Annotated in this window: 58 protein-coding genes and 3 pseudogenes (2 of these 61 only partly in view); 38 read left to right on the top strand and 23 right to left on the bottom strand. The window is 70.7% G+C overall.

What is annotated here, in order from left to right:
* From ACWDVB_RS21830 to ACWDVB_RS21850, 5 genes are all read left to right on the top strand, one after another.
* On the top strand, positions 1-85 hold the final stretch of the coding sequence (locus ACWDVB_RS21830; protein WP_451516436.1) for an LmeA family phospholipid-binding protein. The gene continues 668 nt to the left of window position 1, outside the view; the window shows 85 of its 753 coding nt (coding positions 669-753); the start codon falls outside the window, past its left edge; the stop codon is at positions 83-85.
* A gap of 195 nt (positions 86-280) precedes the next feature.
* Entirely contained in the window at positions 281-361 is an 81-nt protein-coding gene (locus ACWDVB_RS21835) for a putative leader peptide (RefSeq protein ID WP_356580218.1), read from the top strand.
* Positions 362-515: 154 nt separating this feature from the next.
* A complete protein-coding gene (locus ACWDVB_RS21840; protein WP_451516437.1) occupies positions 516-1,361 on the top strand; it encodes a sulfurtransferase in 846 nt (281 codons plus the stop codon).
* A gap of 53 nt (positions 1,362-1,414) precedes the next feature.
* Complete coding sequence (locus tag ACWDVB_RS21845) at positions 1,415-1,702, top strand: DUF1416 domain-containing protein (RefSeq protein WP_062773190.1); 288 nt, start codon at positions 1,415-1,417, stop codon at positions 1,700-1,702.
* Positions 1,703-1,815: 113 nt separating this feature from the next.
* Positions 1,816-2,076 (top strand): DUF3099 domain-containing protein, encoded by a 261-nt coding sequence (locus ACWDVB_RS21850; RefSeq protein ID WP_451516438.1) that lies wholly within the window; start codon positions 1,816-1,818, stop codon positions 2,074-2,076.
* 8 nt (positions 2,077-2,084) lie between these two features.
* Here ACWDVB_RS21850 and ACWDVB_RS21855 read toward each other — a convergent pair whose 3' ends face one another.
* On the bottom strand, positions 2,085-2,447 hold the full coding sequence (locus ACWDVB_RS21855; protein ID WP_451516439.1) for a DsrE family protein: 363 nt from the start codon (positions 2,445-2,447) through the stop codon (positions 2,085-2,087).
* 244 nt (positions 2,448-2,691) lie between these two features.
* On the opposite strand from ACWDVB_RS21855, the gene ACWDVB_RS21860 reads away from it, so the two are divergent.
* The 3 genes from ACWDVB_RS21860 to ygfZ are packed head-to-tail and all read left to right on the top strand — an operon-like array spanning position 2,692 to position 4,724.
* The gene (locus ACWDVB_RS21860; protein ID WP_451516440.1) at positions 2,692-3,264 is read left to right on the top strand and encodes an FABP family protein; all 573 of its coding nucleotides are present in this window, start codon (positions 2,692-2,694) and stop codon (positions 3,262-3,264) included.
* A 16-nt stretch (positions 3,265-3,280) separates the two neighbouring features.
* The gene (locus tag ACWDVB_RS21865) at positions 3,281-3,724 is read left to right on the top strand and encodes a Fur family transcriptional regulator (protein ID WP_451516441.1); all 444 of its coding nucleotides are present in this window, start codon (positions 3,281-3,283) and stop codon (positions 3,722-3,724) included.
* 34 nt (positions 3,725-3,758) lie between these two features.
* The gene (ygfZ, locus tag ACWDVB_RS21870; protein WP_451516442.1) at positions 3,759-4,724 is read left to right on the top strand and encodes a CAF17-like 4Fe-4S cluster assembly/insertion protein YgfZ; all 966 of its coding nucleotides are present in this window, start codon (positions 3,759-3,761) and stop codon (positions 4,722-4,724) included.
* A 15-nt stretch (positions 4,725-4,739) separates the two neighbouring features.
* Here ygfZ and dtd read toward each other — a convergent pair whose 3' ends face one another.
* Complete coding sequence (dtd, locus tag ACWDVB_RS21875) at positions 4,740-5,177, bottom strand: D-aminoacyl-tRNA deacylase (protein WP_451516443.1); 438 nt, start codon at positions 5,175-5,177, stop codon at positions 4,740-4,742.
* Positions 5,178-5,348: 171 nt separating this feature from the next.
* Here dtd and ACWDVB_RS21880 point away from each other — a divergent pair, with 171 nt between their 5' ends.
* On the top strand, positions 5,349-5,951 hold the full coding sequence (locus ACWDVB_RS21880; protein WP_451516444.1) for an RsiG family protein: 603 nt from the start codon (positions 5,349-5,351) through the stop codon (positions 5,949-5,951).
* Between the two features lie 83 nt (positions 5,952-6,034).
* Positions 6,035-7,306 carry a GNAT family N-acetyltransferase gene (locus tag ACWDVB_RS21885; protein ID WP_451516445.1) on the top strand — a complete coding sequence of 424 codons (1,272 nt, stop codon included), beginning with the start codon at positions 6,035-6,037 and terminating at the stop codon, positions 7,304-7,306.
* 142 nt (positions 7,307-7,448) lie between these two features.
* Here ACWDVB_RS21885 and ACWDVB_RS21890 read toward each other — a convergent pair whose 3' ends face one another.
* On the bottom strand, positions 7,449-7,634 hold the full coding sequence (locus tag ACWDVB_RS21890; RefSeq protein ID WP_451516446.1) for a hypothetical protein: 186 nt from the start codon (positions 7,632-7,634) through the stop codon (positions 7,449-7,451).
* Between the two features lie 228 nt (positions 7,635-7,862).
* Between ACWDVB_RS21890 and ACWDVB_RS21895 the strand changes: the two genes are divergently transcribed.
* Positions 7,863-8,771 carry a FadR/GntR family transcriptional regulator gene (locus ACWDVB_RS21895; RefSeq protein ID WP_451516447.1) on the top strand — a complete coding sequence of 303 codons (909 nt, stop codon included), beginning with the start codon at positions 7,863-7,865 and terminating at the stop codon, positions 8,769-8,771.
* 24 nt (positions 8,772-8,795) lie between these two features.
* On the opposite strand, the gene ACWDVB_RS21900 is transcribed toward ACWDVB_RS21895, so the two are convergent.
* Complete coding sequence (locus tag ACWDVB_RS21900) at positions 8,796-8,984, bottom strand: hypothetical protein (protein WP_451516448.1); 189 nt, start codon at positions 8,982-8,984, stop codon at positions 8,796-8,798.
* Between the two features lie 124 nt (positions 8,985-9,108).
* On the opposite strand from ACWDVB_RS21900, the gene ACWDVB_RS21905 reads away from it, so the two are divergent.
* The 3 genes from ACWDVB_RS21905 (at position 9,109) to ACWDVB_RS21915 (ending at position 12,011) form a co-directional block, all read left to right on the top strand.
* Complete coding sequence (locus ACWDVB_RS21905; protein ID WP_451516507.1) at positions 9,109-10,011, top strand: winged helix-turn-helix domain-containing protein; 903 nt, start codon at positions 9,109-9,111, stop codon at positions 10,009-10,011.
* Positions 10,012-10,053: 42 nt separating this feature from the next.
* Entirely contained in the window at positions 10,054-10,764 is a 711-nt protein-coding gene (locus ACWDVB_RS21910) for an HAD family hydrolase (RefSeq protein WP_451516508.1), read from the top strand.
* Positions 10,765-10,865: 101 nt separating this feature from the next.
* Positions 10,866-12,011 carry a phosphotransferase family protein gene (locus ACWDVB_RS21915; RefSeq protein WP_451516449.1) on the top strand — a complete coding sequence of 382 codons (1,146 nt, stop codon included), beginning with the start codon at positions 10,866-10,868 and terminating at the stop codon, positions 12,009-12,011.
* Here the strand turns inward: ACWDVB_RS21915 and ACWDVB_RS21920 are convergent.
* Positions 11,979-12,722, bottom strand: a complete 744-nt coding sequence (locus tag ACWDVB_RS21920; RefSeq protein ID WP_451516509.1) for an ABC transporter permease — start codon at positions 12,720-12,722, stop codon at positions 11,979-11,981. The two genes, ACWDVB_RS21915 and ACWDVB_RS21920, sit on opposite strands and share 33 nt — an antisense overlap.
* On the bottom strand, positions 12,715-13,665 hold the full coding sequence (locus ACWDVB_RS21925; RefSeq protein WP_451516450.1) for an ATP-binding cassette domain-containing protein: 951 nt from the start codon (positions 13,663-13,665) through the stop codon (positions 12,715-12,717). The genes ACWDVB_RS21920 and ACWDVB_RS21925 overlap by 8 nt, the downstream gene beginning before the upstream one ends.
* A 169-nt stretch (positions 13,666-13,834) precedes the next feature.
* On the opposite strand from ACWDVB_RS21925, the gene ACWDVB_RS21930 reads away from it, so the two are divergent.
* Positions 13,835-14,593, top strand: a complete 759-nt coding sequence (locus ACWDVB_RS21930) for a TetR/AcrR family transcriptional regulator (protein WP_451516451.1) — start codon at positions 13,835-13,837, stop codon at positions 14,591-14,593.
* A 53-nt stretch (positions 14,594-14,646) separates the two neighbouring features.
* Here the strand turns inward: ACWDVB_RS21930 and ACWDVB_RS21935 are convergent, their stop codons facing one another.
* Positions 14,647-15,291, bottom strand: a complete 645-nt coding sequence (locus tag ACWDVB_RS21935; protein WP_451516452.1) for a TetR/AcrR family transcriptional regulator — start codon at positions 15,289-15,291, stop codon at positions 14,647-14,649.
* A gap of 136 nt (positions 15,292-15,427) precedes the next feature.
* Here ACWDVB_RS21935 and ACWDVB_RS21940 point away from each other — a divergent pair, with 136 nt between their 5' ends.
* Entirely contained in the window at positions 15,428-17,530 is a 2,103-nt protein-coding gene (locus tag ACWDVB_RS21940) for a HelD family protein (protein ID WP_451516453.1), read from the top strand.
* A 43-nt stretch (positions 17,531-17,573) separates the two neighbouring features.
* On the opposite strand, the gene ACWDVB_RS21945 is transcribed toward ACWDVB_RS21940, so the two are convergent.
* Positions 17,574-19,055 (bottom strand): peptidoglycan D,D-transpeptidase FtsI family protein, encoded by a 1,482-nt coding sequence (locus tag ACWDVB_RS21945; RefSeq protein WP_451516454.1) that lies wholly within the window; start codon positions 19,053-19,055, stop codon positions 17,574-17,576.
* A 132-nt stretch (positions 19,056-19,187) separates the two neighbouring features.
* Positions 19,188-20,087, bottom strand: a complete 900-nt coding sequence (locus ACWDVB_RS21950) for an NAD(P)-dependent oxidoreductase (RefSeq protein WP_451516455.1) — start codon at positions 20,085-20,087, stop codon at positions 19,188-19,190.
* 130 nt (positions 20,088-20,217) lie between these two features.
* Here ACWDVB_RS21950 and ACWDVB_RS21955 point away from each other — a divergent pair, with 130 nt between their 5' ends.
* The gene (locus ACWDVB_RS21955) at positions 20,218-21,219 is read left to right on the top strand and encodes a helix-turn-helix domain-containing protein (RefSeq protein WP_451516510.1); all 1,002 of its coding nucleotides are present in this window, start codon (positions 20,218-20,220) and stop codon (positions 21,217-21,219) included.
* On the opposite strand, the gene ACWDVB_RS21960 is transcribed toward ACWDVB_RS21955, so the two are convergent.
* Positions 21,153-21,809, bottom strand: coding sequence for a peroxiredoxin-like family protein (locus tag ACWDVB_RS21960; protein WP_451516456.1), 657 nt, complete (start codon positions 21,807-21,809; stop codon positions 21,153-21,155). The two genes, ACWDVB_RS21955 and ACWDVB_RS21960, sit on opposite strands and share 67 nt — an antisense overlap.
* Positions 21,810-22,055: 246 nt before the next feature.
* Between ACWDVB_RS21960 and ACWDVB_RS21965 the strand changes: the two genes are divergently transcribed.
* Together ACWDVB_RS21965 and ACWDVB_RS21970 are read left to right on the top strand one after the other, a co-directional pair.
* Positions 22,056-22,640 carry a TetR/AcrR family transcriptional regulator gene (locus tag ACWDVB_RS21965; RefSeq protein WP_451516457.1) on the top strand — a complete coding sequence of 195 codons (585 nt, stop codon included), beginning with the start codon at positions 22,056-22,058 and terminating at the stop codon, positions 22,638-22,640.
* Positions 22,641-22,784: 144 nt separating this feature from the next.
* Positions 22,785-24,152: an alkene reductase gene (locus ACWDVB_RS21970; RefSeq protein WP_451516458.1), complete on the top strand. Its 1,368-nt coding sequence runs from the start codon at positions 22,785-22,787 to the stop codon at positions 24,150-24,152.
* A gap of 23 nt (positions 24,153-24,175) precedes the next feature.
* Here ACWDVB_RS21970 and ACWDVB_RS21975 read toward each other — a convergent pair.
* Positions 24,176-25,055: pseudogene (locus ACWDVB_RS21975) on the bottom strand (NAD(P)-dependent oxidoreductase).
* Between the two features lie 111 nt (positions 25,056-25,166).
* Here ACWDVB_RS21975 and ACWDVB_RS21980 point away from each other — a divergent pair.
* Positions 25,167-25,547, top strand: a complete 381-nt coding sequence (locus ACWDVB_RS21980) for a winged helix-turn-helix transcriptional regulator (RefSeq protein ID WP_451516459.1) — start codon at positions 25,167-25,169, stop codon at positions 25,545-25,547.
* Positions 25,548-25,784: 237 nt separating this feature from the next.
* Here ACWDVB_RS21980 and ACWDVB_RS21985 read toward each other — a convergent pair.
* The 4 genes and pseudogenes from ACWDVB_RS21985 to ACWDVB_RS22000 form a co-directional block, all read right to left on the bottom strand.
* Positions 25,785-26,048: pseudogene (locus tag ACWDVB_RS21985) on the bottom strand (PP2C family protein-serine/threonine phosphatase); the annotation flags it as partial.
* A gap of 47 nt (positions 26,049-26,095) precedes the next feature.
* A complete protein-coding gene (locus ACWDVB_RS21990; RefSeq protein WP_451516460.1) occupies positions 26,096-26,512 on the bottom strand; it encodes a VOC family protein in 417 nt (138 codons plus the stop codon).
* A gap of 10 nt (positions 26,513-26,522) precedes the next feature.
* Positions 26,523-26,942 carry a helix-turn-helix domain-containing protein gene (locus ACWDVB_RS21995; protein WP_451516511.1) on the bottom strand — a complete coding sequence of 140 codons (420 nt, stop codon included), beginning with the start codon at positions 26,940-26,942 and terminating at the stop codon, positions 26,523-26,525.
* Positions 26,943-27,055: 113 nt separating this feature from the next.
* Positions 27,056-27,451 (bottom strand): DUF6223 family protein, encoded by a 396-nt coding sequence (locus ACWDVB_RS22000; RefSeq protein ID WP_451516461.1) that lies wholly within the window; start codon positions 27,449-27,451, stop codon positions 27,056-27,058.
* A 305-nt stretch (positions 27,452-27,756) separates the two neighbouring features.
* Here ACWDVB_RS22000 and ACWDVB_RS22005 point away from each other — a divergent pair, with 305 nt between their 5' ends.
* From ACWDVB_RS22005 to ACWDVB_RS22030, 6 genes and pseudogenes are all read left to right on the top strand, one after another.
* Entirely contained in the window at positions 27,757-28,992 is a 1,236-nt protein-coding gene (locus tag ACWDVB_RS22005) for a sensor histidine kinase (protein WP_451516462.1), read from the top strand.
* Positions 28,989-29,678, top strand: a complete 690-nt coding sequence (locus ACWDVB_RS22010) for a response regulator (protein ID WP_451516463.1) — start codon at positions 28,989-28,991, stop codon at positions 29,676-29,678. The genes ACWDVB_RS22005 and ACWDVB_RS22010 overlap by 4 nt, the downstream gene beginning before the upstream one ends.
* A gap of 105 nt (positions 29,679-29,783) precedes the next feature.
* Positions 29,784-30,018, top strand: a pseudogene (locus ACWDVB_RS22015) (hypothetical protein); the annotation flags it as partial.
* Positions 30,019-30,105: 87 nt separating this feature from the next.
* The gene (locus ACWDVB_RS22020; RefSeq protein WP_451516512.1) at positions 30,106-30,546 is read left to right on the top strand and encodes a helix-turn-helix domain-containing protein; all 441 of its coding nucleotides are present in this window, start codon (positions 30,106-30,108) and stop codon (positions 30,544-30,546) included.
* A 33-nt stretch (positions 30,547-30,579) separates the two neighbouring features.
* Positions 30,580-31,173, top strand: a complete 594-nt coding sequence (locus ACWDVB_RS22025) for a hypothetical protein (RefSeq protein ID WP_451516464.1) — start codon at positions 30,580-30,582, stop codon at positions 31,171-31,173.
* Between the two features lie 112 nt (positions 31,174-31,285).
* Positions 31,286-31,618 carry a DUF2516 family protein gene (locus tag ACWDVB_RS22030; protein ID WP_451516513.1) on the top strand — a complete coding sequence of 111 codons (333 nt, stop codon included), beginning with the start codon at positions 31,286-31,288 and terminating at the stop codon, positions 31,616-31,618.
* Positions 31,619-31,704: 86 nt separating this feature from the next.
* Here ACWDVB_RS22030 and ACWDVB_RS22035 read toward each other — a convergent pair whose 3' ends face one another.
* From ACWDVB_RS22035 to ACWDVB_RS22045, 3 genes are all read right to left on the bottom strand, one after another.
* Positions 31,705-33,114 carry a PP2C family protein-serine/threonine phosphatase gene (locus tag ACWDVB_RS22035; protein WP_451516465.1) on the bottom strand — a complete coding sequence of 470 codons (1,410 nt, stop codon included), beginning with the start codon at positions 33,112-33,114 and terminating at the stop codon, positions 31,705-31,707.
* Positions 33,115-33,388: 274 nt separating this feature from the next.
* Positions 33,389-34,486, bottom strand: a complete 1,098-nt coding sequence (locus ACWDVB_RS22040; RefSeq protein WP_451516466.1) for a C40 family peptidase — start codon at positions 34,484-34,486, stop codon at positions 33,389-33,391.
* 261 nt (positions 34,487-34,747) lie between these two features.
* Positions 34,748-35,545, bottom strand: coding sequence for a class I SAM-dependent methyltransferase (locus tag ACWDVB_RS22045; protein WP_451516467.1), 798 nt, complete (start codon positions 35,543-35,545; stop codon positions 34,748-34,750).
* A gap of 204 nt (positions 35,546-35,749) precedes the next feature.
* On the opposite strand from ACWDVB_RS22045, the gene mshA reads away from it, so the two are divergent.
* Together mshA and ACWDVB_RS22055 are read left to right on the top strand one after the other, a co-directional pair.
* Positions 35,750-37,096, top strand: coding sequence for a D-inositol-3-phosphate glycosyltransferase (gene mshA / locus ACWDVB_RS22050; RefSeq protein ID WP_451516468.1), 1,347 nt, complete (start codon positions 35,750-35,752; stop codon positions 37,094-37,096).
* Positions 37,097-37,358: 262 nt separating this feature from the next.
* Positions 37,359-37,853, top strand: a complete 495-nt coding sequence (locus tag ACWDVB_RS22055) for a YbjN domain-containing protein (protein WP_451516514.1) — start codon at positions 37,359-37,361, stop codon at positions 37,851-37,853.
* Positions 37,854-37,879: 26 nt separating this feature from the next.
* Here the strand turns inward: ACWDVB_RS22055 and ACWDVB_RS22060 are convergent, their stop codons facing one another.
* Positions 37,880-39,184 carry an MDR family MFS transporter gene (locus tag ACWDVB_RS22060; protein WP_451516469.1) on the bottom strand — a complete coding sequence of 435 codons (1,305 nt, stop codon included), beginning with the start codon at positions 39,182-39,184 and terminating at the stop codon, positions 37,880-37,882.
* Positions 39,185-39,369: 185 nt separating this feature from the next.
* Here ACWDVB_RS22060 and ACWDVB_RS22065 point away from each other — a divergent pair, with 185 nt between their 5' ends.
* Positions 39,370-40,131, top strand: coding sequence for a phosphoglyceromutase (locus tag ACWDVB_RS22065; protein WP_451516470.1), 762 nt, complete (start codon positions 39,370-39,372; stop codon positions 40,129-40,131).
* Positions 40,132-40,263: 132 nt separating this feature from the next.
* Here ACWDVB_RS22065 and ACWDVB_RS22070 read toward each other — a convergent pair whose 3' ends face one another.
* The 3 genes from ACWDVB_RS22070 to phoU all read right to left on the bottom strand — a co-directional run bounded on the left by ACWDVB_RS22070 (position 40,264) and on the right by phoU (position 43,932).
* Complete coding sequence (locus ACWDVB_RS22070; protein WP_451516471.1) at positions 40,264-40,479, bottom strand: hypothetical protein; 216 nt, start codon at positions 40,477-40,479, stop codon at positions 40,264-40,266.
* A gap of 215 nt (positions 40,480-40,694) precedes the next feature.
* Positions 40,695-42,683 carry a YncE family protein gene (locus tag ACWDVB_RS22075; protein ID WP_451516472.1) on the bottom strand — a complete coding sequence of 663 codons (1,989 nt, stop codon included), beginning with the start codon at positions 42,681-42,683 and terminating at the stop codon, positions 40,695-40,697.
* 565 nt (positions 42,684-43,248) lie between these two features.
* On the bottom strand, positions 43,249-43,932 hold the full coding sequence (gene phoU, locus ACWDVB_RS22080) for a phosphate signaling complex protein PhoU (RefSeq protein ID WP_451516473.1): 684 nt from the start codon (positions 43,930-43,932) through the stop codon (positions 43,249-43,251).
* 284 nt (positions 43,933-44,216) lie between these two features.
* On the opposite strand from phoU, the gene ACWDVB_RS22085 reads away from it, so the two are divergent.
* Together ACWDVB_RS22085 and ACWDVB_RS22090 are read left to right on the top strand one after the other, a co-directional pair.
* On the top strand, positions 44,217-45,527 hold the full coding sequence (locus ACWDVB_RS22085) for a sensor histidine kinase (RefSeq protein WP_451516474.1): 1,311 nt from the start codon (positions 44,217-44,219) through the stop codon (positions 45,525-45,527).
* Positions 45,524-46,204: a response regulator transcription factor gene (locus ACWDVB_RS22090; protein ID WP_030362171.1), complete on the top strand. Its 681-nt coding sequence runs from the start codon at positions 45,524-45,526 to the stop codon at positions 46,202-46,204. Before ACWDVB_RS22085 ends, ACWDVB_RS22090 begins: the two co-directional genes overlap by 4 nt.
* A gap of 84 nt (positions 46,205-46,288) precedes the next feature.
* On the opposite strand, the gene ACWDVB_RS22095 is transcribed toward ACWDVB_RS22090, so the two are convergent.
* Positions 46,289-46,996: a DUF461 domain-containing protein gene (locus tag ACWDVB_RS22095; protein WP_451516475.1), complete on the bottom strand. Its 708-nt coding sequence runs from the start codon at positions 46,994-46,996 to the stop codon at positions 46,289-46,291.
* Between the two features lie 615 nt (positions 46,997-47,611).
* Between ACWDVB_RS22095 and ACWDVB_RS22100 the strand changes: the two genes are divergently transcribed.
* From ACWDVB_RS22100 to ACWDVB_RS22130, 7 genes are all read left to right on the top strand, one after another.
* Entirely contained in the window at positions 47,612-48,094 is a 483-nt protein-coding gene (locus ACWDVB_RS22100) for a CarD family transcriptional regulator (protein WP_003953493.1), read from the top strand.
* A 325-nt stretch (positions 48,095-48,419) separates the two neighbouring features.
* Positions 48,420-49,151 (top strand): 2-C-methyl-D-erythritol 4-phosphate cytidylyltransferase, encoded by a 732-nt coding sequence (ispD, locus tag ACWDVB_RS22105; protein WP_451516476.1) that lies wholly within the window; start codon positions 48,420-48,422, stop codon positions 49,149-49,151.
* The gene (ispF, locus tag ACWDVB_RS22110) at positions 49,141-49,656 is read left to right on the top strand and encodes a 2-C-methyl-D-erythritol 2,4-cyclodiphosphate synthase (protein ID WP_451516477.1); all 516 of its coding nucleotides are present in this window, start codon (positions 49,141-49,143) and stop codon (positions 49,654-49,656) included. The genes ispD and ispF overlap by 11 nt, the downstream gene beginning before the upstream one ends.
* Positions 49,657-49,729: 73 nt before the next feature.
* Positions 49,730-50,134, top strand: a complete 405-nt coding sequence (locus ACWDVB_RS22115) for a PPOX class F420-dependent oxidoreductase (protein ID WP_451516478.1) — start codon at positions 49,730-49,732, stop codon at positions 50,132-50,134.
* Positions 50,135-50,215: 81 nt separating this feature from the next.
* Complete coding sequence (gene cysS / locus ACWDVB_RS22120) at positions 50,216-51,616, top strand: cysteine--tRNA ligase (RefSeq protein ID WP_451516479.1); 1,401 nt, start codon at positions 50,216-50,218, stop codon at positions 51,614-51,616.
* A 105-nt stretch (positions 51,617-51,721) separates the two neighbouring features.
* Positions 51,722-52,672, top strand: coding sequence for a 23S rRNA (guanosine(2251)-2'-O)-methyltransferase RlmB (rlmB, locus tag ACWDVB_RS22125; RefSeq protein ID WP_451516480.1), 951 nt, complete (start codon positions 51,722-51,724; stop codon positions 52,670-52,672).
* A 111-nt stretch (positions 52,673-52,783) separates the two neighbouring features.
* A protein-coding gene (locus ACWDVB_RS22130; RefSeq protein WP_451516481.1) for a DoxX family protein crosses the window boundary here: on the top strand, positions 52,784-53,982 show its 5' portion. It continues 475 nt past the right edge of the window; 1,199 of the gene's 1,674 nt are visible here — the first part of the coding sequence; the start codon lies at positions 52,784-52,786; the stop codon falls past the right edge of the window.

The raw sequence follows: 53,982 nt of genomic DNA on the forward strand, positions 1-53,982 counted from the left end.
CGGGATCAAGCTGGAGAAGGTCGAGGTGGCCACGGACGGCGTGGACATGTCGGTGACGGGCTCGAACGTGAGCCTGACCGGCTGAGCCCCCTTGCGGAGCGGCCGCGTCCGAAGTGCGAGACGCAGCCGTCCGGCGGGCGGATGTGACGGGGACGACAGCGGGCCGGCGGCCCCACCGGGGCGGCCGCCGGCTTCAACCATTCTCACACTGTGGACGATCGAGTCTCACTATGCGGAGCACCGGTGACACAGCCGCCTCCGCATCCCTACGATCGACCCCATGAACCGACAGGCGGACCTCACGAAGCGGCGGGCAGTAGACCTGTGCCGCGTCGCCGCCATGCTCTGTCGCACCTTCTAGCGGGAGCTCGGACTCCCGTATTCCCCCGGCCCGTTGACGACTTCGGTCAGGGCCACCCCGTGCCACGTACGCCGCGCCTCCCCGCGTGCCACAGCCGTACCCGCACGTCCCCTCGCACCGCCGCACCGCCGTAACTGCCCCGGAGGAGAGAACTATGAGCCGCAGCGACGTCCTGGTAGACGCCGACTGGGTCGAGGCCCACATCGAGGACCCGAAGGTCGTCATCGTCGAGGTCGACGAGGACACCTCCGCGTACGACAAGAACCACATCAAGAACGCGATCCGCATCGACTGGACCAAGGACCTCCAGGACCCGGTCCGCCGTGACTTCATCGACCAGGAGGGCTTCGAGAAGCTCCTGTCGGCGAAGGGCATCGCGAACGACTCCACCGTCGTCCTCTACGGCGGCAACAACAACTGGTTCGCGTCCTACGCCTTCTGGTACTTCAAGCTCTACGGCCACCAGGACGTGAAGCTCCTCGACGGCGGCCGCAAGAAGTGGGAGCTGGACTCCCGCGACCTGGTCGACGGCGCCGAGGTGCCCAGCCGTCCCGCCACCGCGTACAAGGCCAAGCCCCAGGACACCTCGATCCGCGCCTTCCGCGACGACGTCGTGGCGGCCATCGGCGCGCAGAACCTGGTCGACGTGCGCTCGCCCGACGAGTTCAGCGGCAAGCTGCTCGCCCCGGCCCACCTCCCGCAGGAGCAGTCGCAGCGCCCCGGCCACGTGCCCAGCGCCCGCAACATCCCGTGGTCGAAGAACGCCAACGACGACGGCACCTTCAAGTCGGACGACGAGCTCAAGGCCCTCTACGAGGACGAGCAGGTCGACCTCTCCAAGGACACCATCGCGTACTGCCGCATCGGTGAGCGCTCCGCCCTGACCTGGTTCGTCCTGCACGAGCTGCTCGGCCAGACCAACGTCAAGAACTACGACGGCTCCTGGACCGAGTACGGCTCGCTCGTCGGCGTGCCGATCGAGCTCGGCGCCAACAAGTAAGACCCCCCGCTCAAGTTAGACACCCCGACCTCCCTTCCCCCTCAGGAGTACACATGTGTGGAGCAAAGGCCGGCGGCCCCGACGCTTCGACGATCAAGCCCGGTGAGACGACGATCCAGGGCCAGGTGACCCGCGACGGCGAGCCCGTCACCGGTTACGTGCGCCTGCTCGACTCGACCGGCGAGTTCACCGCCGAGGTCCCGACCTCGGCGACCGGTCAGTTCCGTTTCTACGCCGCCGAGGGCACGTGGACCGTCCGGGCGCTGATCCCCGGCGGCACGGCCGACCGCACGGTCGTCGCGCGGACGGGCGGCCTCGCGGAGGTCGCGATCGCGGTCTGACCGCGATCGGGTCCTTACCGCGCCGAGAACGGCTGAAGGGCCGCACCCCAGGGGGTTGGACGCCACTGGAACGGGGTGCGGCCCTTCGGCTCGTCCGGGCCTAGGCTGGACGTATGTACGCGCGACGGCGCCATGCCTACTTCGTCATGATGGGCACGTGCGTCGCCCTGTTCGTCCTGGCGTGGGGCGTCGTGCGGCTCTGGTCCGTCCCCGTCGCCGTCGGCATGTGCGTGGTGGCGATGGTGATCCCACCGGTCGCCGCCATGGTCGCCAACCGGCGCGGACCCGAGGACCGCTGGTGGGACGATCCCTCGGGCGACCCCAAGTCCGACGAGTGGTGGGACGAACTGGACGGCAAGCGGCACCGTCGGTAGACCGGCGGTCAGTACACGAGCGCCTGGACGCCGTCCGTCGTCACCTCCTGGACGAAGACCTGCGCCCCCGCGATCCGCACGCCCGCGATGACGTCCTGCTCCGAGATGTCGCGCCGCGCCGCGCACTGCGTGCAGAGCGTGATCCGGCCCGCCGACATGATCGAGTCGATCAGATCCGGCAGCGGCGCCGCGTGCGGCAGATCGAACTCGGCCGCGCGCCCCGGAAGCGCGAACCACGACGACTCACCGGTCAGCCAGAGCGACACCTCCACTCCGCTGGCCACGGCCACGGCCGCCACCGTGAAGGCCTGCGAGCAGCGCTCAGGGGCGTCGGCCCCGGCGGTCACCTTGATCACGAGCTTCTTCGCCATGGCCGCATCGTAAGGCCCCTCACAGAGAGGGACGGGCGCCGCCCGACTACAGTGGGACCGGCTCTGATACCTGCCCCACCAGCTCACCGAGGAGCACCCCGTGCTTGAGGCCTTCTTCTCCGCCCTGCTCGTTCTCGTCTGCGTCGGCGTCCTCGCCTTCACCGGGCTCGCCGTGAAGAAGCTGTACCAGGGCCAGCGCTGACCACCGCCACCTCCAGACCTCCACAGATCGCCTGAGCTTCCCATGATCGAGATTCCGTCCGACCTGAACCCCGACCTCCTCCCCCTCGCCTTCCTCCTCGGCAACTGGGCGGGCGCGGGCGTCACCGACTTCCCCGGCGCCGAGAAGGCGAACTTCGGCCAGGAGGTCTCCTTCACGCACGACGGGCGGGACTTCATCGAGTACCGCTCGTACACCTGGGCGCTCGACTCCGAGGGCAACAAGGTCAAGCCGCTGGAGTCCGAGTCCGGCTTCTGGCGCATCGACAAGGACCGCAAGGTCGAGGTCGTGATGGTCCGCGACGACGGCGTCGTCGAGGTCTGGTACGGCGAGCTGGCCGACAAGAAGCCCCAGATCGACCTGGTCACGGACGCCGTGGCGCGCACCGCGGCCTCCGGCCCCTACACCGGCGGCAAGCGGCTCTACGGCTATGTGAAGGGCGACCTGATGTGGGTCGGCGAGAAGCAGACCCCCGAGGTGCCGCTGCGCCCCTACATGTCGGCGCAGCTGAAGAAGGTCGTCACGCCCGAGGAGGTCGCCGACATGGCGCGCAATCTCGGTGATCTGCCCGACGACGGCATCGCTTTCTTCAAGTAGACCTAGACTTCACGGTGTGGCGAGTACCGACTCCGACTGGAAGAGCGACCTGCGGCAGCGCGGCTACCGGCTGACACCGCAACGCCAGCTTGTCCTCGAAGCCGTCGACACCCTTGAGCACGCGACCCCCGACGACATCCTCTGCGAAGTGCGCAGGACGGCGTCGGGGGTCAACATCTCCACGGTCTACCGCACGCTGGAGCTCTTGGAGGAGCTGGGCCTCGTCTCGCACGCCCACCTCGGGCACGGCGCGCCGACGTACCACCTGGCGGACCGGCACCACCACATGCACCTGGTCTGCCGGGACTGTACGGACGTCATCGAGGCCGACACGGAGATCGCCGCGGAGTTCACCGCCAAGCTGCGGGAGACCTTCGGCTTCGACACCGACCTGAAGCACTTCGCGATCTTCGGGCAGTGCGGGACGTGCTCCCGGAAAGAGAAGCCCGGCCAGAGATAAAAGCCGCGCCCCGCTGGTCGTACTCTTTGTGAACATGAAGAGCCCCTTGTTGTCCCTGCCCGGCGCCGTCCCCGCCGAGGGCGTGGACGAAGGCGTCGCCGCGCACTACGGCGAACTGTTCCGCGAGCAGCGTTCCCTCGCCGACGGCGCCGGTTTCGTCGACCTCTCGCACCGCGGCGTGATCACCGTCACCGGGTCCGACCGGCTGAGCTGGCTGCATCTGCTGCTCACCCAGCACGTCAGCGAGCTGCCGCCCGGCCAGGCCACCGAAGCACTGATCCTCTCCGCCAACGGTCACATCGAACACGCGCTCTATATCGTGGACGACGGCGACACCGTCTGGGCGCACGTCGAGCCCGGCACGCAGGACGCGCTCATCGCGTACCTGGAGGGCATGAAGTTCTTCTACCGCGTCGAGGTGGCCGACCGGACCGACGACTTCGCCGTCGTCCATCTGCCGGCCGGTTCGATCGCCGCGGTCCCCGAGGGCGTCGTCGTACGCGAGACGGCACACGGCCGCGACCTGTTCCTGCCGCGCACGGACCTGGAGTCGTACGCCGCCGGGCACGGCCCCGCGGCCGGGCTCCTCGCGTACGAGGCGCTGCGGGTCGAGTCCCACCGGCCGCGCCTCGGCTTCGAGACCGACCACCGCACGATCCCCCACGAGCTGGGCTGGATCGGCACGGCGGTGCATCTGCAGAAGGGCTGCTACCGCGGGCAGGAGACCGTCGCCCGCGTCCACAACCTGGGGAAGCCGCCACGCCGCCTGGTCTTCCTCCACCTGGACGGGAGCGAGGTGCATCTGCCGGTGGCGGGTACTCCGCTGCACCTCGCCGCTGAAGGGGCCGAGGGGCGGAAGCTGGGATTCGTGACGACGGCCGTACGCCATCACGAGCTGGGGCCGATCGCGCTGGCTCTCATCAAGCGGAACGTGCCGGTCGATGCGGAGCTCGTCGCCGGGGACATCGCTGCCGCGCAGGAAGTCGTCGTCGAGCCGTAGGGGCGCGCCCCGCGGTCACATGTCCAGCACCACCGTGAACGGACCGTCGTTCGTCAGCCCCACCCTCATCTGCGCCCCGAAGCGGCCCGTCGCCACCGTCGCGCCCAAGGAGCGCAGCTGAGCGACCACCTCGTCGACCAGGGGCTCGGCGACATCGCCGGGGGCGGCCGCGTTCCAGGTGGGGCGGCGGCCCTTGCGGGCGTCTCCGTAGAGCGTGAACTGGCTGATGACCAGCAGCGGCGCGTCAATGTCGCTGCACGACCTCTCGTCGGCCAGCATGCGCAACGTCCAGAGTTTGCGGGCCAGTTGGGCCGCCTTCTCCTTGGTGTCGTCGTGGGTGACGCCCACCAGGACGCACAGGCCCTCGCCGCTGATCTCGCCCACCGTCTCGGGGCCGTCCTCGCCGTCGACGACCACGCTCGCGCCGTCGACCCGCTGTACCACTGCTCGCATACGGCCATCATGCCGTGCCGTGCGGGCGTTCGGGCGCGGCCTCCCGGATGCTCCCGATCCCCCCATCTGGGGCGGATTCCGGGCACTCATTCACATAGCGGCCACTGGGGGTGGCACCATGCTCACACGCGGTGTACCGCGTAGGCCGGTCGAGGGGACGGGGAGAGGCATATGAGCACACCAGGTACGGGGCAGCCGCCGGGCCACATCTCGCTGCGGCGCACGCCGGTTCCGCGTCCGCCGACACAGCGCACGAAAGGCCCGCTGCTGCCCGACGTGGCCGGGCATGATCTGGTCGCCCGGCGCCTGCCCGATCTGCGGGAGCTGCGGCGGGCGGCGCAGCAGGACGAGGCCGACCTCAGCTATGTGCGGCGGCTGCTGCAAGGGCGCATCGACATCCTGCGCGCCGAGATCGCGCGCCGTCGGGTCCCGCTGGCGCCCACGCCGGACGCGCCCGTCGTCGACCGGCTCTCGGAGATCCTCGCGGACGCACCGGCCCGGCACCGCTCCTCGGCCCGGCACGTCACGCTCGGCACTCCGCACAGCGAGGAGTACCGCCTCCTGGCCACGGAGATGCTCGCCGAGGTGCAGCTCTCCGACCTCGCCGCCCGCACGGACGAGGAGCTGCACACGGCCATGGGGCGCCTGGTCCGGTACGAACAGCAGGTCTCGCGGCGCCGGCAGTCGCTGCAGCGCACGGCGGACGACTGCAGCGCGGAGATCGCCCGGCGGTACCGGGAGGGTGAGGCGCAGGTGGACGACCTGCTGGTGTGACGCGGGCGGGGCGGGCGGCCGGTGACATATGCCGGTGCGTAAATGGAGTGCGGTCGCGGCGCCGCCCTGCCTAGCGTGGGCGCATGAGTGATCACGAGGGTGATGTCGAGGTAAGGGCGGTCGCCGACGCCGAGTTGCCCGGCTGGATGCGGGCCGCCCAGGCCGGGTTCCTGCAGGCGCGGGCCACCATCTCGGACCAGGCCCTGGCCAACGTGCGCTCGCGCGGTGACATGGGCGGCATGCAGGGCGCCTTCGACCGCGGCCGCTGCGTGGGGACGTACCGGTCCTACCGGCAGCAGCTCACCGCGGTGGGCGGTGCCACCGTCGCCGCCAACGCGATCTCCGCGGTGACCGTGAGCCCCACGCACCGGCGCCGTGGCATCCTCAGCCGCATGATGGCCACCGACCTCGCCGCGGCGAAGGAGCGCGGTGACGTGGTGGCCACGCTCATCTCGGCGGAGTACCGGATCTACGGGCGGTACGGCTTCGGGCCCGCGACCGCGGCCACCGAGTGGACGGTCGACGTGACCCGCTCGGGGCTCGACCCGCGCTGGTCGCGGCCGGAGGAGGCGGGCGCCCGCATCGACCTCGTCGACGGTGAGGACGTACGCAAGTTCGGGCCCGAGCTGCATGAGCGGTTCAGGGCCGCGCGGCACGGCGCCATCGACCGCGACGAGCGCTGGTGGCTGATGAACACCGGGCAGCTGGCCGCGCCCGAATTCCCCTGGGAGGAGCCGTTCTACGCCCTCTACCGCGATCCGTCGGGGCGCGTCGACGGCCTGCTCGTGTACCGCACGCCCCCCTACGACTGGGATGACTCCTTGCTGCCGCGGAACTCCGCGACGGTGCTCTCGATGACCGCCGTCACGCCCGCCGCCGAGCGCGCCCTGTGGCACTACGTCTGCTCGGTCGACAAGGTCGTCACCGTGAAGAGCGGCTGGCTGGCCCCCGACGACCTGCTTCCCCAGCTGCTGCCGGATCCTCGTGCCGCCCGGGTGACGGGGCACGCGGACTGGCTCTGGGTGCGGCTCCTGGATGTCGTACGGGCCCTGGAAGCGCGTACGTACGGCGGGGCGGGCGCGCTCGTCCTGGAGGTCGTCGACGAGGCGGGGCTCGCGGGCGGGCGCTACCGGCTTGAGGCGGCGCCGGACGGTGGCGGGGTGTGCGTGCCGAGTGGGGAGGCCCCCGATCTCAGTCTGAGTGTGGGCGAGTTGGGGCGGGTGTGGCTCGGTGACGAGTCCATGGCGCGGCTCGTGGCGCTGGGGCGGGTGGTGGAGGAGCGGGCCGGGGCGGCCGCGGTGGCCGACGCCCTGTTCAGGACGGCCAGGCGTCCGTGGTGCCAGGACCTTTTCTGAGGCAGGCCCAGGGGGCGAGGGGCGTGTGTGAGCCCCGGCCCCCCGTAGCCGGGAGCCGGGGCTCGGTTCTCCGACGGTGACCGGACTCCCGGCTCCCCTCCGGATGGGAGCCCGGTCAGTCGGATCCGTCCAGCCGGGCGGGTCAGCCCGACTGTGCGAGGAGCAGGACGAGGAGCGCTGCCCCGACCCCGCTGATCTTGTTGTTCTTGGCCTTGATCCCCACGGTCAGCAGGACGAAGGCGACGATGCCCAGTGGACCGTACTTCCACTGGATGAGCTGTTCGAAACCGATGGCGAGGGCGGCGACGACGATGGCGATGAGCGGCATGACGTTCCTCCTTCGGGATCGGGGCGGCGGACCCCGTTGGGCCGGTGACCAACTGGCTGTCCCGGGAGCGAACTTCGCCGCGGCTGCCGATGGCTGGTGGCCAACCCCGGAGGGATCTGACCATGTCGCCAAAGTTGGCTACCAACTTCAACTGACTTATCTCCGCCAGGAGACGACTCATAACCACCTTTCCTGCAACTCCCGTAAGATGGCGCGAAGTTGTACTGTTTGGTTGTGAGCACGGAACACGCACCCGTCAACGGGAGCAAGAGGCGGCGTTCACACCGAGAGGTGGCCGACGCGCTGCGCGACCGGATCAGGTCCGGATCGCTGCGGCCCGGTCAGCGCATGCCGACACAGGCCGAACTGGCCGACGAGTTCGGCGTGGAGCGCGGAGCCGTGCGCGAGGCGCTGCGCATCCTGCACCGTGAGCACCTCCTGTCCAACGTGTCCAAGGGCAGCCCCGCCACGGTCGCGGAAGCCCCGGAGCGCGCGCTCGACACGGTCGCCTCGGCGCGCCCGCAGCCCACGACGGTCGGCCTCGCGCCCCGCGTCGCGGCGGCCTTCGAGGCCCCCCACGTGGAGATAGACGCGCTCTGTCTGACCTCCGTCTCGCTCACCATGGCGATCGGCGAACCGCTCCGGCAGATCCACGCCGGACAGCGCAAACCGGCCAAGGTCGACGTCCGGGTGCTGCTGCCGAGCCGCGACATCGACCTGGCCTTCCCGATCCCGGTCGACAGCGGGGACGACGAGGGCGGCCGGATCCACCGCCGCTGGCTCGACCAGCGCAACGCGCAGGGGCAGGTGCTGCGCCACAACCTCCTGGCGCTGCGGGCCTCGCACGGCATCGACGTGTCGGTGCGGTTCCGCGCGCTGCCGTTCACGCCGCCGGTGAAGCTGTATCTGATCAATGGCGCGGAGGCGCTCTTCGCGTACTACACGCTCACCAAGCGGGACGAGGAGATCGGTCAGGAGTCCCTGGAGATGTACGACGCGCAGGGCACGCAGTCGATGCTCTTCCCGTTCAAGGAGGGGGACGACCTGCGGGACACGACGTTCGTGGAACAGTCCCACCTGTGGTTCAACGCCCTGTGGAACACGATCAGCAGGGACCTGGAGCTGGCGGCGGGCTGATCGCGGACACCCGCCGCCGGCCGGTCAGATCGCCGGCCCCGTCACCATCAGGGCGAGGACGGCGGCGCCGATGGAGCTGCACGTGGGGCTCTTCGCCTTGACCCCGATGGTCAGCAGGAGGAGACCGGCGATGCCCATCGGGCCGTACTTCCACTGCACGAGCTGCTCGACGGTGACCGCGACCACGGCTGCGAGGAGGGCTATGACGGGCATGGTGGTTCCCCCTTCTGCCATCTTGAGCAAGTTGGCAACCAACTCTGCTTGAGTTGTCCCCACTTGGCCGGACGGAATAAACAACTCCAGTCAACTGCCCCGAGATGGCGGTCAGTTGTATCTTTTGGTCGTGACCCAGGAGAACGTTGCAGTGAACGGCAGCAGAAAGCTCTCACCCCAGGACATCGCCGACACCCTCCGTGACCGCATCCGGGCGGGCCTGCTCAAAGCGGGGGACCGTCTGCCGACCCAGGCCGAGCTCGCCGAGGAGTTCGGTGTGGAGCGCGGGGCCGTGCGGCAGGCGATGAAGAAGCTCCAGAGCGAAGGTCTCCTGTCCAACGTCAGCAAGGGCAGCCCGCCCCGCGTCGCCGCTTCGGACCCGGCCCCGGCGAGCCAGGGCCCCCAGCCCTCCATGGTCGCCCTCGCCCCCCGCCTCGCCGCGGCGTTCGCGGAGCCGGATGTGCGGATCGACGTGGTGTCGTACACCGCCGAGACGCTGATGATCGCCCTCGGCGAGCCGGTGCGCCTGATTCACGAGGGCCGCATCCGCCCCGAGTCGATCAAGGTGCGCATCCTGCTGCCGAGCAGCGACATACAGCTGGCCTTCCCGGTGCCGATCAAGGGCGACGCGGAGAGCCGGCACCGCCTCCACCAGCGCTGGCTCGCCCAGCGGAACGCGCAGGGCCAGGTGCTGCGGCACAACCTGCGCGCACTGCGGGCCTCGCACGGCATCGACGTGTCGGTACAGTTCCGCGCGCTGCCGTTCACCACGCCGGTCAAGCTGTATCTGCTGAACGGAGGGGAGGCGTTGCTCGCGTACTACACGCTGGTCCCGCAGCAGCTGGAGCTGAGCGACGACGGCGGCAGCGACAACGTGGACCTCTATGACGTCCCGGGTATCAAGGCGCCGCTCTTCTCCTTCGGCAAGGCGGTGGAGGCCTCGCGCGACGCCCTGTTCGTCGACGAGTCGCAGAAGTGGTTCGACGCGCTCTGGGCAACCATCACCACGGACCTGACACTCTCTTAAGTGACCTCTGACTCGACGCGATCCGACGCGATATGGCCCGAGATGCTCGATGAGGAGACCGAAAGGCTCCGAGATCTGATCGGTCCTGTTCGATTCGTACTCTTCGACTTCGACGGCCCCATCTGCCGCCTCTTCGCCAGGCTCTCGGCCGAGGAGGTGGCGAAGGACCAGGTCCGGCGTCTGGAGGGGCGGGGCCTGCGCGGCCTGCTCACCGCGGAGGAGCGGCAGGAGCCCGACCCCTACCTGGTGCTGCGCGCCGTCGACCGTCGGCGTCCCCGGAGCGACCTGGTCGAAGAGCTGGAGGAGCGGCTCACCCAGCAGGAGCTGAACGCCGTGGCGTCCGCCTGGCCCACGGCGTACGTCGATCCGCTGATCCGCACCTGGTCGGCGGTCGGCGTCCGGCTGGCCGTCACGACCAACAACTCCCCGCGCGCCGTCAGCAGCTACCTCGCCTCCCGCGGCCTCCTGGAGTGCTTCGCCCCGCACATCTACGGCCGCACCCAGGACCTGCGGCTGCTCAAACCGGACCCGCACTGCGTACTGCGCGCCCTGAGCGCCCTGGGCGCCGACCCGAAGGCCACCTTGATGATCGGCGACGCCCCCACCGACTACGCGGCGGCCCGGCGGGCCGGGGTGGGCTTCCTCGGCTACGCGCGCAACGGACGTAAGGCAGGGCTGCTGCGTGACGCGGGCGGCACCCATCTCGTCTCGTCCCTGGAGCCGGTCCTGCGCTGTCTGCGCAAGGGGGCTTGAGGAGGCACGAAGGAGCGGGCGGTGGTGGTGAACGGCGCGCCGGTGTCCACGATGCGGCAAGTGGCAAAAACGGTTCCGTGCACCGGATACCCTCTGCGCTCATGCCGTCACCTCCGCCTCGCTCCCCCCACGAGGCGCCGAAGAGCGGGCGCCGCGAGTCGTGGATCCGACGTCTCGCCGACTCGCACAGAAACCACCCCGACCGCGAGGTCGTGGCCGGCCACCACAACATCAACCACGTGGTGCCGCTGGGCTGGTCCCTCGCCCTGCTGCTGCGCACGATGCCGTTCCGGGCCCGGGTCAAATGCCGGGTGCCGCGCGAGACCGTGGAGGTGGTGCCGCGCATCTGGCCCAGTGAGACGGACGTGCTCAAGGTGGTGTGCCGGCACCTCAAGGAAGTGCCGCGCTGCTTCCGTGACTTCGGCGACTGGTCCCTCCACGCGTACCGGGCGGGGCGAGCCCTGTCCGAAGTGCAGCCCGAGGGGCCCGTCGGGGAGCCGATGATGCGCTCCTTCGCCAGGTTCTTCGCCAGGACCGCGAGGGTGCCCGAGGAGGAGCTGCCGCCCAGACCGGCCGACTGGCCCGAGTCGGGGCAGAGCCAGGCGTTCCTCGACTGGCTCATCGGCTTCACCGAGGAGCGGGTGCACCGGCCCAATCGCCGGCGCTTCGGCGACCTCTTCACCGCCGTGGGCATCCGCCCCGACGTCATGACGGCCTTCCGCGACGACCCGGACCGCCCGCCCCTGACACCACGCCCCTTCTGCCTCCTCCACACCGACGTGCACCGCGCCAACGTCGTCGTCGACCGCAGGCACATGGCGGTCATCGACTGGGAACTGGCCATGTTCGGGGACCCCCTGCACGACCTCGCCACTCATCTCGTACGCATGGAGTACGAGAAGGACGAGCAGACCCGCATGAAAGAGCTGTGGGCCGAGGCGATGGAGGACGCGGGCCACGGGGGCATGACGGCGGGCCTGGCCACCGACCTGCCCGTCTACCTGGACTTCGAGTACGCCCAGTCCGTCTTCCCCGACATCATGCGGGCCGCGCTCGATCTGACCGCGCTGCCGGGCGAACCGGACGACGCGGACTACGCGCTCGCGTCGACGCTGGTCTGCCGGGCCCTGCGGCGGGCCGCCGAGCCCCTGAAGCTGGCCGAGGTGCCGGACGAGCGGCGGGCGGAGCGGGCGCTGCGGGACTGGTATCCGTCCCTAGCGGGCGCGTCGTGCGAACAGGGTCCCTGAGAGCGCCACCGAAACCCCCAGAATGCCCGCGCACCAGGCCAGTGCCAGCCACGGGGTGTGGCCCACCGGCCGGTCGAGGAGGAGGCCGCGGAGGGATTCGATGACCGGGGTGACCGGCTGGTGGTCGGCGAAGCCGGCGAGCCAGGCCGGCATCGTGTCGGTGGGGACGAAGGCGCTGCTGGGGTAGGGCAGGAAGCTCACGAAGAACGTGAAGCCGCCCGCCGCCTCCGGGGACTTGGCCAGCAGGCCCACCGTCGCCGAGAGCCAGGACAGGGCCAGGATGAAGGCGAGGAGCACGGCGAGCGCGGCCAGCGAGCCCGGCAGGGTCGCCGACGGGCGGAAGCCGATGGCGAAGGCCACGCCGAGGACGAGCGTCGTCGCGATCAGGTTGCGGGCCGTGGAGGCGAGGACGTGGCCCATCAGGATCGGGGTGCCGCCGATGTCCATCGAACGGAACCGGTCGATGATGCCGCCCTTGAGGTCCTCGGTCACGGCGACGGCCGTGTTCGACGAGCCGAAACCGGCGCAGAGGAGCAGCACTCCGGGGACGACGTACGTCACGTACCGCGTGCCCGTGTCGATCGCGCCGCCGAAGAAGTACACGAAGACCAGGAGCAGCATCACCGGCAGGGCGAGGGCCGTGATCAGCGCGTCGGTGTTGCGGCGGCTCAGACGCAGTGAGCGGCCGGTCATGGTGAGGGCGTCAGGCATGGGCATGGGCGGGGTCCTTCGGCTGGGTCAGGGTCAGGAAGACGTCGTCGAGCGTCGCCGTGTGCAGGACGAAGCGTTCGATCTCCGTGCGGTGGGGGTCGAGTCCGTCGAGGAGGGCGCGTACGTGAGTGGCGGTGCCGTCCGTGGGGATGCCGAGGGTGAGGGTGTCGGGGGAGTGGTGCGCGGCTCGGCCCGTCAGGCGCAGATACGCCTCCCGCGTGGTGAGCGTGACGTCCAGGCGGTGGCCCGCCACGCGTGACTTGAGCGCGGCGGCCGTGCCGTCGGCGACGACGCGGCCCTCGTGCAGGACCGCGATGCGGTCGGCCAGCCGGTCGGCCTCCTCCAGGTACTGCGTGGTGAGGAAGACCGTGGTGCCGCGCGCCGTCAGTTCGCGGACGACGTCCCACATCTCCTTGCGGCTGCGCGGGTCCAGGCCCGTCGTCGGCTCGTCCAGGAAGATCACCTCCGGGTCCCGGACCAGGCCCGCCGCCAGGTCCACGCGGCGGCGCATGCCTCCTGAGTACGTGGCGACCAGGCGGTCGGCGGCGTCGGCGAGGCCGAAACGGGTGAGGAGTCCGGCGGCGCGGGCCCGGGCCGCCGGGCGGGACAGGCCCGCGAGCCGCGCCATCATGCGGAGGTTCTCCGCGCCGGTCTGCTTCTCGTCGACCGCCGCGAACTGGCCGGTCAGGCTCAGGGACCGGCGCGCCTCGCGGCGGTGCGTGCGGATGTCGTGGCCCACGATGCGCGCGGTTCCCGCGTCGGGCTCGGTGAGCGTGGCGAGGATGCGGACGGTCGTCGTCTTGCCCGCGCCGTTCGGACCGAGCAGGGCGAAGACGGTGCCGCGCGGGACGTGCAGGTCGATGCCGCGCAGGACGGGGACGGGGCCGTAGGTCTTGTGGAGGGCTGTGGCTTGGATGGCAGGGGGCGTGGGGGCTCCGGGCATGGGTGTGTGCTCCTCGGTGCGGTGTTGCTCGGGTGCGGTGCTGCTCGGATGTGGTGTTGCTCGGGCGCCGCTCGTATTGCGTATGCCATACGCGTGACTGTGTAAGGCTTACGCAGAACTACCATGTGCGTCAAGAGCGGGTGAGGGCGAGCGGGAAAAGGGTGGGCGCATGGTGGCCGGCAGTGGTGAGGACACGGGGCTCTCCGCCGGCCTCGAAACGGCCTGGGGGTTGCGGGAGCGGCCCTCGAAGGGGCCGAAGCCCGGACTCACCCTGGAACGCATCGTCGACACGGGCATCCGCGTCGCGGCTGCCGAAGGCATCGACGCGGTCTCCATGGGGCGGGTCGCCAAGGAACTCGGCGTCTCGACCATGTCCCTCTACCGCTACGTCTCCGCCAAGGACGACCTGTACGTCCTCATGCAGGACGCCGCCTCCGGCGCCCCGCCCCGGCGGCCCGCGTCCGCGGCCGGGTGGCGGGCCGGGCTCGAATGGTGGGCGCGGGAGCAGCGCGCGGTCTTCCAGCGGAACCTGTGGCTGCTGCGGATCCCCATCAGTTCACCGCCCGCGACGCCGCATGGCCTGGAGTGGATGGAGCGGGGGCTGGAGGTCCTCGACGGCAGTGGGCTGGAGGAGGGCCGGAAGATCTCCGTGATGATGCTGGTCGGCGGCTACGTCCGCAACGAGGTCTCGCTCATGGCCGACCTCGACGCGGCGATGCGGGCGCAGGGGGTCGCGCCGGACGAGGTCATGCGGCGGTATGCCCGCACGGTCGACGCGTTGACCTCGGTGGATCCCGGGCGGTTTCCGGCGCTGCGGCGGGTGTTGGGGGCGGGAGTGCTTGACGTGGCCGATGAGTCCGACACGGAGTTCGAGTTCGGACTTGAGCGGGTGCTGGACGGGGTCGCGGTGTTGGTGGAGGGGCGGTGACCCGGTGACCCGGTGACCGGGTGCCCGGGGGAGGCAGGGGCAGGCGTAGCGCGTCACGCGTAGCGCGTCAGGCCCGAGCGGAGTTGGCTGAACGCCCTGTTCGCGGAGGTCACCGCGTCCGGCCAGGCCTCGTCCGCCGTCTCGCCCGTGGTGATCCGGCGCCAGTTCTCCTCCGCGAGGATGCGCTGCACGGCCACGATCTGGCCGGCGGCGAGGCGGGACTCCAGAGGATTGCCGCCGTGGGCGATGAGCAGGGCCTCGGACAGGGCCAGTTCGGAACGGTTCTGGTAGCCGTGGATGCGGGCCACCAGGGACGGGGTGCCGTAGAGGAGGCGGTGGAAGGCCAGGACCGCGGGGTCGTCGCAGAGGCCGGTGACCGGGTCGCGGCGTTCCAGGCCGTCCAGGAAGTGGCGTTGCAGCGCGTCCAGCGCGGGGCGCTTGGCGGGGCGGGCGGTGACCACGCGGGCCGCCTCGTCCTCGTGGTCGGCGAAGCGGTGCAGGACCAGGTCCTCTTTGGACGCGAAGTAGCGGAAGAGGGTCGGCTTGGACACGTTCGCCGCGGCCGCCACCTCGGCCACCGAGACCTTGTCGAAGCCCTTCTCCAGGAAGAGGGTGATCGCTGTCTCCGAGATCGTGCGGTAGCGCTGTTGCTTCTTGCGGCTCCGCAGGCCCGGCTCGGGGGGTTCTTCTTCGCTCATGTGGTGAGTCTAGGGGGCGGGGGCATTACCGAGTTACGAACGTTACTCGGTGTCGAATGTCACTCGGTATCGAAAGTCACTCGGTACCGTACGTTCCTCGGTATCAAATTTAACTCAGTTACATTATCGTGGCCGTATGGACACGTCACCCCTCGGCCTCGAACGCAGCTACCACGACGCCTGCCGGGCCGCCCTCGCCGCGATGGTCGACGGCGCCGAGGAGCGAGTCGTCGGAGGAGCCGACGTCTCCGCGTCCGGTGCCGACGCGGAGGTCCTCGGCTACCAGTTCCGCAGCCACGCCAAGGCCCTCCGCGAGCTGCCCGAAGCGCCCCTCTTCTTCGGCCGCCTCGACTTCGCCGCCACCGGAACCCACGCGGCCCAGGCCGGGGACCACCGCGGGCAGCGCTATCACATCGGGCGGCTGCGCATCACCGAGCATCCCTCCGCGCCGCCCCTCGTCGTCGACTGGCGCGCACCCGTCTCCCGCGCCTTCTACCAGGCCGGCGCCCGCGACCCGCAGGGCGTCGCCGTCCGCCGCCGGTTCGGGTGGGCGCCCGGCAGCAAGGGGGACTCCTCGGACCTCACCGGCATGGAGGACGAGCACCTGACCGACGGCGAGGCCGAGGAAGGCGCGAGCCGCATCGTCGCCGGGGAGATCGAGCGGCCCCGCGTCGGCCCCATGCGGGACATCGCCGCCACCATCCAGCCCGAGCAGGACGACCTCGTACGCGGTGAACTCACCGCCTCCCTCTGTGTGCAGGGCGCGCCCGGCACCGGCAAGACCGCCGTGGGCCTGCACCGTGCCGCGTACCTCCTGTACACCCACCCCGAGCGGGTGCGGCGCTCCGGGCTGCTGATCCTCGGGCCCAACCGCACCTTCCTGCGCTACATCGCCGAGGTGCTGCCGTCCCTCGGCGAGACGGGCGTACGGCAGTCCACCGTCCTCGACGAGGTCGGGCGGCATCCGGTGCGCGCCGAGGACAGTGCGGCCGCCGCGCTCGTCAAGCACGACGCCCGGATGGCCGAGGTGCTGCGCCGCGCCCTGTACTCACGCGTCCGGGCGCCCGCCGAGGCGCTCGCGGTGCCGGACGGGTCGTACCGCTGGCGGCTGCCGTTGGAGGAGCTGGAGCGGATCGTCGAGGGCGTGCGGGGCGAGGAGCCGTCGTACGCGGTGGGGCGCGAGCGGGTGCGGAGCCGTGTCGTGCGGGCCGTCCAGGAGCAGGCCGAGCGGCGGTCCGGGCCGCGGAACAACACCTGGGTGCAGAAGATCGGCCGGTCCCGCCCGCTGAGCGCCCTCGTCGACCAGGTCTGGCCCAAGGTCAGGGCGGACGAGGTCCTCGCGGGACTGCTGGGCGATCCGGATGCGCTCGCCGCCGCCGCGGAGGGTGTTCTCGGGGCCGAGGAGCAGCGGAAGATCCTGTGGACGAGGCCCCCACGCTCGTACAAGTCCGCGAAGTCGGTGAAATCCGTGAAGTGGAGCTCCGCCGATCTGGTCCTGATGGACGAGATCGAGGGGCTTCTCGAACGGCCGGCCGGTTATGCGCACATCGTCGTCGACGAGGCGCAGGACCTTTCGCCGATGGAGTGCCGGGCCATCGCGCGCCGCGCGGACTTCGGTTCGCTGACCGTCCTCGGTGACCTCGCACAGGCCACCACTCCCTGGGCGGCCCGCAGCTGGGCCGAGCTGCTGGGCCACCTCGGCAAACCGGACGCCACGGTGACTCCGCTGACCATCGGGTTCCGCGTGCCGAGGGCGATCGTCGGGCTCGCCAACCGGCTCCTCGCCCACCTCGACGTGGACGTGCCGCCCGCCCGGTCGATGCGCGCGGACGGGGAGTTGCGGGTCCGGAAGGTGCGCGGTGGGAAGTCCGCAGCGGTGGAGTCCACCGAGGGGGACGCAGTCGAGGTGGAGGCCGCCGTGGCCGAGGTCGTGCGGGGCGCGCTCGGGCGCGAGGGGTCGATCGGCGTCATCGCCGCCGACGCGCACACCGAGCGGCTGCGCGCGGCCCTGCACACGGCCGGCATCGACAGTGCGGGCCCCGACGAGCTGGGCGCCCGCGTGACCGTGCTGCCCGCCTCCCTCGCCAAGGGCCTGGAGTACGACCATGTCGTCGCCGTCGAACCGGCCGCGATCGCGGCGGCCGAGCGGCGCGGCCTCCACCGGCTGTACGTCGTACTGACCCGGGCCGTGTCACGGCTCGACGTGGTGCACAGCGGACCCCTGCCGTGGGAGGCGTAGGACCCTCTGCCCCGGGAGGCGTATGTGGGGACATGGAACGGGGTCAGCGCTCCAGGACCGCCTCCATGACCGCCTTCGCGATCGGCGCGCCCAGCTTGCCGCCCGCGATCTCCGAGCGGGGGATGTTCATGTTCGACGGGTCGACGAAGACGGCCACCGCGACCGGTGACTCGCCGTCGTCGCCGGGGGTCTTCGCGTAGGAGACGAACCAGGCGTACGGGCGTTCGTCGTTGACGTCCGCGCCGTGCTGGGCCGTGCCCGTCTTGCCGCCGACCGTGACGCCGTCGATCTTCGCCTTGTTGGCCGTGCCGTTCTCGACGGTGTTCTCCATCATGTCCTGCACCGCCTTCGCGGTGTCCTCGGAGACGGCCTGGTTCAGGTCGTCGGGCTCCGCCTTCTCGATCGTCGTCAGGTCGGGGCCCTTCAACTCCTCGACCAGGTACGGCTTCATGACCTTGCCGTCGTTGGCGAGGCCCGCCGTGACCATCGCCATCTGGAGCGGGGTGCTGGTCAGGCTGCCCTGGCCCATGCCGGTCAGGGCGGTCTGCGGCTTGTCGAGCTTCTCCGGGTAGCTGCTGGCGACCGCGCGCACCGGGATGAACTGCTGCTCGTTGAAGCCGAACTGCTCGGCCGTCTGCCGCATCTTGTCCTTGCCGACCTTGTGCGCGATGTCGAGGAAGACGTTGTTGCAGGACCACTGCATGCCGGTCTTCAGCGAGACCTTGTCGCAGTTGGAGTCGGGCACGTCGTTGCCGATGCGGGTGGAGCTGAGGGGGAGTTTGTACGGGGTCCTCGCACCGGTCGGCTTGTCGATGTCCGTCACGACACCGTGCTCCAGCGCCGCGGCGGCCGTGAGGATCTTGAAGGTGGAGCCGGGCGGGTAGGTCTCGCGCAGGGCGCGGTTGCTCAGCGGCTTGTCCTTGCGCTCGGCGAGGCGCTCGAAGGTGCGCCCCTCCTCCTGGGAGATGCCCGCGAAGACCGAGGGGTCGTACGAAGGTGTGCTGGCCAGGGCGAGCACCTTGCCCGTGCGCGGGTCGAGTGCGACGACGGCGCCCTTGGCGTCCAGCGCGACGAGACCTTCGTAGGCGGCCTTCTGGGCTTTGGGGTCGATGGTCGTGACGACGTCGCCGCCCTGCTGCTTCTTGCCGGTCAGCATGTCGAGGGTGCGCTTGATGAAGAGCCGGTCGTCGTTGCCGCTGAGGATGCTGTTGTGGACGCCCTCCAGGAAGGTGCTGCCCTGGGCCTGCGAGAAGTAGCCCGTCACCGGCGCGTACATCGGGCCTTCCTTGAAGACCCGCTTGTACGTGAAGTCGGAGCCCGGGGTCTCCTTCGAGCCGGTGATGGACTTGCCGCCGACGATGATGTCGCCGCGGGGGTGGGAGAAGGCCTCGATCTGCACGCGGCGGTTCTTCTCGTGGTTCGACAGCTTGTCGTTCTGCGCGAACTGCACCCAGGTCGCCCGCAGCAGCAGGGCGAACGTGAGGATTCCGCAGAAGACGGCGATGTGCCGCAGCGGACGGTTCATGGGTGGCTCCCCCCGGATGCCGACGAACGAACGAACGGTTGCCGTCTCCCGTCCATCCTGTCCGTTTCCGCCACGGCGCGGGGTGGAATCCCGAGATCCGCGCCGGTCGGCCGCCGGTCGGCCGGACGTGGCCTAGCGGCGCGTCGGGGCGCGCAGCACCTCGATGACGCTCGCGTAGCTGTCGGAGCCATGGCCCGCGGCGGCGGCGCGCTCCATCGTCGTCCTGAGCAGCTCCGGCAGGGAGCTGTCGATGCCGCGTGCCCGAGCGGCGTGGATCAGATGGCCGATGGCGGCGATCTGTACGTCGACCGTGGCGTCGTCCCCCGGATAGCGTCCGGCGTCCACCTGGGGCGCGTACGTCGTGACGAAACCGGAGACGGCGCCGGTCAGCCAGCGCAGGGCGACCCGGGTGAAGGCCGTGGCCGACGCCGTCCCGTCCCCGTCGGAGGTGACCAGGGCGGTGCCGTGCAGCCAGCCCGTGAACGTCGCCCACATCAGCCCGAGCAGCGCGGAGTCGTACAGCGAGGCGAGCCCCGGTTCGGCGCCGAGGTAGAGCGGGTCGCCCAGGACGGCGAGGGTGGGGCGGTGGGCCTCGAAGACGGTCTCGGCGCCGCTGTAGAGGAACATCATCTCGGGGTTCCCGACGCCCGGCGGGGTCGTCATGATGCCGCCGTCGAGGTAGCCGGCGCCGTGCGAAGCGGCCCACGCCGCCATCTCCACGGCCTGCTCCGGGGCCCCGGAGGTGAGGTTGACCAGGGACTTCCCGGCCAGCCCGCCCGCCTGCGCCACCGGGTCGAGGACGGTGCGCAGCGCGTCGTAGTCGAGTACGCAGACCAGGACGAGGCCGCTCGCGGCGACGGCGTCCGCCGGGGTCGCCGCCAGGTGCGCGCCGCGGTCGGCCAGGGGCTTCGCCTTCCGCGGGGTGCGGTTCCAGACGGTGGTGGGGTGGCCCCGGTCCAGGAGGGCGGTGGCGAGGGCGGAGCCCATGAGGCCCAGGCCGATGACAGTGACGGGCGTGTTCTGTGCGTTCATGGGGATCACGCTCGCAGGGCCGGGCGGGGCCGGACAGTGACAGTGGTGACGGCGATCACCAAATTCCTGCCAGGCGTCGCCGGGCGCACCGACCTCGTACGCTCGGGGCATGAGCGCTGGTTCCGTCGCGGTGGTCGTGGCCGAGGAGATCGGGATCCCGTCCTGGGATCTGTACGAACTGAGCATCCCCTTCACGGTGTTCGGGAAGCCGCAGCCCGACCTGTCCGACCACTGGTACGACCTGCGGCTGTGCGCCACGGGCGAGCGGGACGCGGGCGGCGGGGAGTTCGGCCTCGCGCTGCGCACTCCCTACGGACTCGAAGGTCTCGCCGGGGCGGAGACCGTCATCGTGACCTCCGTGCCGGACGCGTTCGTCGAGGAGGGCGGGCCGCTGGCGCCGGGCCTGACCGACGCGTTGCGCGCGGCCCATGACGCGGGCGCCCGCATGGTCTCGCTGTGCACCGGCGCCTTCGCGCTCGCCGAGGCGGGCCTGCTCGACGGCCGCAGGGCGACCGCGCACTGGATGCACACCGCCCAGCTGGCCGCCCGCTACCCGAAGGTGACGGTCGACGACTCCGTCCTCTACGTGGACGACGGTGACGTCCTGACCAGCGCGGGCCTGACCGCGGGCGTCGACCTCTGTCTGCATCTGGTGCGCCGCGACCTCGGCGCGCACGTCGCCAACCAGCTGGCGCGGCGCATGGTGGTGCCCGCCCACCGGCCGGGCGGCCAGGCACAGTTCATCGACCTGTCCGTGCCCGCGACGGACGGCGCCGGTCTCGGTCCCGTACTGGAGTGGGCCCGCGCGCACCTGGACCGGCCGCTGACCGTCGACGAGCTGGCGCGCCGGGCCGCGATGAGCCCGCGCACCTTCTACCGCCGTCTCCAGGCGGCCACCGGCACGACCCCGCTCCAGTGGCTGCTCAACCAGCGCCTCGCGCGGGCGCAGAGCCTCCTGGAGTCGACGGACCTGCCGGTGGAGAAGGTGGGCGAGCTGAGCGGCCTCGGCACGGCCAACAATCTGCGGCACCACTTCCTCAAGCAGGTCGGGGTGTCGCCGGGGGACTACCGGCGGTCCTTCTTCACGTCCAGGGCCTTGAGGATGTCGGACGGCTCGGCCCGCACGGTGTAGTCGGTGTCGACGAACGCCCAGCGGATGACGCCCGCGCGGTCGATGACGTAGGTGGCGGGCAGCGGCAGGGTGCGGTGGTGGCCCGCGTTCACGCGGTGCAGCTCGAAGCCCAGACGGTCGTACAAGGCACCCAGTTCGTCGGAGAGGTCGAAGGCGATGCCGAACTGCTTGGCGACGTCGGAGCCGATGTCGCTGAGGACAGGGAAGGCGAGCTGTTCCTTCTCGGTGAGGGTGAGGCTCTCGTCGGGGATCTGCGGCGAGAGCGCCACGAGGCGTGCGCCGCGGGCGGCGAAGTCGTCCGTGTGCTGCTGGAGGGCGCGCAGGGCGAGGTTGCAGTAGGGGCACCAGGCGCCGCGGTAGAACGTCAGGACGACGGGGCCGTCGGCCAGTAGGGCATCCAGGGAGACCTCCTCACCGGTGGCCGAGGCGAGGGTGAAGCGGGGCGCGGGGTCACCCGTGCCGAGGGCGTTCTCGGCGAGCCGGGTGGCGAGGAGCTGCGCCGCGCCGCGGTCCATGACCTCCAGTACGTCCGGGGGCAGTCTGCGGTGGCCGTTCACGTACAGGTCGCGGAGGTCGTCCTTGAGGCTCATGCCGGTGGCCTTTCGTGTCCTGGCTGAACTGAACTTGGAACGTTCGTTTCAGGATGCGGGGGGTGCGGTGGGGCGTCAAGGGGTATCTTGGAATTACCGTTCCAGGATTAAGGATTCAGGAGCTGCCGTTCCGGGATTCAGGACCCGGGATTCGGGACCGGAGATTCAGGACCCCGGACCCCGGACCCCGGACCCCGGGATCAGCTCGGAGGCGGTCTCGAAGGACGTGCGGGAGCCGAACAACACATGCCTGACATCAAGCACTTCGACCCGGACGAGGCGCTCGACCGCGTCGTCCGCCTCTTCTGGCAGCACGGCGCCGCCACGACCTCCATCCAGGCGGTGGCGACCGCGACGGGCCTGAACCGTTCCAGCCTGTACGCCACGTTCGGTGGCAAGCAGGAGCTGTATCTGGCCGCCCTGCGCCGCTATCTGCGCGACCACTCCCAGCGCGCGTTCCGGTTCGTCGCCGAGGACGGCCGTGGGCTCGCTTCCGTACGCGCGTTCTTCGGCGGGCTGATCGAGCTGCGCTGCTCGGGTCCGTACGCGGGCTGGGGCTGCATGGTCGTCAACGCCCATGCCGGGGCCGAGCGCGCCGACCCCGAGGTGCGGGCCCTGCTGGAGGAGCACCACGAGCAGTTGCGGGATGCGATGCGGAGTGCGCTGGAAGTGGCGCGGGCGGGGGGCGAGTTGGGTGACGGTGCGGATGTGGAGGCCGTCGCCGAGATCCTCGTACTCCTCGCGTACGGGGTGAACCTGCGGTCCCGCGCCGGGGCCGACGCGGCCGCGCTGCGGCGGACGGTGGACGTGGCGCTCGATTCGCTGGGGTGACACCCGCCTTCGCGGTCGGCGCGGCCGTCAGCGGACCATCAGGACCCCCGAAGCGCCCTGGCGCAGAGTCATCCCTGTCAGCGGCACCACCACGCCGCAGCGCCACCGGCCGGCCGAGGCCGCGAACCGACAGGGAGCCAGACCATGAACGCCACCACGACCGACACGACCACCGCCGTTACGGGGGCCACGTCCGCCGCCTCCGCCGCCGGTCCCACGACCGTCACCGTCACGGGCCCCGCAGCCGCCATCGTCACCGGCAGCACGGCTGCCGCCACCGTCGCGGGCCCCACGACCGCCGCCGCCAAGGGCGCCAACGGTGCTATCGGCGCCTCGACCACCCCCGCCGCCTCCCCCCTCCCGAGCCCCTCCCCCCTCCCGAGCCCCTCCCCCCTCCCGAGCCCCTCCCCCCTCCTGAGCCCCACCCACCTCGGAGCTCTTCCCCTCCCCAACCGTCTCGTCATGGCACCCATGACGCGGAACCGTGCCTCCGCCGACGGCGTCCCGCAGCCCGTCATGGCCGCGTACTACGCCCAGCGCGCCTCCGCCGGCCTGATCATCGCCGAGGCGGCCACGCCCAACGCCGTCGGACAGACGTACGCCAACACCACCGCGATCCACACCGACGCCCACGTCGCGGGATGGCGGCAGGTCACGGACGCGGTGCGTGACGCGGGCGGCCGGATGTTCCTGCAGTTGCAGCACGGCGGCCGGGTCGGGCACCCGGACAACAGCGGCCTCACACCGGTCGCGCCCTCGCCGGTGCCGCTGCCGGACACCATCCACACCGCCGCCGGCCACCAGCCCGCCGTCACGCCCCGCGAGATGACCGTCGACGACATCCGCGCCACCGTCGCCGACTTCGCGGACGCCGCCCGCCGCGCGGTCGACGCGGGCTTCGCCGGGGTCGAGGTGCACGCCGCCAACGGCTACCTCCTCCAGCAGTTCCTCGCACGGAACACCAACCACCGCACCGACGCCTACGGCGGCCCCGTCGCGCACCGCATCCGCTTCGCCGTCGAGGTCGTCCGCGCCGTCGCCGACGCGATCGGCGCCGAGAGGGTCGGCGTACGCGTCGCGCCCGGCATCACCGTCAACGGCATCGAGGAGGGCGACACCGAGGCCATCTACCCGGAACTCGTCGACGCCCTCGCGGACATCGGCGGCCTCGCCTACCTCCACGTCGTCTTCGCCGACCCCGACCAGCCGCTCTTCCGCCGCATCCGGGCCGCCTGGGCGGGCGCGCTCATCGCCAACCCGGTCCTCGGCTGGGGCGGACCGCTCCCCGCCGACGGCGGCAGGGCGGCGGGCGAGTGGCTGCTGGCCGCCGGGGCCGACCTCGTCTCGCTGGGGCGCGCGTTCCTCGCCAACCCCGACCTGGTCGAGCGGATGCGTGTCGGGGCGCCGCTCAACGCACTCCGGGACAAGGGGCTGATGTACGTGGGCGGGGCGGCCGGGTACACCGACTATCCGACGCTGGGCGAGGCGCGTGGTGCGGCCTCGCACTCATGAAGGGCCGGGGCCGGGGCCGAGGCTCAGCGGCGGGTGAGCAGTTCCGTCATCCGGGTCGGACCGTCCGCGCCGTGGCCCTCGCCGATGACGCGGCGCGCGAGCCCCTCGGCGGCGCGCATCACGCCCGCGTCGATGCCGTGGGCCTCGGACGTGTGTACGACGTGGGCCATCGTCGAGGCCGCCGAGGTGATCGGATTGCCCTCGCCGGAGAAGGTGCCGTCGTCGACCTCTCCGGCGGACTCCTCGAAGACCGGGGGGAGGATCGCGCCGATGCCCTGGGCGAACGGGGCCAGCTCCCGCGCGGAGATGCTCTCGGCCTTGGCCACCGCCAGAGCGTGCATGTACCCCGTCATCGCGGTCCAGAAGATGTCGAGCAGCGCGATGTCGTACGCCGCCGCCCGGCCGATGTCCTCGCCGAGGTGGGTATGGGTGCCGCCCAGCGCGTCCAGGACGGCGCGGTGCCGCTCGTAGAGCTCCGAGGGGCCGCTGTGGAGGAAGACGCCGTCCGGCGTGCCGACGACGGTGGTCGGCGTCATGATCGCACCGTCCAGGTACGAGATGCCGTGCTCGGCGGCCCACCGCCCGGTCGGGGGTGTCGGCGCTGAGGTTCACCAGGGTGCGGCCCTTGAGCGCGTCGGCGACGGCGTCGCGGCGCAGCAGGGCGTCCGAGGCATCGTAATTGACGACGCAGACGATGGTCAGCGGACTGGCCGCCACGGCCTCCTCGGCGGTACGCGCACTGATCGCGCCCCGCTCGATCAGCTCGGCATCCAGCCCCGGCGTGCGGTTCCAGACGGTGGTCCGCACCCCGGCGGCCAGGAAGGCGGAGGCGAGGGCCCGCCCCATCGGCCCCAGACCGAGGACGGTGACGGCGGACTTCTCAGTGTGCGACGACGACGACATGAGTGAACTCCTAATAACGCTCGGTAAGTAGGCTGCTGGGCAGCCGAATGGAGAGCTGAGAGCTGCTATGTGGACAATTGGGGCAGCGATGAGGACAGGGAGGGCCCAGAGATGACGCGCAGCCGTGCCCAGGACCCGAACGTGTGCGGGGTGACCGCCGCGATCGCCGTGATCGACGGCAAGTGGAAGACGGCGCTGCTCTGGCCGCTCGAAAGGGGCCCGCACCGGCCCGGCGAGATCCTCCGTCTGCTGCCGGGGCTCACCGAGAAGGTGCTGACCCAGGCGCTGCGCGAGATGGAGGCGGACGGCCTCGTGCACCGGGAGGTGCACGACGTACGGCCGTTGAAGACGGTCTACTCCCTCACGGAGTTCGGCCGCGACCTCTGCGAGGCGCTGGCTCCCCTGTCGGACTGGGGCCACCGCCGCCTGGACGGGCTCACCGAGCGGCAGCCGGCGTCCCAGCCGGAGTCCGCGTTGCCGCAGGCCTCCTGACAGACGACGATCTCCACGCCGCCTCCTCTCTACGCCTCACGGCTCTCCGCCTCGCGGCGCCCTCACCAGATTGGCCCGAGGCGGGCCGCACGCCAAGTACCCACAAAAAAGTGGCTACCTGGCCGGAGCGGGCCCATCGGCCGTGACATCGGCCGTGACATCGGACGCGACGGCGGACGTGACGGTGGCCGTGACGGTGGCCGTGACGTGGGATGCGGTCGATGCGGTCACGGACGTGACGACGTCGGCAACCACACAGCTGACGTTGTCGGGGCCGCCGGAGCCGTTGGCCAGGGCGACGAGTTCGCGTACCGCCTGCTCGGGATCACCGACCTCCGTGATCACGCGCCGGATGTCCTCGACCGGCACGACGGCGCTCAGACCGTCGGAGCAGAGCAGGTAGCGGTCGCCGGGCCGGGCGTCGTGCAGGCGCATGTCGGGGGTGGCCTCGCCCGCGCCCAAGGCGCGGATCAGCAGCGACCGTTGGGGGTGCGATGCGGGCACCCCGCCGCTACTCCTGCCGCTACCCCCGCCGCGACTTCGCGCCGCTACTTCCCACGCGGCTGGTTGAAGCGGAGCATGTTGCCGGCCGGGTCGCGGAAGGCGCAGTCGCGTACGCCGTAGGGCTGGTCCATCGGCTCCTGGAGGACCTCGCCGCCCGCGGAGCGGATCCGCTCGAACGTGGCGTCGCAGTCGTCGGTCCGGAAGATGACGCCGCGCAGGTGGCCCTTGGCCATCAGCTCGGCCACCGCCCGCCGGTCGGACTCCGTGGCGTTCGGGTCCGCGAGCGGCGGTTCGAGGACGATCTCCACGCCGGGCTGCGTGGGCGAGGCGACGGTGACCCAGCGCATCCCCTCGAACCCGACGTCATTACGTACTTCCAGACCGAGCACGTCGCGATAGAAGGCGAGCGCCTTGTCGTGGTCGTCGACGACGATGAAGCACTGTGCGAGGTTGATTTCCATGCCCACCACGCTAGGGACCGCCAGGGCTTTTGGCTTCTCCGTTCCTGACCGGTCTGGTGTAGATCTTGGCGAGGCAGGCGGGAATGGCGGCGCCCGCCCCATGATCACGGGCCCGGTACGCGCTCGGGCTCTCCCCGACCACCTCCGTGAACCGCGAACTGAACGAGCCCAGCGACGTACACCCCACCGCCATGCACACCTCCGTCACCGACAGATCGCCGCGCCGCAGCAACGCCTTGGCCCGCTCGATCCGCCGCGTCATGAGGTAGCTGTACGGCGTCTCGCCGAAGGCGGCACGGAAGCTGCGCGAGAAGTGCCCGGCGGACATGACCGCGTCCCGCGCCAGCGCGGGCACGTCCAGCGGCTGCGCGTAGTCACGATCCATACGGTCACGGGCCTGACGCAGCCGGACGAGGTCGGGGATGGACACCACACAAGGAACGTTACCGACCCCCTCTGACAACCCGCGCGACGAGCGGGTTAGTGGGCTTGCGAGCGAGGAGGAACGCCTGCCGGTGCTGCGGGTAACAGGTCAGTAGGCGGTCACCGGTGCGGAGGGCCGCTCGGTACGGCGGGCCGCTCCGGGCGGCGCGAGCGGGTCAGGGCCAGCCCGCCGAGGGCCACACTGAGCAGCCCCACGGCCAGGGCCACGAACGCCCCGCCGCGCCCGTTGCCGGTGCCGATGCCGTTGTCGGACGTGGCCACGATCAGCCCGCCCAGCACCATGGCGACCGGCCCCGCCACCAGGGGGACGAGAATCCACGTCCGCCGCCCGCGTCCCGTACCGAGACGACCGGTGGGACGCGCCAGCGCCAGCCCGCCGACGATCACGCCGGTGAGCGCCGCCAGCGTGGCCACGAAGGCGCCGAGCCGCCCGACGCTCATGCCGTAAACAGTGGCGGCGGCCTCCGGTGCGGCAAGTACGAACAGAACCGACATGAGCTGCTCCTCTTCTCTTCCTGTTCTCTTTCTGCGACGGCCGACGACGACAACCAACGAGGGCAGCTACGCGACGACCGCTCTTCCGTAACCGCTCGGCCCTACGACCGACCGAACGCACCCCGAGCATGTCCGCCACCCCCACCCCCGGTCGTCCGCCGTACGCAGGCACTTCGCGCTGCCACCGACGCCGCATCCGACTACCGCGAACGCCGCAGGCGCACCGCAGGTACTACGCGTGCGGTAGTCACCGGCTCGTCCGGAAGCGGGACTCGCCTGCCGCGAGGGCCGATTAGGGTGCGCGCATGGTCACAGGACGGTTCGGCGTGCCGGTGGGTCTCCGAGACTGGGCGATCGCCGTCTTCGTGGCGGCGACACTGCTGGTCGCCGGGATGTCCGCGCAGCGCTCCACCACAAGCCCCGACGTCACGAGCTTCGACGCCACGAGCCTCGACCCGCTCGGATACGCGCTGCTGGCCGTCGGCGGCCTGGCGCTGGTGGCCCGCCGCCGGGCCCCGGTCCCCGTCCTGGCCGTCACCGGGCTCTGCGCGGCGGGCTACCAGGCGGCCGGTTTCGACGTACCGGCCGTCGCGTACCTGTTCGCGGTGTACGCCGCGGTGCGCGCGGGGCACCGCGTCGTGACCGTGGTGGCGTCCGTGGCGCTGCTGGCCGCCCTGCCGCTCGCGGCCCTGCTCTCCCTGCACGACGTGAGCGAGGCGTTCGCGCAGGCCCGCGGCGCGCTGGAGATCGCCTGGCTGATCGCCGCCGCTGCCGCGGGCGAGGCGCTGCGGCAGGCGGAGCGGCGGGCCGACGAAGCCGAGCGCACCCGGGAGGAGACCGCACGGCGCCGGGCCGACGAGGAGCGGCTGCACATCGCCCGCGAACTGCACGACTCCCTCGTCCACCAGATCTCGATCATCAAGGTGCAGTCGGAGGTCGCCGTCCATGTGGCCCGCAGGCGAGGTGAAGAGGTGCCGGAGGCGTTGCTGGCGATTCAGCAGGCAGGCCGCGAGGCCACGCGGGAACTGCGGGCGACACTGGGGGCGTTGCGTGACGACGACACGACGCCGCCGCGCGGACTCGACGACGTACAGGCACTGGTGGACAACGCCCGTACGACCGGCATGGACGCGACCCTGACGATAGAAGGGCAACGGCACGACGTGCCGACGGCGGTGGACCGGACCGTCTACCGGATCGTTCAGGAATCACTCACCAACATCGCCCGCCACGCCACCGCGGCGACCGCGTCCATCCACATAGACCACCGCCCGGACGCCATCACGGTACGGATCGACGACGACGGCGAGCCCAGACGGGACAACACCAGACGGGACAGCAACCGGCACGACAGCACCAGACGCGACGGCACCAGCCCGGACAACACCCAACCGGACAGCAGCACCCCCCAGGCGCCCGGCGTCGGACTGCTGGGAATGCGCGAACGGGTCACCATTCTCGGTGGCCGACTCCACGCGGAACCCCGCAGCGAGGGCGGATTCACCGTCCACGCCGAACTCCCCTTGGACCGAACGACATGATCCGAGTTCTGCTGGTCGACGACCAGCCACTCATCCGCAGCGGTTTCCGCGCGCTCCTCGACCTCGAGGACGACATCGAGGTGGTGGCCGAGGCCGACGACGGAGAAGAGGCGTTGGCGCTCGCGCGGGAACACCTGCCCGACGTCGCGCTCATCGACATCCAGATGCCGGTCGTCGACGGCATCGAGGCGACCCGGCGCATCGCCGCGGACCCGGCGCTGGCCGAGGTGCACGTCGTCATCCTGACGAACTACGGCTTCGACGAGTACGTCTTCGAGGCGCTGCGGTCCGGAGCCGCCGGTTTCCTCGTCAAGGACATCGTGCCGGAGGACTTCCTGCACGCCGTACGCGTGGCCGCGCGCGGCGACGCGCTGCTCGCCCCGTCGATCACCCGCAAACTGATCAACCGATACGTCACTCAACCCTTCCCGGCCTTCCCCCCGGGCGCGAACACGGGCCTGGACGAACTGACCAACCGTGAACGCGAGGCGGTCTCCCTGGTGGCACGCGGCCTGTCCAACGACCAGATCGCGACCGACATGGTCATCAGCCCCCTGACGGCAAAAACCCACATCAACCGCGCCATGACCAAACTCCACGCCCGCGACCGCGCCCAACTGGTGGTCCTGGCCTACGAATCCGGCCTGATCACCCCCCAGGCCATGGACCCGCGCCCGCGACGGTGAGAACGATGCCTGGTCGTACTGCTCCGAGCTCGACGACCATGACCACCCGCCAAGAACCCGAGTCGACGTGGGCCGCCGCGCGAGTGCTACATCGCCGCCACCGTCATGCCGGCTCCCGAGCCGTGGCAGCCGGTGCTGGACCACAGGACTCCCATCGGGGGCCTCTTTGGTGTCGGATTCGCCGTTCATCCCGACAGCGGCCACGACCTCGTCATGGTCGTGTCCAGGGATGGCCATGGACTCTTCGACGCGGTCACCGGCCGGACTCGCCCCGATCGCAGGCGTCCCGGTACGCATAGCCGGACTCTTCGGCGGCGGCCTGCACAGCACCACACCGGACCAGTCACACAAACCCGACCAAGTGGCGTGGCGCACTTTTGCAAGCAGGTGCTTGCAAAAGTTAGCAAGGGTGCTGCACCATCGAGGCATGGCATCACTCAACGTCGGCAATCTCGGCGAGTATCTGCGTGAGCAGCGGCGCAACGCGCAGCTGTCGCTCAGGCAGCTCGCCGATGCCGCCGGGGTGTCCAATCCGTATCTGAGCCAGATCGAGCGCGGCCTGCGCAAGCCGAGCGCCGAGGTGTTGCAGCAGGTCGCGAAGGCCCTGCGGATCTCTGCCGAGACGCTGTACGTGCGGGCCGGGATCCTCGACGAGAAGGAGCGGGACGAGCTGGAGACGCGCGCCGTCATCCTTGCCGACCCCTCCATCAACGAGCGCCAGAAGCAGGTGCTGTTGCAGATCTACGAGTCGTTCCGCAAGGAGAACGGCTTCGAGAGCTCGGCGTACGCGGACTCCTCGTACACGGATGAAAGCGCCGACACCGTCGGCGGCAGTGATGCCCATCCGAAGCAGACGTCCCCAAGCTGAACCAGCTGACGCGAATCCGGGAGGACCATCGTCATGGCCATCACTGATGACCTGCGCAAGACTCTCACCAACACCACCCCCGCATACTTCGTCGCCGGGTCCGCGGACCTCGCCTTCCAGCAGGCGAAGAAGGTGCCGGGCATCGTCGAGCAGCTGATCGCCGAGGCGCCCTCCCGCTTCGACGCGGTGCGCAACACCGACCCCAAGGTCGTCCAGGACAAGGCCGCCGCCCGCGCCAAGGAGGCGCAGGAGACCATCCAGGCCAAGGTCACCGAGGTGCTCGGCACCCTGGACACCGACCTGAAGAAGCTCGGCGAGACCGCCCAGGACCTCGCGCTGCGCGGCGTCGGCGTGGCCGCCGAACTCGCGGTCAAGGCGCGCGAGAAGTATGACGAGGTCGCCGAGCACGGCGAGCAGACCGTGAAGACCTGGCGCGGCGAGGCCGCCGAGGAGATCCTCGACCTGGCCGAGACGGTCGAGCCGGACGACGAGGCGGAGCCCGTGGCGCCCCAGGTGACCGGAGCCTCCGAGCCCGCGACCGCCGTGCCCGCGAAGAAGCCCGTCGCCAAGAAGGCGCCGGCCCGCAAGACGACGGCGGCGAAGAAGACCACGCCGCCCGCGAAGTAATACCGGCGAGTTGTACGGGGCGGGCACTCACGGAGTGTCCGCCCCGTTGACGGGGTAGCGGGTACCGTGGCCGCGTAATGAAGAGCCGAGACTGGTGGTGGACGTTGTGCTGATGCAGGGGTTCGCGAACTTCATGTGGCTGCTGTCGCTGGCCCTGATTGTCTTCAGCGGATTCGCGCTCATCGACGCCGCCATCCGGCGCGAGGACGCCTATCGGGCCGCGGACAAGAAGACGAAGCCGTTCTGGCTGATCATCCTCGGGCTCGCCTTCGTGGTGAACCTGATCTTCAACATTCTGTCGTTCCTGCCGATCCTCGGCCTCATCGCCACCATCGTCTACATGGTGGACGTGCGCCCCGCGATCCGGCAGATCACCGGCGGCGGCGGCCGCCGCGGCGGCTCCAGCAGCGACGGGCCGTACGGGCCCTACAACGGCGGCCGGTAGAGAGCAGCCGACCGGGCCATAGGGCCCACACGGCCCACAGGGTCCATAGGGCCCAGGTAGGCCCCGGTCCGATGGCCCGCCGCGCGCTAGTGGCCGCCCGGCGCCCGGTCCAGCAGCAGGACCGCCACGTCGTCCGTGAGATCACCGCCGTTGAGGTCCCGCGCCTCGTTCACGGCCGCTTCGAGCAGTTCCTCGCCCTGGAGCCCCGCGGCGATCTGGCGGCGGACCATCTCCACCATGCCCTCCTGCCCCAGACGCTGATTGCCCTGGCCGATCCGGCCCTCGATCAGGCCGTCCGTGTAGAGCATCAGGCTCCACTTCCCGCCCAGCTCCACCTGCCGACGCGGCCATCGGGCGCGCGGGAGGAGGCCCAGGGCGGGGCCCCCGTCCTCGTACGGAAGGAGTTCGGCGAGGCGGCCCTCGCGCGCGATCAGCGGCGACGGGTGCCCGGCCAGACAGAGACCGGCCCGGCGGCCGTCGGGGGCGATGTCGACCGTGCAGAGCGTCGCGAAGATCTCGTCGTCCGCGCGCTCGTGCTCCAGGACCTTCTGGAGGGTGGAGAGCAGTTCGTCGCCGCACAGGCCCGCGAAGGTCAGCGCGCGCCAGGCGATCCGCAGCTCCACTCCGAGCGCGGCCTCGTCGGGGCCGTGGCCGCAGACGTCGCCGATCATGACGTGCACGGAGCCGTCGGGGGTGCGCACGGTGTCGTAGAAGTCGCCGCCGAGCAGGGCGCGGGAGCGGCCGGGCCGGTAGCGGGCGGCGAACCGCAGCGGTGAGCCGTCCAGGAGCGGCGTCGGCAGCAGGCCGCGCTCCAGGCGCGCGTTCTCCTGGGCCCGCAGCCGTGACTCGGTCAGCTGGCGCTGGGCGGCGTCGGCGCGCTTGCGCTCCACCGCGTACCGGATGGCGCGGCTCAGCAGCCGTCCGTCCAGCTCCTCACGGAAGAGGTAGTCCTGGGCGCCGACGCGCACGGCCTCGGCGCCACGCTCGGAGTCGTCGTTGGCGGTGAGCGCGAGGACGGCGTGGCGTGGCGCGAGCCGCAGCACGTGCTTGAGGGCGGCGAGCTCGTCCTCGTCCTCCTCGGGGGTGCCGGGGACGGTCAGGGCGAGGTCGAGCAGGATGCAGTGCACGTCGTCCGTGAGCAGCCGCTCGGCCTCGGTGAGGTTGCGGGCGGTGCGGATACGGATGGGCTTGCCCGCGGAGTCGAGCAGCCGGGGAACGCTCAGTGACCCCGCGGGGTCGTCCTCGATCACCAGCAGGCTGAGTCCGGTGTTGGTGCCCGTGCTGGTGCCGGGGGTGGGGCTGGTTCCGGTGCCCGAGCTCGGGTCAGTGTTGTTGCTGGGACCGCTGGGACCACTGGGGCCGCCGGAGCTGCTGGCACTGCCGTCGCCGGTCGTCTCGTCGTGGGCGGGCGTCGCCGCGTCGTGCGGGGGCGCCGCGTGAGCCTGACCGCCTTCCGCGGCCGGGATCGCTCTCTGCCGCGGTATGGGTACGGGCATCGCTTGGTTCCTTCCCTCCCCCCGAGGGCATGGTGCCGCGCAGGTCGACGCGGCACCGACGGGGACCTTAGCGGTAGCCGCGCCTCCATTGGAATGCCGCGCGGCAAACCGCCACCGTCATATGCCGCATCCTGGAACGCAATTGGGCACGGCAGGGCACCGATGGGGATGACGAACATCACGCCCCGGGGGTTGAGGGGAGGGCCAGGAGGTGGAGTGGGTCACACACCCCACGCCCGCCGCCCGGCCCCCGAGCGCTTTCGGCGGCGTGACGCTACTTGTCGGGCCGTACGACCCCGAGGATCTTCATGGAACCGGCTCCCGCGATCGTCACGTCCCGCCCCGGCCGTGGCGCGTGCACTATCGCGCCGTCGCCCAGATACAGCCCGACGTGGCTCGCGTCCGCGTGGTAGATGATCAGGTCGCCGGGGCGCATGTTCTTGACGTCGACGCGCGGCAGCTGCTTCCACTGCTCCTGCGAGGTCCGCGGGATGCCGCGCCCGGCCGCCGCCCATGCCTTCGACGTCAGCCCCGAGCAGTCGTACGAACCCGGGCCCTCGGCGCCCCATACGTACGGCTTGCCGATCTGGGCCGTGGCGAACTCGACGGCCTTCTTGCCCTGTGGCGTCGCCTTGCCCTGCACGTCCTTCAGGACGCCCGAATCCACCCACGCCGACTGCTTCTTGAGGGCGGCCTCCTCCTCCAGCTTGCGCAGCCGATCCCGCTCCTCCTTCTCCAGCCTCGATTCGAGCTTCTCGGCGTCCGCGATCTTCTTCTTTATCTTCTTCTTCGACGCGGCCTTCGTCTTGCGGTTGGCTTCCAGCTTCTTCCAGCGGGCCGTGGCGTCCTTGGCGTATATCCGCAGGTCGTCCTGGGTCCTGTCCAGCTCCGTGAGCATGCCCTTGGTGGCCTTCTGGCCCTGCCGCAGGCGTCCGGCGCCGTCCAGGAACTGGCTCGGGTCGTCGCTGAGCATCAGCTGGGCCTCGTCCGGCAGGCCACCGCCGCGGTACTGCGCGCGGGCCGCGGCGCCCGCGCGTGCCTTGAGCTTCTTCAGCTTCGCCTGGCCATCGGCGATCTCCTTGGCCAGCTTCACGATCTGCTCGGACTGCTTGTCGGCCTTCTCCTCGGCAGCGTTGTACGCGTCCGTGGCCACGCCCGCGTCGTGGTAGAGCTTCTCGATCTCCTTGCGGACCTGCTCAAGTGTCTTGTCCGAGAGTCTCTTGTCCGAGAGTCCCTTGTCCGACCCGGGCGTCGGCTCCACAGGGCTGGACGGGGGCGAGGGGCTCGCATACGCCGCTCCCGGCGCGGTCACCACCACAGCCGCGCAGATCAGCGCCACAGTCGCCGCCGTCGAGTATCGCTTGCCGGTCACGCCCTGCCACCCCCAAAGCTGATTTACCGTCAGTAACTTCTCGTCGCCCTCGGGATGGTGCCATGCCGACGCTCAATGCGACAGAGCCCGACAGCAAACTCCGATCCCCCACCCGCCTCATGTGACGAACGGTCCGTGGCGTTCGTTCCCCGCAGGTCAGGGCCTCAGGGTGGACTCCGGGTCCCACCTCCGGGTGACCTAAGGGTTCACCCTTGGTTGCCTTCCGGCGGCCTTCCGGCGGCCTCCGGGTGGCCTAAGGGTTCACCCCGCCCGCGGTGCCAACGCCCCCCAGGCCACCGTCACTTCCCCCTGCCGCCACCGCGAACTCCCGTCGAGGACCGGCCAGTCGCTGCTCAGATCGCGTACCGACCTGATCCACCGCTGGCGCGCCCCGTACGAGGCGTACGGCGCCGCGGCCGCCCAGGCCCGGTCGAAGTCCCGCAGGAACGCGTGCACCGGCTCGCCCGGCACGTTCCGGTGGATCAGCGCCTTCGGCAGCCGTTCGGCGAGGTCCGAGGGCCGCTCCAAGGAGCCGAGCCGCGCCGCGAAGGTCACCGTGCGCGGTCCCTCCGGGCCGAGCGCGACCCAGACGTGCCGTCGGCCGATCTCGTCGCAGGTGCCCTCGACGAGCAGCCCGCCGGGGGAGAGCCGCCCGCAGAGCCGCTCCCAGACGGCGGCGACCTGCTGCTCGTCGTACTGCCGCAGGACGTTCGCGGCCCGGATCAGCGCGGGGCTGCCCGGCAGCGGCACCTCGAAGCCGCCGTGCCGGAAGGTGAGTCCCTCCCGCTCGTAGGGCCCGGCCGCCGCGACGCGCGCCGGGTCGATCTCGATACCGACCACGCGCGCGTGGGGAGCGACGGTGCGCAGTCGGAGCAGCAGTTCGACGGCGGTCCAGGGCGAGGCGCCGTAGCCGAGGTCGACGGCGACGGGGTCGGGGGAGCGGCGCAGGGCGGCGCCGTGCGTGGCGGCGATCCAGCGGTCCATGCGGCGCAGCCGGTTCGGGTTCGTGGTCCCGCGCGTCACCGTTCCCACGGGGCGGGAGGGGGTGCGGGGGGCCATGGGGAAAGGGTATGCGGGCGCGGCGGTGCGGAGGCTGACGGTTCAGGGGACGGCGCCCCAGAACCGCGTACCGCTCGTAACGCTTTGGCAAAAAGGAACAGAGACGAACGAGAGCGGAAATGGAGTAGAGCCTTCCGGTGTTCCCCTACCGGAGGTACGTACGCCCTCCGTGTCGTCATGCCCGTACGCAAGGAGGACCGCCACGTGAGCCAGTACGTGTCCAGGCTCGGGCGTCGCTCCCCGGCGGCCCCCCCACGGCTCCGCATGCCCGGGACCCAGCGGCGCCCGCGCCGCGTGGCCATGCTGAGCGTGCACACCTCGCCGCTGCACCAGCCCGGCACGGGCGACGCGGGCGGCATGAACGTCTACATCGTCGAGCTGGCCAAGCGCCTCGCCGCGATCAACATCGAGGTCGAGATCTTCACGCGCGCCACCACCGGCGCCCTCCCGCCGAGCGTGCAACTGGCGCCCGGAGTCCTCGTGCGCCACGTCGACGCGGGCCCCTATGAAGGCCTCGCCAAGGAAGAGCTGCCGGCCCAGCTCTGCGCCTTCACGCACGGCGTGATGCAGGCCTGGGCGGGCCACCGCCCCGGCTACTACGACCTCGTCCACTCCCACTACTGGCTCTCCGGCCACGTCGGCTGGCTCGCCGCCGAACGCTGGGGCGTGCCCCTCGTCCACGCCATGCACACCATGGCCAAGGTCAAGAACGCCGCGCTCGCCGAGGGCGACACTCCGGAGCCGGCCGCCCGCGTCATCGGTGAGACGCAGATAGTCCGGGCCGCCGACCGCCTCATTGCCAACACCTCCGAAGAGGCCGCCGAACTCGTACGCCACTACGAGTCCGACCCCGGCAAGGTCGCCGTCGTCCACCCCGGCGTCAACCTCGACCGCTTCCGCCCGGCCGACGGGCGCGCCGCGGCCCGCCACCGCCTCAGCCTGCCGCAGGACGCCCTGATCCCCCTCTTCGCGGGCCGCATCCAGCCCCTGAAGGCCCCCGACGTGCTGCTCCGCGCGGTCGCCGTGCTCCTGGACGAGCGTCCCGCCCTGCGCTCGAACATCGTCGTCCCCGTCGTCGGCGGCCCCAGCGGCAGCGGCCTCGCGAAGCCGGAAGGCCTCCAGAAGCTCGCCGCGCGGCTGGGGATCGCTGACGTGGTGCGCTTCCAGCCGCCGGTGGGCCAAGAGCAGCTGGCGGACTGGTTCCGCGCGGCGTCCATCCTCGTGATGCCCTCCTACAGCGAGTCCTTCGGCCTCGTCGCCATAGAGGCGCAGGCTGCGGGCACGCCGGTCCTCGCGGCCTCGGTGGGCGGCCTGCCCGTCGCCGTACGCGACGGGGTGACGGGCTTCCTAGTCTCCGGCCACGAACCGGCCCACTACGCGCGCGTGCTGCGCGATTTCGCCGACCACCCCGAGCTTGTGGACCGCATGGGGTCGGCGGCGGCCCGGCATGCGCAGTCCTTCGGCTGGGACAGGGCGGCGGCCGCCACGGCGGACGTCTACAACGCGGCCGTGCACGATTTCCGCCGTCGCGTACGCTCGCATCATGGCTGAGCGGACTGGCGGGGCGCCTGACACTGGCGGGGCGCCCGAGGCTGGCGGGGCACCTGACACTGGCGGCGCGCCCGAGGCTGCGGAGACGGCGGATGCCGCGGCGGGTACGAATGCTGGGGCGATGGCGGGTACGGGTGGTGCCGCGCTGAGCGCGGGCGGTGGCGGTGCGGCGGGTACGGGTGGCGTCGCGGCGAGCGCGGGCGGTGGCGCTGCGGCGGGTACGACCGGCGTCGCGCCGAGCGCGAGTGGTGGAGCGGTGGATATGACCGGCCTCGCGCCCCGCGCAGTCATCGAGCGGACCCTGGACGACGCCGAGCTGGAGTGGGAGAACCCCGAGCCCGGCTCGTACGTGGTGAAACTCCCCGGCACCCGCAAACTCTCGACCACCCTGTCGATGATCGTCGGCAACCACTCCCTCTCCCTGAACGCCTTCGTGATCCGCCACCCCGACGAGAACCACGAGGCGGTGCACCGCTGGCTGCTGGAGCGGAACCTCCGCCTCTACGGCGTGAGTTACGCGATCGACGCCCTCGGCGACATCTACCTCGCCGGCAAGCTCCCGCTCTCCGCGGTCACCCCCGCCGAACTGGACCGCCTCCTCGGCGCGGTCCTCTCCGCCTCGGACGACTCCTTCAACACGCTCCTGGAACTCGGGTTCGCGTCGGCGATCCGCAAGGAGTACGAGTGGCGGGTCTCGCGGGGCGAGTCCACGCGGAATCTCGACGCGTTCAGCCATCTGACCCGGCCGAAGGGTTAATGGAGGGCGGTAGCGGCGCTACGGCACTACGGACGCGGCGCGGCCACGGAATCCGCACGAGGCGCAACGGGCTCTATGGACTCCACCGGCTCTACCGGCTCTACAGCGCCCCCGCTCGAAGAGGCGTCCTCCTCAGGAAGCCCCCGCATAAGCCCCCAGTACCCGAACGCCGCCCCCGTCCCGAGCACCGCGCAAGTCGCCCACAGCCACTCCGCCCCGAACCGGTCGATCATGAAGCCGGCCATCAGCGGCGCGACCAGCGCGGCCACGGACCAGGACATCGTGTACATGCCCTGGTAGCGCCCGCGCCCGTGCGTGGGGGAGAGCCGTACGACCAGACCGGTCTGGGTCGGCGCGTTGACGATCTCCGCGAGCGTCCACACGCACACCGTCAGCGCGAAGATGCCCACGGACCCGGCGAAGGCGGTGAGCCCGAAGCCGTACCCGGCGACGACCGAGGAGATCACCAACAGCCGCCGCGGGTCCTGGTGTTCGATGAAGCGCGTGACCGGGATCTGCAGAGCCACGATCAGCACACCGTTCACGGCGATCGCGAGGCCGTAGTCGGCGGGCGCGAACCCCGCCTCGCCCATGGCGACCGGCAGCCCCACCGAACCCTGCTGGAAGATCAGCGCCACCAGGAACGACAGCCCCACGACCCCCATGAAACGCCCGTCCCGCAGCACGGTCCCGAGCCCGACCTCCGGCTCGGCGGCCTTCTCCAGAGCCGTCCGCACGGGCCGCGACTCCGGCAGCTTCGCGAAGACGACGATCGCGCACACCATCGTCATGGCGGCCTCGATCAGGAAGCCCGCGCGATAGCTGTACGAGGCGATGAACCCGGCGCCCGCCGACGAGATGGCGAAGCCCAGGTTGATGGCCCAGTAGTTGAGCGAGAAGGCCCGCACACGGTCCTCGGGCCGCACGATGTCCGCCATCATCGCCTGCACGGCGGGCCGGGAGGCGTTGCTGGCCATGCCCACCAGGAAGGCGACGCCGGCGATCGCGAGGGGATGCTCCATGAACCCGAGCAGCGCCACGGAGGCCGCCGTCGACGCCTGCGCGATGAGCAGCGTGGGCCGCCGCCCGAGCCGGTCGGTCATCACCCCCGCCCCGAGCGAGGAGACGACGCCGCCGAGGCCGTGGAGGGCGGCCACGAGACCCGCGTACGAGGCCGAATAGCCCCGCTCCAGGGTCAGATACAGGGCCATGAAGGTGGCGACGAAAGCCCCGAGCCGGTTGACCAGTGTGCTCGTCCACAACCACCAGAAGGCACGGGGAAGCCCCGAGACGCTCTCCTTGACGGCACGTCTCATGGCGGTGAATGGCATTGCTGATCCCCCCGGCTGTAAGTGTCTCTTGCGCTATGCACACATTACAATCCGCCCACCATGGGCCGCCACCCAGTTGACGAGAACCGTCAACTGCCACACCCTCTCCTCCCTCCCCCTCCTCCCTCCGCCTCTCCTCCGCCCGCGCGCGCGAGGGCCGCCGGGGTTCGATTACGCTCAGAGGCATGGCCGACGCACCGTACAAGCTGATCCTCCTCCGCCACGGCGAGAGCGAATGGAACGCGAAGAACCTGTTCACCGGCTGGGTGGACGTCAACCTCAACGAGAAGGGCGAGAAGGAGGCGGTCCGCGGCGGTGAGCTGCTCAAGGACGCCGGCCTGCTCCCCGACGTGGTCCACACGTCGCTCCAGAAGCGCGCGATCCGCACGGCGCAGCTCGCGCTGGAATCGGCCGACCGCCACTGGATCCCCGTACACCGTTCGTGGCGCCTGAACGAGCGCCACTACGGCGCCCTCCAGGGCAAGGACAAGGCCCAGACGCTCGCCGAGTTCGGCGAGGAGCAGTTCATGCTGTGGCGCCGCTCGTACGACACCCCGCCGCCCGCGCTGGACCGCGACGCCGAGTACTCCCAGTTCTCCGACCCGCGCTACGCGACCCTCCCCCCGGAGCTGCGCCCCCGGACGGAGTGCCTGAAGGACGTCGTCGTCCGCATGCTCCCGTACTGGTTCGACGGCATCGTCCCCGACCTCCTGACGGGCAGGACGGTCCTGGTAGCCGCCCACGGCAACAGCCTCCGCGCCCTGGTCAAGCACCTGGACGGCATCTCCGACGAGGACATCGCGGGCCTGAACATCCCGACGGGCATCCCGCTCACCTACGAGCTGGACGCCGAGTTCAAGCCCCTGAACCCGGGCGGCACCTACCTCGACCCGGATGCCGCGAAGGCGGCGATCGAGGCGGTCAAGAACCAGGGCAAGAAGAAGTAGGCCCACCCAAGTAAGCCCCCGACCTGCGCTTTCTGGCAGGACGGGGGCTTCTTGGTGACTCGTCGGCGTCGGCGGCGATGGCCGATGGCGACCTCTCAGGTGTATACGCCGGACCTCTGCACGCGCCGGACCTCACGGACCCCCCGAATCCGAGATCCCCTGAGCCACTTCCCCGACCAGGTCCAGGATCCACTGGCCGAACGCCGTCGGGGCGATCAGTACGCCGAAGACCAGGACGATGACCACCGTCAGTTTTTCGTCGTTGCGGCTCCTGGCCTCGGTGCGTCTGCGGAGGCGCAGGATGATGACGACAGCCAGGAGAACCGCCACGTTGATCGACAGCACCATCGGCCAGGCCCCCTCGGAAGAGAACGTCCCGGCCTTCCTGTCTAGCCTCCAACCCCCGCCCCGGGCCCCCAAGTCGCCCGCACTTGGCAGCAAAGCGCTCATCCGCGGCCGGATCGGCACGTGCGGAGTGCCTATGCCAGCACGGTGCCCATGCCAGCACAGCGCCTATGCAGGGGCGGGCGACCAGGGGCGGGCGACTCAGGAGAGAAACGCCGTCAGCGTGTGAAGTTCAGGTACTTCCACGCCCCATGCGTCGTCGAGTTCACGCTGTCCCCCGACGTCCCGTTCACATACGACGAGCGGATCCGCGCGCGGATGCCCGACTCGCCGGGTGCCCCCAGGCGCACCGCGGACGTGCCGTCGGAGCCGAGCTCGAAGTACTCCGAGCCCGTCGCGTGCCACTTGCGGTCGGGGCCGTAGACCTGGATCTCGAAGCGCTGCTTGCGGTCCTTGTAGTACGTCATCGAAGTGGAGAGCACCGGGTCGGTGTTCTTGTGGAAGTAGTGGTACTTCGTCGAGCCGATCTTGCCCGTCTTGTAGTGCCTGGAGACCGAGCTGGAGATCTTGACCTTGGCGTACGCCGTCGACGTGGCCTTCGCGGAGGCCGACCGCGCGTCTCCGGAGAAGACGGCCGTGACCTTCGTGTCGCGCTTCATGTCGACCGTGGCCGACAGGTTCCCGCGCGAGTTGACGGTGCCCTTCTTCATCAGCTTGTTGGGCTTGTCGGCGCCGTAGGGGTCGGCCCAGATCTCCACGGTGCGGTTCTTGTGCGTCGTACCGAGGTGCGCCGTGAAGGAGACGTCCGCGCCGTAGCCGTAGACCTTGCCGTTCTTGTCGAGCGTGAGCGCGGTCTTCGAGCGCGAGACCTCCACCGTGTCCGACGCCGAGGCCGCCGCGTGCGTGGCGTCACCCGCGTACGCGACCTTGTACGTCACCTTGCCGCCCGCGGGCGGGGTGTCCGTGAAGGAGAAGGAGCCGTCCGCCTTGGTCCTGACCGGGGGCAGCTCCTTGCCGGGGGCGGGCGACTCGACGTCCGTGCGGGTGACCGCCAGGACGGTTCCGGCCGGGAGGCCCGCCCCGGTGAGCTTGCCCTTGACGGTGAGCTGCTTGGCTCGCGGCGCCTTCGCGGGCGCCTCGACCGTCAGCTTGGGCAGGGATTTGGCCGGGTCGGTCAGGACCCGCAGCGAGAAGACGTCGTTGCTGTTGGAGGTGACCGCGAAGAGCCGGCTGCCGTCCGGCGCCCAGGCCAGGCCGCCCTCGGCGAGGGTGTCCGCGCCGCTGCTCTGGCCGGTGTTCGGGAAGTCGTACTCCCGCACCTTGGACCACTGGCCCTGCCGGTAGACGTGCACGTCGGGCCGGTACCAGGAGGAGGTGCCCGCCGCCACGGTGCCGTCGGGGGCGATGTCCACGGCCGCGCCGTAGTCCCCGGAGTCGTAGCGGCCCACGGGGGACAGGTCCTTCGTGGAGTACACCGGGTGGTAGTACGGGGAGCCGCTGGCCGTGACGATCTGCGTGCCGTCGGGCGACACCGCGATGTCGTCAAAGAAGCTGCCCTCGACCGACTTGGAGACCCGCACCTCCGGCTTCGGGCCCGAGACGTCGTACACCGTCAGGGCGTCGCTGCTCGTCGCCTTCTCGCCGGCGACGAGGATGCCCGAGTCGGGGTCGGAGCCCAGCTCGGGAGCGGCGTAGAAGCTCACGTCGCCGTCCTGGTCGAGCGCGACGACCGGCTCCTCCCCGGCGAGGTCGAGCGAGCCGATGCCGCCCGCCGCGGAAGGCCCGTAGCCGAACCAGAGCTTTCCGCTCGCCAGCGCCAGCGTGCGCGGCTTCTCGGCGCCGTCGAGGGCGTAACTGGCGCTCTGGGAGTACGAGGTCGTCTCCACGGAGACGATCCGGTTGAGGCCGGCGACAGCCGCGTACACCTGGCCGGAGTCGGGCGAGAGCGCCAGGCCCTCGACGTCCGGCAGCCCGTCCAGGGTCGCCTTGACGGTGCCCGCGTAGTCCGTGACGACGATCTTGCCGCCCTTGGGGTCGGAGACGTAGACGCGCTGGTGCTTACCGTCCACCAGTACGTCACCGGCCGACCGCACGTCGAGAACCTTGGCGGAGTCCGCCGCCGCCGGGCCGGACGCCACGGCGACCAGCGCCGCCGAGCTGAAGAGGACCGCGAGCGCTGTCGCGGTCGAGATGGTGCGCGTACGCACGGTGATGTGACCCCCCACATGAGTGGCCCGGGCCGTTCGCCCGAGCCGGAATCCCTAGTTCACAGCGCAGGTTATGGCATGTCTGTGACAGTTGTGGAGGAAGTTTCACAAGGTGATCGGCCCGGCGGCGGCCGGCCCGCCTCACGCACACGTGCGCCGTTGATGCGCCCCTGCCCGGCGGCATGCAATGGGAGGTAGGCAGCGCGTCCCGTACGCCTTCGAGGAGGAGACCATGGCCGAGTCCCCCAAGCCCGTAGTCATAGCGATGAACTGCACCTGCGGCCCCGGCTGCCAGTGCGGCTGCCAGTCCGGCGGCGCCTGCCAGTGCGGCGGCGGCTGCGGCTGACGCCCGCGCCCCGACACGGCAGGAACGGGCAGGAACAGACAGCAGGAACAGACAGCAGGAACAGGCAGCAGGAACAGGCAGCAGGAACGGGCAGGAACAGAACAGACCGTGCCCCGCACGACAACCTGACGTCGCGCGGGGCACACACACGTACGGAGCGAATAACGCACCTCGCGGGTGAGAAGGACGCGGAGAGCCCTACGCCCCCTCCACCGCCGCCTACGCCCCCTCCACCGCCGCCGGGCCCGACGCCTGGATCTCGTCCGCGTGCTCGCCCGTCACCAGATAGACGACCCGCTTGGCGACCGACACCGCGTGGTCCGCGAAGCGCTCGTAGTAGCGGCCGAGCAGCGTCACGTCGACGGCCGTCTCGATGCCGTGCTTCCAGCGGTCGTCCATCAGGTGCTGGAAGAGCGTGCGGTGCAGCTGGTCCATCTCGTCGTCGTCCTGCTCCAGCTGGAGCGCGAGGTCGACGTCCTTGGTGATGATGACCTCCGCCGCCTTCGCCATCAGGCGCTGCGCGAGCTGGCCCATCTCCAGGATCGTGGCGTGCAGGTCCCGCGGCACCGCCGAGTCCGGGAAGCGCAGCCGGGCCAACTTGGCGACGTGCTGGGCGAGGTCGCCCGAGCGCTCCAGGTCGGCGCTCATCCGCAGCGAGGTCACGACTATGCGCAGGTCGGTGGCGACCGGCTGCTGCCGCGCGAGCAGGGCTATCGCGCGCGCCTCCAGCTCGTGCTGGAGGTCGTCGACCTTCTGGTCGGCGGCGATCACGCTCTCGGCCAGCTTCAGATCGGCGTCGAGCATGGCCGTCGTGGCGCGGCCGATCGCGGACCCGACCAGGCGGGCCATCTCGACCAGGCTCTCGCCGATCGAGTCAAGTTCCTCGTGGTACGCGTCCCGCATGTGGCTGTCCCTCTCTCGTACGTCTCAGGGGGCTGGCCCCTACGCTGCCACGGTGCGACCCCGACGCGTCCGTTTCCGGCACCCCGAATGAACCGTCCCTGTCATCAAGGTGAACTGTGGGCGACGTAGGACGACATCTCTGATCGTCCCCCGATCGGCCCCCTGCCGCACCCCTCAGAAGAAATGAACCGACGCCGTCTCCTCGGTGAACTCTGGGCGACGAGTGTTCGAGGCCGCACCCGAATGGCTGTGGACGGCACTCACCCGGCGCATAACCTGGAGACATGGACGTGAACGCGGCGGTCGCCGCAGCGGCAGCGATCGCCGGAGTGTGCACCGGCGTCATCGCCATGCTGGCGTTCCGCTGGAGCGAGCGCGACCAGAAACGCCCCACCCGGACCTCCCTGCACACCGACGCCGTCCTGCCACCGGGCGTGGACACCGTCCTCTCCGTGCTGCGCTCCTCCGCCGTCGTCCTCGACGAGGCGGACAGCGTGGTCAAGGCCAGCTCGGCGGCGTACGCGCTCGGACTCGTCCGCGGCGGCAAGCTCGCCGTCGAGCCGATGCTCAAGATGGCCCGCGACACCCGCCGCGACGGGGAGATACGCCAGGTGGAACTGGACCTCCCCCGGCGCGGCACCGGCCGCGGCGAGGCCCTCGCGGTCTCCGCGCGGGTGGCCCCGCTCGGCTCCCGGCTCGTGCTGCTCCTGGTCGAGGACCTCACGGAGGCCCGCCGCATCGAGGCGGTACGCCGCGACTTCGTCGCGAACGTGTCCCACGAGCTGAAGACCCCCGTAGGGGCCCTCAGCCTCCTCTCGGAGGCCGTCATGGACGCCTCCGAGGACCCGGAGGCCGTCGAACGCTTCGCGGGCCGCATGCAGATCGAGGCGACCCGCCTGACCAACCTCGTCCAGGAGCTCATCGACCTCTCCCGGGTCCAGAACGACGACCCCCTGGAGGACGCGGAACCCGTACGGGTCGACGAGCTGGTGGCGGAGGCGATAGACCGCAGCCGTCACCAGGCCTCCCACAAACAGATCACCCTGGCCGCGGGCGGCACCGCCGAACTTCAGATCTGGGGCAACCGCGGCCAGCTCGCGGCGGCGCTCGGCAACCTCGTCGAGAACGCCGTGAACTACAGCCCCGCCCGCACCCGCGTGGGCATAGCCGCCCGCCGGGTCAGCGCACCCGGCGGTGACATGATCGAGGTGGCGGTCACCGACCAGGGCATCGGCATCTCCGACAAGGACAAGGAGCGCATCTTCGAGCGCTTCTACCGCGTCGACCCGGCCCGCTCCCGGGCCACCGGCGGCACGGGCCTCGGCCTCGCCATCGTCAAGCACGTGGCCGCCTCGCACGGCGGGGAGGTCACGGTGTGGAGCTCCGAGGGTCAGGGCTCCACCTTCACCCTGCGGCTGCCGGAGGCGGCCGCGCACCGCGAGCGCGGATCAGGTCACGGCGGCGGACTCGACAACGAGAACACCGGGAACTCCGGGAATACCCGGAACCCCGAGAACACCGCGAACCCCGAGAACGCCGCGACCGACGAGACCACTACGTACGAACCCATCCCTGCCCCGGAGGTCCTTCCGTGACCCGAGTGCTCGTCGTCGAGGACGAGGAATCCTTCAGCGACGCTCTGTCCTACATGCTCCGCAAAGAGGGCTTCGAGGTCGCCATCGCGGCCACCGGCCCGGACGGACTCGACGAATTCGAGCGCAACGGCGCCGACCTCGTCCTGCTCGACCTGATGCTGCCCGGCCTGCCCGGCACCGAGGTCTGCCGCCAGCTGCGCAGCCGCTCCAACGTCCCGGTGATCATGGTCACCGCCAAGGACAGCGAGATCGACAAGGTGGTCGGCCTCGAAATAGGAGCCGACGACTATGTGACCAAGCCCTTCTCGTCCCGCGAACTGGTCGCCCGCATCCGCGCGGTCCTGCGCCGCCGGGGCGAGCCGGAGGAGGTCGCCCCGCAGGCCCTGGAGGCGGGCCCGGTCCGCATGGACGTCGACCGCCACGTGGTCACGGTCTCCGGCTCCAAGGTCGACCTGCCCCTGAAGGAGTTCGACCTCCTGGAGATGCTCCTGCGCAACGCGGGCCGCGTCCTGACCCGCATGCAGCTCATCGACCGCGTCTGGGGCGCGGACTACGTGGGCGACACGAAGACGCTGGATGTCCACGTGAAGCGGCTGCGCGCCAAGATCGAGCCGGACCCGGGGGCCCCGCGCTACCTGGTGACGGTGCGCGGCCTCGGCTACAAGTTCGAGCCGTAGACCGCGAGCGGCCTGACGTGAGGAAGGGCGGGATCCCCGGTGGGGGTCCCGCCCTTCCTCGTAGGACGTGTGTACGTACGTAGATCAGTGCTCGGTGCCGGTACCAGTACCGGTACCAGTACCGGTACCAGTACCGGTACCAGTACCGGGCTCCGTGGAGGCATCATCGGACGCGTGGCCCGACGGCTCCGTGGAGGCGCCCGTGGACGGCGCTTCCGGCTTCCCGGACTTCTCCGGCTCGGCGCCCGGCGCCCGCGGCACCTCGGTCGGGCCCCACTTGGTGAAGTAGCTCTCGGCGGGCACGACGAACGCCTTGAGCTTCACGTCGCCGGTCTTGCTGAAGGCGAAGGTGACCTGCTGGGCGTTGCCGTCCTTGACGGCCTCACGGCCGCCGTCCAGGACGGCCGTGGCGTTGTTCTTGCCGCCGATGACGACGGAGCCGCCGGCCGGGATGGTCAGCGGACCGTTCGCCTTGGAGGCCTTGTCGTCCTTGCCCGGCGTGATCTTGGCCTTCTCGGAGGCGCCGTTGACCCTGATCGACTCCAGGGTCTGGTCGGTCGTGCCTCCGTTGAAGATCGTCGCGGAGACCACGGCCGGGCCCTTGGCCTTCAGGTCCGGCTGGGTGATGACCATGGCGTTCTGGATCTTGATGTCACCGACGGAGGTCGCGGCGTTGTCGGGCTTGACCCCCAACGTCTGGGCGTCGCTGCCGGCGCCGCACGCGGCGAGCGAGGCGAGCGAGAACGCGATGGCGGTGGCGGCGAGGGCGCCGCGTCGAAGGCTGCGGCTCACGGCGGCGGCAACTCCTTGAACGTGGGCGATACGGGACGGGCGGACGGCCGTAAAGCCGTCCTAAGGGTGTGTCAGCGCGCTTAGGTTACCGAGCCGTTCCCACGCCGCCGCACCCGACCCGCCCCTTGGGCCCGCGAGCCTCTTCCCGGGCGGCTCGGCCCGCCCCTCTGTCACGACCACCCCATTGGCCACTCGTCCACCATTCACATAAGCGTCGCCGGGAGTCGGCCGGAACCGTCTTGCGGATTTCCGGTAAGGAATGCGGGCGGCCCGGAGAATTGATCACCGAGCGGCTTGATCAATTCCGGAATCGGGCCGGACGGCGTGCGGTACACCTCTTCGGTCACCGAACGGAGTAGCGGAAGTTCACCGCTTGGAACCGCGCAAACCGGGACGTTCGGCCGCTCGGAGCGCTCTTGAGGGGGACGTAACGCCCCCGTTTCTCCCTCCCCGGAGAGCCGCTCCGACCTGCGAATACCCCGTTCCGGCGGCCCTGCGCAGCACGTTCCTGTTGCTGTTGTCAAGCCCCGAGATATGCCCTGACCTGCGAAAACGCCATTCAGAAGAGGCGATTCTCGTGTTAGGATGGATAGCCACGGAAGGGGTACCTGTCACATGACGTTCAAGGTTGGCGACACCGTGGTCTATCCCCATCACGGGGCCGCGCTGATCGAGGCTATCGAAACTCGCCAGATCAAAGGCGTGGACAAGACCTACTTGGTGCTGAAGGTCGCCCAGGGCGATCTGACGGTGCGTGTGCCAGCGGACAATGCGGAGTTCGTCGGCGTGCGTGATGTGGTCGGTCAGGACGGACTGGACCGGGTCTTCGAAGTACTGCGCGCGCCGTACGCCGAAGAGCCGACGAACTGGTCGCGTCGCTACAAGGCAAATCTTGAGAAGCTCGCGTCCGGCGATGTCATCAAGGTCGCGGAAGTCGTGCGTGACCTGTGGCGTCGCGAGCGTGAGCGTGGACTGTCCGCCGGTGAGAAGCGCATGCTCGCCAAGGCTCGTCAGATCCTGGTGAGTGAGCTCGCCCTCGCGGAGAACACGAACGAGGACAAGGCCGAGGCCCTGCTCGACGAGGTCCTCGCGTCCTGACGCGGACCGTCCGAGGCGCCCGCCTTGGCTGTCTGTCTTCGGCGCGATGGTTTTGACGCAATGATGCCGCGGTGCCCGCTGACCCTTAACCGGAGTCGCCGGGCGCTGCGGCATGTCCGTACCCAGACAGATATTTCCGACAGATATTTCTCGCACCCAGGCATACGTACGTGAGGGCGGCCCCAGGGAGCCGTGTGTGGCGTGCCGGGCTCGGGCAGCTGGCTCGACCAGATGTCACGGAAGGGTCCGGTCAAGATGTCGCGCCCGGCACGGCACGGTGAGGCCATACCCACGTCGGCCGAGCACACAAACCTGAACGGAACCGATGTCTAGCGAATCCCGTACCGCGGTGGTCATTCCCGCGGCAGGACGGGGCGTACGCCTCGGCCCTGGCGCCCCCAAAGCGCTCCGCGCGCTGAACGGCACCCCGATGCTCGTCCACGCGATCCGCGCCATGGCGGAGTCCCGCGCCGTCTCCCTCGTCGTCGTCGTGGCACCCCCGGACGGCGTCCCCGAGGTGAAGACCCTCCTCGACGACCACGCGCTGCCCGAGCGGACCGACTTCCTCGTCGTGCCCGGCGGCGCCTCCCGGCAGGAGTCCGTGCGGGCCGGCCTGGACGTGCTGCCGCCCGGCATCGACATCGTGCTCGTGCACGACGCGGCCCGCCCGCTGGTGCCCGTCGACACGGTCGACGGCGTCATCGAGGCCGTACGCGACGGGGCGCCCGCCGTGGTGCCCGCGCTGCCGCTGTCCGACACCGTCAAGCAGGTCGAGCCCGCGGCGGCGCCCGGCGGGCCCGAGCCCGTCGTGGCCACGCCCGAGCGGGCCCGGCTGCGCGCCGTGCAGACCCCGCAGGGCTTCGACCGCGCCACGCTCGTGCGCGCCCACGAGACCGTCACCGACAACGTCACGGACGACGCCAGCATGGTCGAGCAGCTGGGCCTGCCGGTCGTCGTCGTGCCCGGCCACGAGGAGGCGTTCAAGGTGACGCGGCCCCTCGACCTCGTACTGGCCGAGGCCGTACTCGCCCGCAGGAGGGCCAACGATGGCTTCTGAGACATCCGCGGCCCCCCCGGTCCCGCTGCTGCCGCAGGTCGGCATCGGCACCGACATCCACGCCTTCGAAGAGGGCCGCGAGCTGTGGTGCGCCGGCCTGAAGTGGGAGGACGAGGGGCCCGGCCTCGCCGGGCACTCCGACGCCGACGTCGTCGCGCACGCCGCGTGCAACGCGCTGTTCTCCGCGGCCGGCCTCGGCGACCTCGGCGCGCACTTCGGCACCGGACGCCCCGAGTGGTCCGGCGCCTCGGGTCTCACCCTCCTCGCCGAGGCGGCCCGCATCGTCCGCGACGCCGGCTTCACCGTCGGCAACGTGGCGGTCCAGGTCATCGGCCCCCGCCCGAAGATCGGCAAGCGCCGCGACGAGGCGCAGAAGGTGCTCTCCGACGCCGCGGGCGCGCCGGTCTCGGTCTCCGGGGCCACCACCGACGGCCTCGGCTTCCCCGGCCGGGGCGACGGGCTCGCCGCGGTCGCCACCGCGTTGGTCGTACGTACGTCGCACTGAGGGCGATATCGGGTAGGTGTATGGCTCGTACAGGCGAGGCTCTCGCAGCCGCTGTCCACAAAGGAGTGAAGCCATGTCCGCCGCACTGTCCGACCAGCTCAAAGCCCTCCTCGACGCCCCGTCCTTCATCGTCGTCGCCACCATCCAGCCCGACGGCAGCCCGCAGCTGTCGCCGGTCTGGGTGAAGCGGGACGGCGACGACGTGCTGTTCTCCACGACGGTCGGCCGCCGCAAGGAGAAGAACCTGCGCCGCGACCCGCGCGTGACGGTGCTGCTCCAGCCGTTCGACGCTCCTTATACGTACGCGGAGATCCGCGGCACGGCGGAGATGACGACGGAGGGCGGCCAGGAGCTGATCGACGAGCTGTCGCTGAAGTACACGGGCCAGAAGTACGCGGAGTTCAACCCGGCGTCGAAGGACGACTCCGAGCGGGTCGTGGTGCGGGTGTCGGCGCGGAAGGTGGTCGGCAGGGTCTGAGAGGCGCCCACACGTCACGGTTGCGTGTCCGGTGACGGAAGGGGGCGTGGGGCACTGTCCCGCGCCCACTACCCTGGAGTGGTGACGATTCGCCTGTACGACACCAGCGCCCGGCAGATCCGTGACTTCAGCCCCCTCCACGAAGGCTGTGTCTCGATCTACCTCTGCGGTGCCACGGTGCAGGCGGCCCCGCACATCGGGCACATCAGGTCCGGCCTGAACTTCGACATCATGCGCCGCTGGTTCACCTACCGCGGCTACGACGTGACGTTCGTGCGCAACGTGACCGACATCGACGACAAGATCATCAAGAAGTCGGCCGAGCAGGGCCGCCCCTGGTGGTCGATCGGGTACGAGAACGAGCGCGCCTTCAACAGCGGGTACGACGCGCTCGGCTGCCTCCCGCCCACCTACGAGCCGCGCGCCACCGGCCACATCACCGAGATGGTCGAGATGATGCGCGCGCTCATCGAGCGCGGCCACGCCTACGAGGCCGACGGCAGTGTCTACTTCGACGTGCGGTCCTGGCCCGACTACCTGGAGCTCTCCAACCAGGACATCGACGACCTGCGCCAGCCCGACGAGGGCGTCGCGGGCAAGCGCGACCCCCGCGACTTCGCCATGTGGAAGGCCGTCAAGCCCGGCGAGCCCGCCTGGGAGACGCCGTTCGGCCGCGGCCGTCCCGGCTGGCACCTGGAGTGCTCGGCGATGGCCCACAAGTACCTGGGCGGCGAGTTCGACATCCACGGCGGCGGGATCGACCTGATCTTCCCGCACCACGAGAACGAGATCGCCCAGGCCAAGGCCTTCGGCGACGCGTTCGCGCGCTACTGGGCGCACAACGGCTGGGTCACCATGAGCGGCGAGAAGATGTCGAAGTCCCTCGGGAACTCGGTCCTCGTCAGCGAGATGGTCAAGCAGTGGCGCCCGATCGTGCTCCGCTACTACCTGGGCACCCCGCACTACCGCTCGATGATCGAGTACAGCGAGGAGGCCCTGCGCGAGGCCGAGTCCGCGTTCGCCCGCATCGAGGGCTTCGTGCAGCGCGTGGTGGAGAAGGCCGGCGGGGTCGTCGAGCCCGCCGGCCAGGTGCCGCCCGCCTTCGCCGACGCCATGGACGACGACATGGGCGTCCCGCAGGCGCTCGCCATCGTGCACACCACGGTCCGCCAGGGCAACAGCGCGCTGGCCGCCGACGACAAGGAAGCCGCCGTGGCGCGCCTCGCCGAGGTGCGGGCCATGCTCGGCGTCCTCGGCCTCGACCCGCTCGACCCGCACTGGGCCGGCGGCGAGAGCGACCGGGGAGAAGACCTGCACGGCGCCGTGGACACCCTCGTCCGCATGGTCCTGGACCAGCGCGAGGCCGCCCGCGGCCGCAAGGACTGGGCCACCGCCGACGCCATCCGCGACCAGCTCAACCAGTCGGGCCTCGTCATCGAGGACAGTCCGGCCGGTCCGCGCTGGACGCTCGGTCCGCGCTAGCACCCGCTGATGTGCCGCCCGGCGTTGTGGGCGGCACACTTCATAGACGTACACCTTCGCGCGTACGGACGTACGCGCACACGCATCACAACAGACAGGTAGGTCATGGCCGCTAACAACCGCCGCATGTCCGGCAAGAAAGGCGCACAGGTCGGCAGCGGCGGAAACCGGCGCCGCGGCCTTGAGGGCAAGGGTCCGACGCCGCCCGCCGAGGCGCGCAAGGGGCATGTGAAGAACCGCGTCGCCACCGCCAAGGCCAAGAAGGCCGTCGGCCGCCGTCCCGCGCCGAAGGGGCGCGGCGGCAAGTCGTCCTCCGAGATGGTCGTCGGCCGCAACCCGGTCTTCGAGGCGCTGCGCGACGGCGTGCCCGCCACCATGCTCTACGTCCAGCAGTTCATCGACAACGACGAGCGGGTCCGCGAGGCGCTCCAGCTCGCGGCCGAGCGCGGCGGCATCCACCTCATGGAGGCGCCGCGCCCCGAGCTGGACCGCATGACGAACGGCCTCAACCACCAGGGCCTCGTCCTCCAGGTCCCGCCGTACGAGTACGCGCACGCCGAGGACCTCGCCGCCGCCGCGTACGACGCCCGGGAGGACCCGCTGATCGTCGCGCTCGACGGCGTGACGGACCCGCGCAACCTCGGCGCGATCGTCCGCTCCGTCACGGCGTTCGGCGGTCACGGCGTCCTCGTGCCCGAGCGGCGCGCCGCCGGTATGACGGCCGGCGCCTGGAAGACGTCGGCCGGCACGGCCGCGCGTACGCCGGTCGCCCGCTGCACGAACCTGACGCGCGCCCTGGAGGCGTACAAGAAGGCGGGCATCGCCGTCGTCGGCCTCGCCGCGGACGGCGAGCACGAGGTCGGTGACCTCGAGGCGCTCAGCGGCCCGGTCGTCATCGTCGTCGGCAGCGAGGGCAAGGGCCTGTCCCGCCTCGTCGGTGACACCTGCGACTACCGGGTGCGGATCTCCATGCCCGGTGGTGCGGAGTCGCTGAACGCGGGCGTCGCGGCCGGTGTGGTGCTCTACGAGGCCGCGCGGCGCCGCGCGCAGGTGTAGTCGGGCGTACTGATGTCCGGGCCGTGTGGTCTCTTGACGGGGATCTCTTGACGCGGTCCGGACATTTGCGCGTGGTCAAGGCAGTGTCCTAAACAGACATCACTCGGTTAGATGAGTGTGGACACCAGAACACCCCGCACGCCCACGGGGGGAAGCCCGTCAGGCTTCGACGAAGCTCCCGCGCTGAGCATGGTGAAGGTGCCGAGCGACCCGGCGCAGGTCATCGTCGCGCACGCGAGCTTCCGCGTGCAGCTCCCCGCCGGTGGGCGCATTCAATCCCCGCGTATCGCACGGCACTTGGGCCTCCCCGAGGCGACGGCGCGCATCCCCGCCGCGGGGCCGGCCGTCAAGCGCCGCGCGCCCCTCGTCTGGAGCGGGAAGTCCGAGCCGGGCGACCCCGGCGCGACCGGACTGCTGCAAGCCGTACGCGGCAGCGGCGTGCGCCGTTCGGCCGAAGAGGCAGGGCCCTACGACGACGGGGGTGCCACCCAGGTCATTCCGCGCATCGACCTCGACGACGGCCCCGGGACCACCGGGGCGCCCGCCGTCACCGGCCCGCGCGGCCCCGCCCCCCAGACCCAGCTGCTGCCGCAGATGCGGATGCCCAGCAGCGACTACGACGAGCGCCTCGCCCACGAGACCGAGGAGCTCCAGGCGTACGAGGCGTACGAGCCGTACGAGGGCGACGACGAGGAGCAGGCCGAGGAGCGCAGGCGCCGCCACGGCAATGACCCGGTCCGGCACGCCTATTACCCCGGGCGCCGGATGAACCTCGGCGTCGTCCTCCTCCCGCTCCGCGTCTTCCTCGGCTTCATCTCCATCTACGCCGGCATGGGCAAGCTCTGCGACCCCGTCTACTTCGACGGCGGAGAGCGCGGCTCCATGGTCAAGTGGCTCAACTCGCTGCACCCGTGGGCGCTCGCCGAACCGCTGCGCGACTTCGCCCTCCAGCACCCGGTGGGCGCCGGGCTCAGCATCGCCTTCCTCCAGGTCATCGTCGGCGTCCTGACGGTGCTCGGGCTCTGGCAGCGGGTCGCCGCCTCCGTGGGTGTGCTGCTCTCCGCCGCGCTCATCGTCACCGTCAGCTGGAAGACCGTCCCCGCCTACGACGCGCCGGACATCATCTACCTCGCCGCCTGGTCGCCGCTGATCATCGCGGGCGCCCCCGTCTACTCCGTCGACGGACGCCTCGCCGGAGAGGCCTGGCGCAGGCTCGGGCCGCGCGCCGACATCTGGCAGCTGCGGCGGCGCGTGCTGCGGCGCGGCGGTCTGGTCGGCGCGGTCGCGATCGGCGTCACGCTGCTCCTCGG

It is taken from the genome of Streptomyces sp. NPDC003379, assembly GCF_053589195.1.

Coding starts and splice junctions, on each gene's coding strand:
- ACWDVB_RS21835 (WP_356580218.1), top strand. CDS start 281: ATGAACCGACAGGCGGACCTCACGAAGCGGCGGGCAGTAGACCTGTGC.
- ACWDVB_RS21840 (WP_451516437.1), top strand. CDS start 516: ATGAGCCGCAGCGACGTCCTGGTAGACGCCGACTGGGTCGAGGCCCAC.
- ACWDVB_RS21845 (WP_062773190.1), top strand. CDS start 1,415: ATGTGTGGAGCAAAGGCCGGCGGCCCCGACGCTTCGACGATCAAGCCC.
- ACWDVB_RS21850 (WP_451516438.1), top strand. CDS start 1,816: ATGTACGCGCGACGGCGCCATGCCTACTTCGTCATGATGGGCACGTGC.
- ACWDVB_RS21855 (WP_451516439.1), bottom strand. CDS start 2,447: ATGGCGAAGAAGCTCGTGATCAAGGTGACCGCCGGGGCCGACGCCCCT.
- ACWDVB_RS21860 (WP_451516440.1), top strand. CDS start 2,692: ATGATCGAGATTCCGTCCGACCTGAACCCCGACCTCCTCCCCCTCGCC.
- ygfZ (WP_451516442.1), top strand. CDS start 3,759: ATGAAGAGCCCCTTGTTGTCCCTGCCCGGCGCCGTCCCCGCCGAGGGC.
- dtd (WP_451516443.1), bottom strand. CDS start 5,177: ATGCGAGCAGTGGTACAGCGGGTCGACGGCGCGAGCGTGGTCGTCGAC.
- ACWDVB_RS21880 (WP_451516444.1), top strand. CDS start 5,349: ATGAGCACACCAGGTACGGGGCAGCCGCCGGGCCACATCTCGCTGCGG.
- ACWDVB_RS21885 (WP_451516445.1), top strand. CDS start 6,035: ATGAGTGATCACGAGGGTGATGTCGAGGTAAGGGCGGTCGCCGACGCC.
- ACWDVB_RS21890 (WP_451516446.1), bottom strand. CDS start 7,634: ATGCCGCTCATCGCCATCGTCGTCGCCGCCCTCGCCATCGGTTTCGAA.
- ACWDVB_RS21900 (WP_451516448.1), bottom strand. CDS start 8,984: ATGCCCGTCATAGCCCTCCTCGCAGCCGTGGTCGCGGTCACCGTCGAG.
- ACWDVB_RS21910 (WP_451516508.1), top strand. CDS start 10,054: ATGCTCGATGAGGAGACCGAAAGGCTCCGAGATCTGATCGGTCCTGTT.
- ACWDVB_RS21915 (WP_451516449.1), top strand. CDS start 10,866: ATGCCGTCACCTCCGCCTCGCTCCCCCCACGAGGCGCCGAAGAGCGGG.
- ACWDVB_RS21920 (WP_451516509.1), bottom strand. CDS start 12,722: ATGCCTGACGCCCTCACCATGACCGGCCGCTCACTGCGTCTGAGCCGC.
- ACWDVB_RS21925 (WP_451516450.1), bottom strand. CDS start 13,665: ATGCCCGGAGCCCCCACGCCCCCTGCCATCCAAGCCACAGCCCTCCAC.
- ACWDVB_RS21930 (WP_451516451.1), top strand. CDS start 13,835: ATGGTGGCCGGCAGTGGTGAGGACACGGGGCTCTCCGCCGGCCTCGAA.
- ACWDVB_RS21935 (WP_451516452.1), bottom strand. CDS start 15,291: ATGAGCGAAGAAGAACCCCCCGAGCCGGGCCTGCGGAGCCGCAAGAAG.
- ACWDVB_RS21940 (WP_451516453.1), top strand. CDS start 15,428: ATGGACACGTCACCCCTCGGCCTCGAACGCAGCTACCACGACGCCTGC.
- ACWDVB_RS21945 (WP_451516454.1), bottom strand. CDS start 19,055: ATGAACCGTCCGCTGCGGCACATCGCCGTCTTCTGCGGAATCCTCACG.
- ACWDVB_RS21950 (WP_451516455.1), bottom strand. CDS start 20,087: ATGAACGCACAGAACACGCCCGTCACTGTCATCGGCCTGGGCCTCATG.
- ACWDVB_RS21960 (WP_451516456.1), bottom strand. CDS start 21,809: ATGAGCCTCAAGGACGACCTCCGCGACCTGTACGTGAACGGCCACCGC.
- ACWDVB_RS21965 (WP_451516457.1), top strand. CDS start 22,056: ATGCCTGACATCAAGCACTTCGACCCGGACGAGGCGCTCGACCGCGTC.
- ACWDVB_RS21970 (WP_451516458.1), top strand. CDS start 22,785: ATGAACGCCACCACGACCGACACGACCACCGCCGTTACGGGGGCCACG.
- ACWDVB_RS21980 (WP_451516459.1), top strand. CDS start 25,167: ATGACGCGCAGCCGTGCCCAGGACCCGAACGTGTGCGGGGTGACCGCC.
- ACWDVB_RS21990 (WP_451516460.1), bottom strand. CDS start 26,512: ATGGAAATCAACCTCGCACAGTGCTTCATCGTCGTCGACGACCACGAC.
- ACWDVB_RS22000 (WP_451516461.1), bottom strand. CDS start 27,451: ATGTCGGTTCTGTTCGTACTTGCCGCACCGGAGGCCGCCGCCACTGTT.
- ACWDVB_RS22005 (WP_451516462.1), top strand. CDS start 27,757: ATGGTCACAGGACGGTTCGGCGTGCCGGTGGGTCTCCGAGACTGGGCG.
- ACWDVB_RS22010 (WP_451516463.1), top strand. CDS start 28,989: ATGATCCGAGTTCTGCTGGTCGACGACCAGCCACTCATCCGCAGCGGT.
- ACWDVB_RS22020 (WP_451516512.1), top strand. CDS start 30,106: ATGGCATCACTCAACGTCGGCAATCTCGGCGAGTATCTGCGTGAGCAG.
- ACWDVB_RS22025 (WP_451516464.1), top strand. CDS start 30,580: ATGGCCATCACTGATGACCTGCGCAAGACTCTCACCAACACCACCCCC.
- ACWDVB_RS22030 (WP_451516513.1), top strand. CDS start 31,286: ATGCAGGGGTTCGCGAACTTCATGTGGCTGCTGTCGCTGGCCCTGATT.
- ACWDVB_RS22035 (WP_451516465.1), bottom strand. CDS start 33,114: ATGCCCGTACCCATACCGCGGCAGAGAGCGATCCCGGCCGCGGAAGGC.
- ACWDVB_RS22045 (WP_451516467.1), bottom strand. CDS start 35,545: ATGGCCCCCCGCACCCCCTCCCGCCCCGTGGGAACGGTGACGCGCGGG.
- ACWDVB_RS22055 (WP_451516514.1), top strand. CDS start 37,359: ATGACCGGCCTCGCGCCCCGCGCAGTCATCGAGCGGACCCTGGACGAC.
- ACWDVB_RS22060 (WP_451516469.1), bottom strand. CDS start 39,184: ATGCCATTCACCGCCATGAGACGTGCCGTCAAGGAGAGCGTCTCGGGG.
- ACWDVB_RS22065 (WP_451516470.1), top strand. CDS start 39,370: ATGGCCGACGCACCGTACAAGCTGATCCTCCTCCGCCACGGCGAGAGC.
- ACWDVB_RS22070 (WP_451516471.1), bottom strand. CDS start 40,479: ATGGTGCTGTCGATCAACGTGGCGGTTCTCCTGGCTGTCGTCATCATC.
- phoU (WP_451516473.1), bottom strand. CDS start 43,932: ATGCGGGACGCGTACCACGAGGAACTTGACTCGATCGGCGAGAGCCTG.
- ACWDVB_RS22085 (WP_451516474.1), top strand. CDS start 44,217: ATGGACGTGAACGCGGCGGTCGCCGCAGCGGCAGCGATCGCCGGAGTG.
- ACWDVB_RS22100 (WP_003953493.1), top strand. CDS start 47,612: ATGACGTTCAAGGTTGGCGACACCGTGGTCTATCCCCATCACGGGGCC.
- ispD (WP_451516476.1), top strand. CDS start 48,420: ATGTCTAGCGAATCCCGTACCGCGGTGGTCATTCCCGCGGCAGGACGG.
- ispF (WP_451516477.1), top strand. CDS start 49,141: ATGGCTTCTGAGACATCCGCGGCCCCCCCGGTCCCGCTGCTGCCGCAG.
- ACWDVB_RS22115 (WP_451516478.1), top strand. CDS start 49,730: ATGTCCGCCGCACTGTCCGACCAGCTCAAAGCCCTCCTCGACGCCCCG.
- rlmB (WP_451516480.1), top strand. CDS start 51,722: ATGGCCGCTAACAACCGCCGCATGTCCGGCAAGAAAGGCGCACAGGTC.